The following is a 43,287-nucleotide window of genomic DNA, read 5'->3' as shown; positions in this document are numbered from 1 at the left end:
CCGCCAGCGTTCATCCTGAGCCAGAATCGAACCCTCCACAAAAAAACTTCATGAAAAGCATCCGAACAGATGACTCACAAAACAAAAATCGACGAGCACGTCCTTAAGGAAGGACGCCCTCAATCACCCCTCATCAAACCCTCCCGGGTACCCAGCCACCACACAAGCGGCCAGGCGAGGAATGAACTGGCAATCATTGACTATAAAGAAGTAGTACAAACACGCTCTTGAGTTCTCAAACCACCACCACACCAGCCCGAAGGCCATTCTCAGGAGGAGAACCTCCGTGCTGAGCAGCAAGAGATAAACTTACACGTAGATGCGAATCCGCGCAAATCAGAGCGCACAAAAGACCTAGGAATCGGCGTAATTACGCTGTTCCTTCGGCGTGTCGCGCAGAGCCTATTTTGCTCTGTTGAGGCCAGAATAACCCCTCAAATGTTTCTAAAAAAAAACATCGAATCCATTATGTGACTGGCGTGTCGCGACTGTTTTCGGCCCGTTGGCACATGTTCATCTTCCGGCAACCATCGCAGGGTCACATCCTGCGATGCATCCACACTGGCCTTATCTTCAACTGTCATTCATGAACCGCGGGTATACCTATGAGCATGACTAAAAAGATTGCTGTATTAACCGGTGCCGGCATTTCGACCTCAGCTGGCATTCCTGATTTCCGCGGCCCTGATGGCGTATGGACCAAGCACCCCGATCAAATGAGCGTATATGACATTGACCTGTTCTTGCGCAATAAGGAAGATCGCGAGTACTCCTGGCGATGGCAAAAAGAGTCACCGGTATGGAACGCCCAGTCCGGCGCCGCGCATAAAGCGCTGGTCAAACTGGAAAAGGCAGGCATGCTGACTCTGCTGGCCACGCAGAACTTCGACGCATTGCACGAAAAGGCCGGAAACAGCTCAGACGTCATTGTGAATCTACATGGCACTATCGGCACTTCGCATTGTATGAAATGCCATCAAGAATACAGCACCGCAGATATCATGGCTCGCTTGGATGAGGAACCAGATCCGCATTGTCATCGCAGATTGAAGTATCGCAGTGATATGCCCTGCAATGGCATTATCAAAACCGACGTGGTGTATTTTGGCGAAGCCCTGCCTGAGGGCGCTATGGAGAAGTCCTACAGTTTGGCGACCAAAGCCGATGAACTGTGGGTAATCGGATCGACCCTCGAGGTGTACCCGGCAGCAAGCATCGTGCCGGTGGCTGCGCAGGCGGGCGTGCCTATCACCATTATGAATATGGGGCACACACAGTATGACCATCTTGCAAGCCGATTGATTCATGAGGATATCGCCGTCGCGCTGCCGAAGCTGGTAAACGAAACGATTGCGGAGAACAAGTAGCTACTGTCGGCGAAGCCGACTGAGGGGAGCTTCAGTCCGAAGTTCCCCTCAAAGAGGGGAACCAGATTATCCCACCTTGTCTCAGTCGGCTCCGCCGGCAGTGACGAACAATTCATGATTATTGTTCAGCCACCCACCTGCGTTCCGCGCTATCTCCCGCCAGCGGGAGATATTGGACATCAGTAGATGCGCTTAGGGCTAAAGCCAGCTTCGCGCAGAGCCGCAAGGATGCGGTCAATATGGTCAGGGCCGTTGGTTTCGACCGTGACACCAAGAGATACCGCGTTGGTGTAATGGCCGGAGGCCTTGAACTGATCGTGATCCAGTTGGATGACGTTGGCGCGCTGCTCAGCAAGCAACGTGGCCACCTTGACCAACTGGCCCGGGGTATCCGGCAGCTCGACCTCAAAGTTCATGATGCGGCCGCGGGCAATCATACCCTTTTGAATCACGGCGCCGATGGTCACGGTATCGATGTTGCCGCCTGACATAATCGGCACTACCACATGCGGACCAGTGGCCGCAGCGAACTTGCGGGAACGCAAATTCAGATGCTCGAGCGCTGCCAGCGAGACGGCACCAGCGGCCTCGACCACCAACTTGTGTTTCTCCAGCATGAGCAGAATCATCTCGTTGATGTCTCGTTCGGAGACAGTGACCAAATCATCCAGGAACTCGTTGAGCAATGCAAACGGCAAATCACCCGGATGCTTGACCGCAACGCCCTCGGCGGAAGTCACCACACGATCGGCGGGGGATACATGGCCAGATGCCAACGAATCCTTCCAGGCCGGAGAACCTTCCGGAATTGCGCCAATCACACGAACATCAGGTTTGAAGGTCTTGATGGCGAGCGCCACACCGGCGCCAAGACCGCCACCACCGAGCGGCACCACAACATCGGTGACATTCGGCACATCTTCGAGAATCTCCAACCCAATGGTGCCTTGACCGCAAATGACCTCGTAGTCATCAAACGGCGGCACGTAGATCATGCCCTTCGTCTCGGCGAGTTCGGCGGCATGCGCTGCGGATTCATCGAACACATCACCGTAGAGCACCACATCGGCACCATAGGCCTTGGTGGCATCCACTTTCAGCGGCGGAGTAATCTGCGGCATGCAGATAGTGGCCTTGGCGCCACGTTCCCGGGCTGCATAGGCCACGCCTTGCGCATGGTTGCCAGCGGATGCGGTGACGATACCATGAGAAAGCTGCTCTTCGGCGAGCGAAGCAATCTTGTTATATGCACCACGAATCTTGAATGACCCAGTGACCTGCAGATTCTCAGGCTTCAGGAGAATCTCGTGGCCAGTCATCTCGCTCAACACCGGGGAAGGAATAATCTCCGTGTGACGGGCAGTGCCTTTGAGTCGTTCGGAGGCCAGCTTCAGTTCGGCTGCATGATCACGCTGCAGCGCCTTCAAAACATCCTTTTGTTCCATAGCTGCTCATTGTATGGCGCGGGGACGCCGAAAATGACTATTCATCTCGTTGACAAGATACTTCAGAGCAATCATTGGCGCAGTCCTACCGTATTTTCCGCTTTCGAGGGGCGGATTTGACCGTTTCCGGACGTCTATCTCCGTTTCGAGGGGCTGCTTAATTCGGTATACCCCAAGTATCTCGCATTATTTACGACGGTATTATGCGGTTTCAGACCCTGAACTATTTGAGCACCAGCCCCTTGAAACGGAGATAGACGTCCGGAAACGGTCAAATCCGCCCCTCGAAACAAAAATACCTACCTACAGCTGGACGGCAGCAGCCTCCCACGGGTCAAGCTCACGGTTGGCGAGGGAAACCACAGTGTGAGGGGCGTCGTACGTGGAGAGAATGATATCTGGCTCAGTGACGCCGCCGGCAATCAGCTCGGTGGATTCACGCGGCAAGTCGACGGTTCGGCCGGACAGGTTAACCACAACCAGCAATCGCTCGTTGCCAAGCGTGCGGGTGAACGCATATACATGCGCGTCATCCGCATCAATCAGCCGCCACTCGCCAGCCGCCACAATCGAACTGTTGTGGCGCAAGGCGATGAGCTTCTTGTAGAAGGCATACACCGAGTCAGGATCGTCGAATTCGCCGGCCGCATTGATTTCAGCATGATTCGGGTTGACGGAAATCCACGGCTCCGTCGCTGCATCCGGTGCGGTGAAACCGGCATAGGCAGAACCATCCCATTGCATTGGGGTACGCGAATTGTCGCGACCGCGCGCGGCGATACCCGCCATCATCGATTCCGGCGATTGTACCTTGGCTTCCTCGACCCTCTGACGATAGGCATTGAGAGATTCAAGGTCGCGGTACTGATCGAGGCTGGTGAAGTGAGCATTGGTCATGCCCAGCTCCTCACCCTGATATACGTACGGAGTGCCGCGATGCATGTGCAACATCAGGCCAAGCGCTTTGGCCGAGCGCACGCGGGATTCCTCCGAGGAGTCATCGCCCCAACGAGAGACCACACGTGGCTGATCGTGGTTGCCAGTGAACAAGCTTGCCCAGCCCACGTTCTCCACAGCAGTCTGATATCCGGCCATGATCCGCTTGAATCCCGGCAAATCGAGCGGCAGAGGCTTCCACTTGACGCCATCACAATCAAAATCGACATGATCGAACAGGAACAGCATATCCAGCTCCCCATTGGCCGGATTGGTGATGTGTTCATTGCGTTCGGCGGTGATGCCGGGGGCCTCGCCGACGGTGAGGAAGCCGTCACGCCCGTCGAACACCTCGCGGCGCATCTCGGCGAGGAACTCGTCCTGACGCGGACCGTCGGCGCAGAACGGGTTCGGGCTGGAGTAGCCCTCCTCCCCCACCGGCAGATCCTGGAGCTCGGAACCGGCCTCGCCGGGCAGCCTGCCGTTTGCATCCGTACGCTTGGAGATCAGGGTGATGACATCCATACGGAAGCCGTCGATGCCGCGATCGAGCCACCAGTTCATCATGTCGTACACTGCACGGCGCACGGCCGGGTTCTCCCAGTTGAGATCAGGCTGCTTCTTCGAGAACTGGTGCAGGTAGTACTCGCCGCGCTCCGGGCAATATTCCCATGCGGAACCGCCGAAGTAGGAGCCCCACTGGTTCGGCTCGGCGCCGGGCGTGCCCGGCTCGTGGCCGGGGCGGGCGGGACGCCACCAGTACCAGTCGGCGTGCGGGTCGTCCTTGTCCTTCGACGCCTCGAACCACGCATGCTCGTCGGAGGTGTGGTTGACCACCAGGTCCATCACGATCTTGAGTCCGCGCTTGTGCGCTTCGGCGAGCAGCTCGTCCATGTCGTCGAGCGTGCCGAACAGCGGGTCGATGTCCTGGTAGTCGGAGATGTCGTAGCCGTTGTCGTCTTGCGGGGACCTGTAGACCGGGGAGAGCCACAGCACATCCACGCCGAGATCGGCGAGATAGTCGAGGCGGGAGGTGATGCCCTTCAGGTCCCCGAAACCATCGCCGTTCGTGTCCTGGAACGACCGCGGGTAGATCTGGTACACCACCGCATTCGACCACCACGGGTTCGGGGAGGCTCCGTTGGTGCGAATGGCGTCAGGAATTATTGCGCGGTTGAAAGTAGTCATCGTTGGCTCCTTATTCATGTCTATATTGCCCGTTGCTCACAGTCTAAAAAAATGGTGAATTACATTCCCATTAGTGATCTGCATTGGTGTGCCGGAAAATAAATAGCGCCAGTTGGCAATGCACGGCCCGGTGCACGATTCGTGCGTTCCGGATTGCATAGCAGCGATTCGATAAACGGCCGATCCGGTTGATGTCCGGGCGAAAATAGCATGCCACACTGGGTCTCCGGTGACCGCTAGACGATTGCGCGTCATGCTTCCGTACCGTACAACGCAGAAACGGGCGATTCCACACCTATGCGCACAAACACGTGCCACACAGCATGAGAACAGGCGTTTCTGCGGCCAGACTCAATATTGCCTCGCGGGCTGCCGCCCGCTCGGAGCGGTCAACGGAAAGCCCACTGGGCTTTCCTTTACTTGACCGCTCCTCTCATCACTCCGCCCACGACCCACTTTTGGGCGAAGATGTAGACGATGAGGATCGGGGCCATGGCCATCAGATAGCTGGAGAATGCCATCGGGTAGTTGGTGGCGAACTGCGAGCTGAAGACGTACTGGGCGAGCGGGATGGTCTGGTTCGACTGGTCGGTCAGAATGATCAACGGCAGGAGGAAGTCGTTCCAGGCCCACAGCGCGGTCAGAATGGCGATGGTGGCGTTAATCGGGCTCATCAGCGGGAAGATGATGGTCCAGAAAATGCGCCACGTGGATGCGCCATCGATGCGGGCCGCCTCTTCCAGCGAGACCGGAATCGAACGGATGAAGCCCGTGGCGATGAACAGGTTCGTGCCCAAGCCGAGCACCGTGTACAGGATGATCAGGCCGACCTGGTTGTCCAGATGCAGGGAGCCCATCTGCTTCGCAATCGGCAGCATGACGACCGGGAACGGCACGAACATGGCGGCGATGAAGAAGTAGTACAGGAAGCGGAAGAAGCGCTTATCCATGTTGCGGGCCACGGCGTAGGCCACGAAGGTGTTGGTCAGCAGGGTGAGCACCACGGCGGCCACCGTGATAATCGCGGAGTTGAGCGCGGCCTTCGGGTAGTTGACCTTGGCGGAGGCGTCGGCGAAGTTATGCCACTGCCACGAGGTGGGCAGAGCGAAGGTGCCGGCTTCGGCCGGGGTCTTCAGCGCGGTGACGATGGTGAAGTAGAGCGGGATCAGAATGGTCAGGCTCAGCACTGCCACAGCGGCGGTCAGCCACCAGTTGATGCGGTGATCCCTGCGGAACTTGGCGGGCTTGCCGGCTTTGGACGGAGCGACTGTTGCAGTAGTCATTTCTTATCCTCCCCTAAATCAGATTTGTTCCTGGCTGCGGGAAATGCGCAGCTGCACGAAGGCGATAATCGCCAGCACGATGAAGAAGAGCACGGCGTTCGCGGTCTGGTAGGCGTACTCGCCACCGGTCAGGCCACCCTTCCAAATGAGGTAGGTGACGGTTTCGGTGGCGGAGTTCGGGCCGCCATCGGTCAAGGCGACGACCTGATCGAAGGTACCGAGCGCGTTCTTCATGGACAGCACGAGGTTGATGGTGAAGAACGGTCCGATCAGCGGGAAGGTGATCTTCCAGAACTTCTGCCAGGGATTGACGCCGTCGATGGCGGCGGCCTCGTAGATTTCGTCGTCGATGGTCTGCAGACCAGCGAGGTAGATGAGCACCGAGTAGGCGATGCCCTGCCAGACGGCGAGGAAAACGATCGGGATCCAGCTGAGCTGCTCATTGGTCAGCAGCGAGGTGGACAGCCACTTGATGCCGAGTGCCTTGCCAAGTTCGGGCAACGGGTTCATGAAGATGTACTTGAACACGTAGCCGATGACTAGCACGGAGAGGGTGTAGGGAATGAAGAAGATGGCACGGAAGCCGTTTTTGAAGGCGATCTTCGAGTTCAGCATCACCGATAGGAACAGGGCGATCACATTGATCAGCACTGTGATGAGAATGGCGATGAAGAATGTGAACAGGTAGGCGTGGCCCACACGGTTGTCTTGAAAGAGAGCGATGTAGTTCTTCAGGCCGATGAACTTGTAGTCGCCGTATCCCTGCGAATTGGTGAAGGAATACTTTACGCCGTCAAGAAATGGCAGGTAGAGGAAGAAGGCGAAAATGATAGCCGCCGGAACCGCCATCCAGTAGTAGGCGGGATCCACTTTGCGGGTAGAGAAGGCGGAAACCTTCTTCTTGGCGGGTTTCTTAGCAGCGGTCTTAGTTGCAGTTGCGTGTGACATGATGTTCTCCTCTCCTACCGATCACTCGAAGGTCCTGGCTTGGACCTTGTCCCATTCGGTCTGCATCTGGTTCAGGAAGCGGTCGGTGTTGCCGGAGGTCACCATGGTCTGCAGGTAGCCGCCGATGTTGATGGACGAAGGAATATAGTGGTCGCAGAAGTCGGCCAGTCGGTTTTCCTCGAAGAACGGGCGCACGGTTTCCAGCGCATCGTTGCCGAAGTAGGTGTCCTTCAGCGGCGTGATGGCGGACTGGGCGTCGGCGTAGGCGTCAAGCTGATCCTTCTGCATGAGGAATTCGACGAGCTTCATCGCTTCCTTGGGGTGCTTGGTGTTCGCACCGATGGTGAGCATCACGTCGTCGCCGGCGGTGAGGATCTGCTCGCTGGCGTCATCGGTGGCCGGCATCTGGGCGAAACCAAGTTCGATATCGGGGTTGATCAGCAGAATCTGCGGGATGGCGTAGGTGCCGAGCGGGATGATCGCGGCCTTGCCTTGGGCGAAGTTCTGCGTGCCCTGCTGGTAGGTGACGCCGGTGTCCGCAGTGGAGTAGGTGAAGAGCTCGGATTCCTTCTCGACTGCGGTCTTCCACAGTTCCTGGAACGTGGTCTTGCCTTGCTTGAGCTCGGTGTACTTCGATTCGGGAACCAGCGTGCCGGCCAGGGAGGCGAGCGGTGCCTGGGTGGTCCAGGCGTCAGCCACGGAACCCTGCAGCGGGTTGATGCCGGCGTCCTTGAAGGTGTTGAGCATATCGGTGAACTCGGTCCACGTGGTCGGCGGGTTCTCCGGGTCGAGACCTACCTTGCGAAACAGCGCCTTGTTGTAGATGTAACCGGAGGCGTTGCCGGCAAAGGGCAGACCATACAGGCGCTTCTTGGAGGAATCGGTGGTCTGCACCAGGTTCTTGGCGATCTGCACCATGCCGGGGTTGAGGGTGTCCACGATGGGCTCGTCGGTGAAGTCGTAGAAAACACCGGATGCGGCGAAGTTGCCGAAGCTGATGTCGCCGTTGAAGGTGATTACGTCCGGCACGCGGTTCTTGACGAAGCGGGTGCGTAGATCGGTCTGGGCGTTGGCGGAGTTGTTGATGTTGACCTTGATGGTCGGGTTCTGCTTTTCGAAGTCGGCGACCATGGATTTGAACTGGTCGGCGGCCTCGGACTTGAACTGGAAGAAATCCAGCGTAACGGTACCTGCGGTGCTCGATCCGCAGCCTGCCAGACCGAAGCCGATGGCGATAGCGCACGCCACAGCAGCAGTGCGCACGGCCAGACGCTTCAGTCTAGGCGTTGAATGTGGGGAATCGGACAGCATATTGTTGACTCCTTTATCTCTTTCCTTCCGGCTTCAGCGCCGGCGGATCTTCCACTTTCAAAAGTAACGATTGCGCCATTTCATTCCCAGCGCCAGCGAGCCCAATTGCGTAAGAAACAAAAAGCGCGGTATTTTGTGATTAACGCAATAAATAATGCAAAGGGGGCTTAAGCATGTCTGACGCCAATGCGATTCCGCAATGGTTTTCCGGATCCGAGCATACGCATCGCGTGGCGGCAGCCATCGCCCAATATGGGCCGATTGCGCGCACCACATTGGCACAGATGCTGGGATTGAGCCAGGGTGCGCTCTCCCGCATTACCAGCGATTTGATTTATGCCGGAGTCATCGAAGAACTGCCGGCTGTGGCCGGAACTACAGGTAAGCTGCCTGAACGGTTTACTCCCAAGGAGAGCTCGGATCGTCGCGGCCGACCGCAGACCGCATTGGTATTATGCTCGAACGCACGCACCTTCGTAGGCGTCAAAGTGCACGGCACATCCATTGTGTCGGCCGCCGTGAACGCGCATGGCGAGCTGGTTTCCGGCCGGCATGAGATACCAATTGGTGCTGATCAGTCGGCAGAATATGTGACATCGTCGATAGCCACGCTGGTTCGTGAATGCTCTGATGATGTCGCCGCCACCGACCTGCCCGCTCCCACTGCCGTGGGCGTAGCGGTCGGAGGTCACGTGATCGATGATTCCATCGTCACGTTCGCCCCATTCCTGCACTGGGAGGGCACCACAGATTTAGGCGCAATGGTGTACGAGGCCACCGGATTGCCATGCGGCGTATTCAACGATATCGATTCGCTGCTGGTGGATGCCTCCTGGTTCGGGCCGGGAGTGGGCGTGGATACGTTCGCCGTAGTGACCATCGGCGTGGGCGTGGGCTATTCGCTGGCTGTGCATGGTGAACCGGTCAGTTACCCGGACAAGAGTTTTGGCCTAGTGGGGCATGTGCTCATCGACCCGGAGGGCCCGCGCTGCACCAGTGGGCATATCGGGTGTTCGCAATGCCTGACTGACGATTCGATTGCGGAACAGTATTCGGCGATCATCGGCCGCGCAGCGACCTTCGATGATTTTGCGCACGATGCCAGAGCCCATGTGCCGCAAGCCTCCCAGCTAGTGCACCGCACTTGCTTCCGATTGGGATCGCTGGTGGCCACCGTGGCGAACATCGCTATGCCGGGGCATGTAATGATCGCCGGCGAATCGGCATTTTTGGCGAAGCTTGGTACCGATTCGCTGCGTGACGGCATCCGCTTCTATCGGCATAGCCAAACTCAACCGGTGAAGTTCACGATTATGGATCACGGCTGGCAGCTCTGGGCCAAAGCCGCTGCCAGCCGTGTAATCGTGAAGCATATTGGATAGGTCACTCCGCCACGACCAGCAATTACGGACTTGCCTATCGGCAAGGCTCAATCCCACCTTCACTCAGCTATCGCTTCGCTCAGGCCATGGCTACTGACAGCCCACTGGGCTGTCAGCTTAACGCCACGGCCTTGAACAGTACTGCCTGCTGAGGGTGGAGGGACGGGGGACGGATGCCGTAGCGCTGCAGGGCTTCGCCGGTCAGGACTACGCCTTCTTCGTTCCACCAACCGAGGGTGCTTTGACCATTGGTCAGACCTTCGAGGTCCAGGCTTGGGTCGAGCGGGCTAATGCGATACTTGCGCTTGGGGTCAAGGCCAGGCAGATGCACGGGAGCGGCAGGATAGGTCTGGCTCGTGGTCAGCTGGGTGAAGCGGTAGATGGCAGCATTGCGGTTCGGCATCACCATGCCATCGAGGCGCACGGCCGGATCACTGGAGTCGGCGTGCACGCAGGTATCGATGGCGAACCAATCACGATGCTTCTTGAACTCGGCCACCCACACTGCCAGCTTGGCAAGTGCATCGTCCGGCTCCTTGAGCAGGTTCCATTCGATGCCCATGTGCCCGAAGAATGCCATCGCCATGCGCAATTCCTGACTGGTCTCACGACGAGTGGAGTGCGCGGGGCTGGCACCCACATGCTCGCCCATCATGGCAGGCGGCATAAGCAGTGATGTGTAACGCTGGATGTCCGCGCGTTCGACCGGATCCACGCAATCGGACACCCAGATACGGTCGGCGTATTCGAGGATACCGAGATCCACACGGCCGCCGCCGGAAGAGCAGCTTTCGATTTCGAGACCCGGGTGAGCGGTCTTGAGGCCCTTGAAAATCTCATAGACGGCAATAGTTTGCGCATGCACGGCCGGACGGCCGGAGCGGCGAGAACCGGGCTCAGTGACCAGCTTGTTGTGATCCCATTTGATGTAGTCGATGCCGAGCTCGCCGACGAGCTGATCCATGCAGCTGTAAATGTAATCGAAAGCTTCCGGATTGGTCAGGTCGAGCACTTGCTGAGTGCGGCCCTGCAGCGGCAGACGGCCGGCAGTGGGCGAAAGAATCCAATCAGGGTGGTTGCGGGCCACGTCGGAATCGGGGTTGACCATTTCCGGCTCGAACCACAGGCCGAACTCCATGCCCTTGGCATGCACATAATCGGCGAGCGCCTTGAGGGACTTCGGGCCATCGGGCCATACGTCCTGAGAAATCTGCCAGTCGCCAAGGCCGGAGGTGTCGTCGCGGCGAGAACCGAACCAACCGTCATCCACCACGAATCGTTCCACGCCAGAAGCGGCTGCCTTGTCGGCGAGCGCCTTGAGCGTATCGAAGTTGTGGTCGAAGTACACGGCTTCCCAGGTGTTGAGGATTACCGGACGGCCGTGCGAGAACAAGCGCGGGTGCAAAGAACGCACATAGGAGTGGAAGCGTGCGGCAATCTCGTTCAGACCATCGCCGAAGGAGCCGAACAGCCATGGGGTTTCGTAAGAGCTCTGGCCTTCGCCGGCTGCATCGTCAAGCGTTACTTCGCCGCCAAACAGCAGCTCGCCGCCGCCAATCACACCCTGCGTGTACGGCAGTCGCTCGGCGGACAGCACGGAGTTGCCGCTCCAGCCCACGTGCACCGAGTAGGCCTCGCCATGCTCGAAGCCGAAACCGGGAACGCCGGCGGTAAGCAGCAGGGAGGCGTCGAAATCAGGGCGACCTGCGAGCTGCGGCTTCTCAAAACGTCCGATGGTGAGCGGCTGACGCTGCGGGCTGCGTTCGCGAAGATGGTGGCCGGTGGTGGTCAGGATTTCGGATGCGGATTCGGGCAGCGGGAAACCGAGCTCGATCTTGCCGATTTCCAGCGGGGCCTCGGCACCGGCTTCTGCTCCGAACAGGTTGGTCACGATGGCCTTCTGACGGGCCAAACCACCGGGCAGAAGTTCGAGATGCCATTCGAGTTCCACGCCTTGCTCTTCGTCGCGCGCAGTGATTGCCACGCCGGGCACGTTGGCCGGGCCAGTGGTACGGGCACGTCCAGTCACATCGGTGTAGCTGTCGCCGGACACAGCATCGAGGCTAGCAGCTACCACGCCGTCGAATTTCATACCGGTCACGGTGAACTTGGGGAAGAGTTCGATGCCGTCGCGGCGCAGCACCACACGCTGCTCACCAATCCAGCTTTCGGCCTGAGTCGGCAGGATGGACGGCCAGGCGGTGTCATCGAGTGCACCGGAAACGCGCTGCGGCTTGAGCGCATCGTACGCAGCGAGCAAGGTCTCAGGATTGCTCAGCGGGCGACCCCAATGAATGATACGCGGCAGGTCATCGCCGGCAGCGACCAGACCGATTGCCACGTTGGCATCGGGCTGTACAAGATAGATGGCGGTGAGCGCGGTTCCGTCAGCGGCGGTACCGGTGAAGGTGGCGGTGTTCTGGGCCATAGTGTCTCCTTCGACGTATACGGAATGCATTGAACTACTGATTGTGATGGTAGAAGAAGTAGAATATGTTGCCTTGGTGCCGCGTGTTGGATGGATGAAGTAAGTATTTGAGCGATTTACCGCCGATGAGCGAAGAACGCGCTGAGGAGAGTCTGGCAATCGGCTTCTGCCACGCCGCCATGCACTTCAGGGGCGTGACCAATATGGGGATCGCGCGGGATATCCCAGATTGACCCGCAAGCACCGAGCTTGGAGTCCCACGCGCCAAACACGATGGTGCCGATATGGGTTTGGATGCATGCGCCGGCGCACATCGGGCAAGGCTCAAGCGTAACAGCCAGTGTGCAATCGGAGAGATTCCACGAGCCTAATGCGCGGGCGGCCTCACGCATGGCAATGATTTCGGCATGCGCCAGTGGATCGCCATCGGCCTCGCGTGTGTTGTATCCTCGCCCGATGATTTGGCCGTCGGCGTTCACCACCACTGCGCCAACCGGCACATCGCCGGCTGCCGCGGCCCTTTTGGCGAGCTCCAGCGCGCCGTGCATCATCTCGTCATATCCCATATGCCCCATATGAACGAGTGTATGCCGCGTGGCTTGCGGTCATCAACGACTTTCAGCAGATATGTCCCATCTGGACGAGTACACGACCTGCCCCGTGGGACAAGATGTGAATTTGGCCGGTTTTCGCATTATGTCCCACGCTCCTCTCAATCGGCGAAAAGCATCATCCTTAAAAAATGGCGACATTCCAACGTTTCATGTTTTGGGCTTGTGGGACATAAAGAATGTCAATCGATTGATGTTGCTAATGGGACACGGTCAAGTGGGACAACACGAAAAAAACGCCAGTTTCCGCATCGTGTCCCACGCAAAACAACATGAACCCAACCGCATGCCACACGCGAGATGATACGAACTCAGCCACACTCGGCCTGAAGCTTAATGTGTTCCTAACGATGCTCATATACTCTGAGTGATAAAAGAAAGGGAGACACTCATGGCTGTATTCGAGCTCATCCTGTGCATTATCGCAGCAGTGGTGGTGAGTTCGTTCGCCAGTCGTTTCGTGCCGCGAGTGTCCACACCACTGGTGCAGATCGTGCTGGGCGTGCTGGTCACCTACTTGCCGTTCTTCCCGGATGCCAAGCTCGATCCGGAATTGTTCATGGTGCTGTTCATCGCGCCCTTGCTGTATCTCGAAGCGCATGAAATCGACAAATCCGCCCTGCTGAAAACGTTGGATTTGAGCCTATCCTTGGCGATTGGTCTGGCTATCGTGACGATGACCGCAGTGGGATTCACGCTGCATGCCGTATGGCCTTCGATTACCTTGGCTTCCGCTCTGGCCCTAGGCGCGGCGCTCGGCCCGACCGATGCAGTGGCCGTGAGTTCCTTGGGCAAAGAGGCTTCACTGTCCCAACGTCAGCGCAGCGTACTCAAAGGCGAATCCCTATTCAATGACGCTTCCGGCATCGTCGGCTTCCAGTTTGCACTTGCTGCAGCATTCACCGGAGACTTTGCCGTGGGCCAAGCCGCCGGTGAATTCGTGATCTCGTTCTTTGGCGGCACGCTGTTCGGTCTGCTGGTGGCCGGATGCGCCAACTGGGTGTTCGAGACCGTACGCTCCCTCGGTTGGGAGACCACCACCACCCGTATTTTGATGGAACTCTTCCTGCCATTCCTGCTGTATCTAGGTGCGGAGGAATGCAATGTATCCGGCATTCTGGCAGTGGTGGCAGCCGGTCTGTTCATCCGTTTCGACCGTACCGGAGTGGGCCCGAACGTGGCCCGCACGAATATCGTGTCTTCCTCCGTGTGGGGAGTGTTGAGCTTTTCCCTCAACGGCGCCGTGTTCATCCTGCTAGGCATGCAGCTGCCGCGAGCCATGCAGGCCAGCTGGTCCGACCCATACATCAGCAACACCGTGCTCATCGGCATTATTCTGCTCGTCACTTTGGTGGTGATTGTGCTGCGCTTCCTCTGGATCACCGCCATGCTGCGCATCGCCCGCGACGTGAACACCGGCATGCGACGCAAAATGACCCCTGAGCGCTGGAGGTCGGCCGCCGTGATGACATTCGGCGGACCCAAGGGCACCATCACGCTGTCGTTGATGTTTACTATCCCGTATTACATTGCGGGCGGCGCGGCATTCCCCATGCGCGACGAACTCATTTTCATCGCCTCCGGCGTGATTATCGTGACATTGCTGCTAGCCAACTTCCTGCTACCGCTGCTAGCTCCGAACCGCAACCGCGATCCCGGCGCGGAGATGATACCGGTCACCATTGAGGTGCTCCGCTCCACCGTGGAAGAACTGACTGGCCTCATCACGCCCGAGAACCGACGTGCAGTGCTTATGGTCATCGACCAGTACACCAAGCGTATCGGCCGCTTGCAGCAGCACATCGGGGAAACCGACCCGCAGGGGTTGGAGAAGCTGCAAATCGAAGCGCTGCACTGGGAGAAGGAATTCGTGCGTGACCGCCTTACCGAAACCAAGACGCATCCGGCGGCGGATTCAGCCACGCAGGAGCTGAATGTGGAAGCTTGCGAGCGCATGCTCGACCAGATCATGAATACGTTGCGCCACACCTCCACCGATCCGACTTCCGGTCATGCGGTATCGCAGATTCGTGGACGTGCACGCATGTTGCAGCGCCAAGTGAGCAACTACGCCAAGCGCACCGTCTCGAAGATTCGCCATACCACGCCGCTGGTGAGCGAGGATCAGATTTTTGCCCGCACACGCGAATTGCAGGTTGAAGCGATTCATCATGTGATTGACCGGCTGGTGGACGAGATGGGCAACGACACCTACAACACCGAGCATTGTTCAGCGCTGCTTTTGGATTACCGTCGCGCTGAGGGCTCGCTGCAGGCACGGCCAAATATGAGCGGCACCACTGAGGCAATCACGCAGGTCGAAGAGGTGAAGCGCGAGAGCTACGGTATTGAGCTCAGTGTGATTCAGGACATGCTTGAGGCCGGCGACATCAACCGTGCACAAGCACGTTCGCTCAGGCGCAATATATACGTCATGCAGGTTGACGCCGATTCCGGCATCTAAATTTCTTGGCTCTCCCCTCTCTGAGGGGAGAGCCAAGGATGCTGCTTTCTCGTGATTTTGAGGGCTACCCAGACACTGCGGATGAGGAGCACTGTTAGGTATGTGGCGAACAGGATTTCGCCAGTGCGTGGGGTCATCGCCTCGGCAATCCACGTGCCCAGTGGCGCAGTCAATGCGGCTACGATGCCGATAATCAATCCGACCTTGGCATGCACCATGCGCCGGCGAACATTGGCCACCGTAGTGGTGACGGCGTTCGGGAACATGGCCAACAATGAAGTGCCGCGAGCAATCAGATCCGAAGCATCAAACAGAATCGATAACGATGGCACAAGAATGGCACCACCGCCCACACCAAGCAGGCCGGCCAGAATGCCGGCGATTACGCCGAATACCACCACCAACAGGCCGGTAACGAGGCTCAACTCAATCGAGGAATCACGCGAAGGCACGAATATGAGCTGGCTGAGAATGACGAATGCCATGAACACCACGAATGCCCAACGCAGCACGACTTCCGACAATCGGGACAGTAGTAGTGAGCCAATCTGGCCGCCGACAAACATACCGACGAACACCAGCAACGCGGCAATCCAATCGACATTGCCGTTGACCGCGTAAGACAGCACGCCAGATACTGACGTAGGGATAATCGCCAGCATTGAAGTGGCGGCCGCATGACGCTGGGTCAGGCCAAGCCATACCAGTGCAGGTACGATGATGGTACCGCCGCCGATGCCGAACAGTCCAGACAACAAACCAACAAGCACGCCCACTGCTACCATCACCGCAATGCCGCGCGGGGATTCGTCCACATGGTTTTCTTCAGCACTCACTTCGCTCATGGGACTTTAGTCTATGACCGGAGTGTGTGCGGATCTCCGTTGCGTCCGATTACTGTATATGGTGCGGCCGCATTGCTTCATCACCACCCAGTGCCATGAATCAGGCAAGTATTACAGCACGCCAGACGTGATGTCGTTATCCAGCAACCACTGACGCAAATCGGCGAATTCCTCAAGACTCACATTATGGTCGAGGCCGCGATAGCTCTTGGTTTTGAGCCACGTATGCTCCTCAAGCCAAGCGGCAGTAGCGAATAATTCGTACTTGGGAATCACGCCATCGTTTTTGCCGTAGGTGTAGAACACGGGGATATCGTAATTGGCCAAGCGATCGTCGGCGGGAGCGGTGCCGGGTACTTGACCGGGCGCGTTGAAACCAGACAACGATACGACAGCACGATAGCGTTCGGGATTGATGCGCAGTAGATGCACGGCGACGAGACCACCTTGCGAGAAGCCGAGCGGTACTACATCACGGTCAGCGGGAATGTTGGCAGCCACCCACCGATCGATAGCAGTGGCGGCTGCATACGCGTCATAATCAAGATCATCGCCGACCGGCAGAGCGTCATGGAGCCACGCGTAGTTGCCGGGCATTTCACTGTGTTCGGGAGCCTTGGCAAGTGCCAGTGGGCCGCGCAACGCTACAAAATCGTTGTAGGGGGCGATGAGGCGCATGACGCCTGCCATGTCTTCTTCGCTGGAGCCCCAGCCATGCAAGCATAGGAATAACGGATGAGTGGGGTGCTGGTCGAAGCCACCGCGCGAGGTCACGCTGTATTCCACTGAAAGCGGCTCGCCAAAACGCCCAGGCACGGCAGTGGATTCACGGCCGATTAAGGGCCGACTTGCATTCGCTTCGTTGCTCATACCACCACAATATACGGCGTTCGGCTGTTGTGAAGTGCTCAACTGGCATGATTTCGGTCACACTGCGGCATTGCCACTGTCCGTGCCATCTTTGGCTGCGGCGATGGTTTCGAGGGTGCCACCCCACTGCTGCTGAAGCGCGGTCATATTGTCGGCCTCGCCGAACACCATCCAGCGCTTGCCATTCAGCAAACGCCAGTCGCCTTGCGTCTTCTCGTTGTCGGCATGCTGGCCCAACAATTCAGTGATTTCGCTTTTGATTGGCGCCCGGCTCATCGCAGCCGAGGCCTCGGAGTCAAAGGATACGAACGCAACACGCGGATCAGCACACATCTGCACGGTGGTGATGCCAGGCAGACCGCCCGCATCCAATCCTTGCCACCCGTCCTTGCACGCGCCGCCAACCGCCCGTTCAATACCTTGCTCCATTTGTGCGGTATTGTCTACCGGCGCTTTGTCATTGACGGCGGGATGAATCAAACCCTGTGGGAACAGTACGCCCACGGCCACACCCACCACCAAACAAGCCGCGGCCAGAACCAATGTGACGATGCCGCCTGCGCCCACTCCCCCATGCGTGGAGTGACGCGGCATCGTGACACGCGACGAAATCACCAGAATCAGGGTAAGTCCGATCAGCACAGCCGCAGTACCCGCGATATACCGACCTCGCACATTCACCAAAAAGCCGATGGATTCGGGCGCAATCTCATGGGCCGCCGATAAGACAGCCACCACGACGGCCAGCAATCCGGTAATTAATGCGATACGCCGCAACAACTTGGATGCAGGGCTATCGACTTTCAGCTTGATCGCACGCCGACCAGAGCCACACCCCCGAGAATACTGCTGTTCGCGGCGAGCGCGGCGCGAACCGTTGTACTGCCCGTCGTCAAAGAAATCGTAATCCTCGTTATTACTTGCCATCTGGACCGCCCTCCCTGCCGATAGCCCCAGTGTACCGCCCCACCGTGTGAGTGGTCGTCATTCCGCAGGATGAATCGACTAAGCAAAAAAGAACCCCGGCGGAGTTACCGCCGGGGAGAGAAAGGAGAGAGAAGAAGAAAGGGGTTCAATTGTCGGGAGCTGCTGCGGCTCCTGATCAGCTCTTCGCTGACATTTTTTATATAACCACTCGATTCTGTGTCTATCTCTGAGGTTCTCTGAGAATAACCTGAAAATTTTGCGCTTGGGCGCTGCCGGCTACTGTATCGGCTCTAATACTGTTTCCGCACGGGGCGCTAGACTTAGGAACAGTATTTGTTCTGCCGCAAGGAGTTTTCATGCTGCTGTCCGACCGCGATATTCTCGCCGCTCAGTCCGCTGGTCACATCTCTCTGGATCCGTGGACACCGGAGATGGTGCAGCCCGCCTCCATCGACGTACGGCTGGATCGCTATTTCCGCCTGTTCAACAATCACGCATATACCTATGTGGATCCCGCCGAAAATCAGGGAGCGCTCACCGAACAGTTTGAAGTGGCCCCTGACGAACCGTGGATTCTGCACCCCGGTGAGTTTGCACTGGGCTCCACGTGGGAGTACGTCAAGCTCAATCCGACTATTGCCGCACGCCTTGAGGGCAAGAGCTCACTGGGCCGTTTGGGTATTCTGACCCACTCGACCGCCGGCTTTATTGATCCTGGCTTCGAGGGGCATATTACGCTTGAGCTATCCAATGTATCGACGTTGCCGGTCAAGTTGTGGCCCGGCATGAAGATTGGCCAGATGTGCTTCTTCCAGCTGAGCTCGCCTGCCGAGCACCCGTACGGCTCTCAAGGCACCGGCTCCCATTACCAGGGCCAGCGTGGACCTACCCCAAGCCGCTCCTACGAGAATTTCTATCGCGCGCACATCAAGGACTAAACGCTACAACGCATCATTCGGCCGGCGCATGCCGGCCATTTGCTTACCACCAAGGAGATGTTATGACCAACAGTGACGGCGGTTTCCAATTCGACTTCCAGCACCCTGAAGAACCATCCAAGCCAGTAGTGCCTCCGGTTCCCCCAGCACCTGCGACTCAGGCAACACAGCCTGCGCAGCCCACACAACCCGTATGGCCAGCCGCGCAGCCGACGCAGGCATTCCAACCAGTACAGCCGACACAAGCAACCCAAGCATTCCAGTCAGCACAGCCGACACAAGCAACGCAGTCATTCCAACCTGCGCAACCGACCCAGCCAACGCAGACTGTACCTTCATATGACGCGACTGCGGCAACTCAAGCATTCCAGCCGATTCAGTTTGGACAGCCCACAACCCCGGCATACGGTACCGGCGCCACTTCTGGGCAGACCGTCGCCATGCCGGCAGCCCCAGCCCAGGCGATGCCTGCTGAAGATATGCAGGCGACTCAGGTATTTCAGCCGTCCGAAGTACCGGCTGCGGCTCCCGCACAGCCGGCGACACTACCGCCCACCATTCCGCCACTCGATCAGTTCGCTGATGAAGAAGAGCCCGAAGAACACGAGCCTCGTCATCAAGGCGGCGGCAAGAAAAACACGGGCAAAACCGTCGGCATTGTCATCGCCGTGGTTGTGGTCGTGGCGTTGATTGCCGGAGGCTTGTTCTGGTGGCATTCCAACAGCAGCAAGGTGAGCCAAGCGGCGGCGCTAGTCGAATGCAAGGCAGCAGCCAAGCAGTATGATTCGGCCAAGAAGAAGCTCACCACCGCCATCACGAACGGTCAGACCAGCGCGCAGACGCCCACCAGTGACGTGGCCGACGTCAACACCATCACCACGTTGAATCAAGCGGTGCAGGATGCTGGCACCCCGGCCGATACCGCTACCTGCGATTCCAAGCTCAGCGCAGATGAGTTGAAGAAGCAGACCGAAGACATGCAGAGCAAGGTCAGCGACGCCGCCGATAAGACGGATGCCATCAACAGCGCCATCAAGGCCGTCAATGCTTCCAAGAAGACGGCAAACACCAACTCGCTGAAGTCGAACCTCAGCTCGGCCGTTTCGCAGGCTCAGGGCATTCTGGACAACTCGGCCGGCAACGTGGCCGATGAGAATACTCGCACCGCATTGCAGACCGCTATTACCGAGGCGAACACCGTGGCAAGCAGCTCCAACCCGTCCGAGGCCGACGTGAATAACGCCATTTCCAAGCTGCAGAAGGCCGAGGCCGACGTGAACGCTTCAATGCAGGCCAAGCAAAAGGCTGACGCCGATGCGGCAGCACAAGCTGAGGCTGAGAAGAAGGCTCAGGAAGAGGCTGCGGCGGCTAAGGCTCAGAAGAAGGCCGAAGAAGAAGCCGACAGCTCAAGCGGGATGAATAGCGACACTGGTAGCAACTAGTAGTTCTGCGTTCCGCATATAAAGGGCGGGTCAAATCCTACAACAGGATTTGACCCGCCCTTATTGTTATTTGGTGCTATCCGTTGGCGTTACTGTCGCTTAGCCATCGCGCGCAACACAATCTTGCGCAGCTCGGAAGCAATCAGCACAATCGCAGCCAGGCCGATGCACTCCACCCAAGCCATCGGGCTGAGCGCAACGGTACCGAACGGGCCGTTAAGGAACGGCACATAGACCACCACAAGTTGCAGCGCCACGGACAGGCCGATCGCGCCCCACAGCCACTTGTTGGAGAACAAGCCCACGAACACGGACTGCAGGTGGGAGCGGGAGGCGAGCGCGTTGAACAGCTGGGCGAACACCAGAATCGTGAAGCCCATGGTACGAGCCTCGGTCATCTGTGCCTCATGGCCGATGGCATCCACCGAGCGGTCGGTGAACAGGCCGCCGGACAAGTGCATATCCATGCCGATCAGTGTGACGATGGCCATGATGACACCGATGTAGATGATGTCGCCCCACATGGAGGCGTCGATCACACGATCGGTCATCTTACGCGGCTTACGACCCATCACATCGTCGGTTTGCGGATCCACGCCCATGGCGAGTGCGGGGGCCGCATCGGTCAGTAGGTTGATCCACAGCAGCTGCGTGGCGAGGAGCGGTACGGCGACGCCCACGGATTCCGGCTGACGGATACCGAGGAAGCCGGCCAGCACCACGCCGAGGAACACGGTGAACACCTCGCCCACGTTGGAGCTCAGCAGGTAGCGCAGGAACTTGCGGATGTTGTCGAAGATCACGCGGCCTTCGCGCACAGCAGCCACGATGGTGGAGAAGTTGTCGTCCGCCAGAATCATCTTGGCGCTCTGCTTGGTCACTTCGGTGCCGGTGATGCCCATGGCCACACCGATATCCGCGGACTTGACGGCCGGAGCGTCGTTCACACCGTCACCGGTCATGGCCACGATGTTGCCCTGGCGCTGTAGGGACTCGACGATCTTGAGCTTGTGCTCAGGAGCCACGCGGGCATACACGGACACTTCAGCAGTGGCCTTGTCGAGCACGGCTTCGTCGGGCAGCTGATCAAGCTGGTCACCGGTCAGGGCCTTGCCGTCCTTGGCGATGATGCCAAGGTCGGAGGCGATGCGGGCAGCAGTCAGCGGGTGGTCGCCGGTGATCATCACGGTGCGGATGCCGGCACGGTGCGCCTCGGCCACGGAATCGCGGACCTCAGTGCGCGGCGGGTCGATGATGCCGACCATGCCGTTCCAGATAAGGTCGGTTTCGATGGCCTCGGACTGTTCGGCGATGTCGGCCACCTGGCCCGCGGCATTTACGCTGACGCCCGGCACATCGGCCAGCGAGCTGGTTTCCAGCGGTCGACAGGCCTGACCAAGCGTGCGGTATGCCTCGGAAGAGAGGCGTTCGACGGTGGCCAGAATCGACTGACGATCACCTTCGGTGAGCTTGCGGACCTGGCCGCCCACGCGAATGCGCGAGCAGTAGCTCAGCAACACGTCCGGCGCACCCTTGGCGAACACGGTCAGTTTGCCGGAATCGGTGTCGTCTTTAGCGATGATAGACATGCGCTTGCGTTCGGAGGTGAACGGAATCTCGCCCACGCGAGTGTAACGGCTGACCTTGTGATCAGCCTTGACCTTGCGAGCGGCAACGACCAGTGAGACTTCAGTGGGGTCGCCCACAATCTCCCACTTGCCGTTTTCCTGACGGAGTTCACCGTCGTTGGCCAGTGTGCCGGCCACGAGTGTGGCAATAACCTCATCGGCGATGGTCTTGGCTTGATCGGATTCGGGATCAACACCACCGGCCATGACCATGCGGCCTTCGGGCGCGTAGCCGGTGCCGGTGATCTGCACTTCGCCGGACGGGGTGACCACACGTTCCACGGTCATCTCATTACGGGTCAACGTGCCGGTCTTATCCGAGCAGATCACGGAAGCGGATCCCAGGGTTTCCACCGAATGCAGCTTCTTGACGATCGCGTTGTGGGCCGCCATGCGCTGCACGCCAAGCGCCAGCACCACGGTCAGAATGGCGGCCAAACCTTCCGGCACGGCGGCCACGGCAAGCGAGACGGCCAGCAGCAAGGAATCAATCACGTCATGGACGTCGTTGAAGCCTTCCAGCACGGCGAGCGCCACCAGCACCACGACAGCGATGACGCACACCGCAATGCCGAGGATCTTGGAGACGTAATCCATCTCCTTCTGCAACGGGGTTTTCTCGTCCTCTGTGGCGGAGAGCATGTCGGCGATCTTGCCGACCTGCGTATTCATACCGGTGCCGGTCACGATTGCGCGGCCGGTGCCTTGCGTCACGGAAGTGCCGTTGAAGATCATGTTGGCGCGGTCGCCCAGCGCCTTGGCCTCGGTGAGTGTGTCCGGCTTCTTGCCAACCGGCACGGATTCGCCGGTCAGTGAAGCCTCGGCGATGCGCAGGCTGGCCGCGTTGACCAGTCGGCCATCAGCGGAGACCGAATCGCCTTCGGCAAGGACGATGATGTCGCCGGGAACCACGTCGGCGGTGTTGATGCGCAGCACCTTGCCGCCACGCAGCACCGAGGTCTGCGGAGCTGTCATTTGGGCGAGCGCCTCAACGGCGGCTTCTGCCTTGGCTTCCTGCATATAGCCGAGCACGGCGTTGACAATCAGGATGAGGATGATTACGAGGGCGTCGAACGGCAACGCTTCGCCGCCTTCTGCGCCGGGACGCGCATTGGCTTTCTCGATGCCCCATGCAATGACTGAAATAATGGTGGCTGCAATCAGCAGGTACACCAGCGGATCCTGGAACTGGGCCAGGAACTTCTTCCATTTCGGTACGGGCGGGGCGCTGGCGAGCTCGTTCGGGCCGAATTTGGCCAGTCGGCGCTTGGCTTCTTCCTCGCTCAGGCCGTGGGATGGGTCGACGTTCAGGGCTTTGGCCACGTCGTCGACGCTGGTCAGACTTGGATCAGTATCCCCCAATAGCGCTTCCTGTGCGCGCACTTCTTCCGATTCCACGACCCCGTTCGTTGCGGTCGCGGACTTTGCGGATTGATCGTTACGATCATCCATGGTGTTCTCCTTGGTATCGCCGCGGAGTAGTCAGCCTCGGCCGGCACCGGGTTGTCTCTCCCGGGCGGCGCAGGACTGCGCGGTTATGGGCATCGACGCAATTGCAGCCGATGCGTACGATGCCATTATTCCATAACCCGGCGGCACACTGGTCAAGCCATGACGGGCGAGCTGGGCGCGGACATCGTCGAGCGGTACAACGACTCGCCCATCGCTGCGGCCGCGCTGCCCGCCCTGACCTCGGTGCGTCCGCCGTACGCGCGTATCGTCACCGAGGTCTTGCGTCTCATCGAAATCGGGCCCGGGAATCCCACGCACATCTCGTTGCCACCGGAACTCGTCGTGCGCGCCTCGAGCTCGAATCGGCTTATCTGACGGCGAGGGTGCCCACTTGCGCGCCGACGGCCACCGTACCGGAACCGGTAAGATCCAAAGCGGCGATGGTGGCCGGGTTGGTGAACACCACGATGACGTCGGTGGCTTTGCCCGCGGCCTTGACCGCATCGAAATCGACCTTCTCGATGGGATCGCCGGCTGAGACCGTCTGCCCGGCACTCACCAGCATCGTGAAAGGCGCGCCCTTGAGTTGCACGGTATCGACGCCGATATGCACCAACACCTCGACACCGCCCGGAGTGGTGATGCCCACGGCGTGTTTGGCGTCGGCCACGGTGGTCACCGTTCCGGAAACAGGGGCGACGACCAGCCCGGAGGACGGCACCACGCCGAACCCATCGCCCAGAATCTTGGCGGCGAACGTGTCGTCGGGCACTTTCTCGATGGACTCCCAGACACCATCGCATGGGGCGAGAACCGACGTCGCTGCGGGGGCGGGCGCCGCCTCATCGCTGTTGTGGAACAAACCGGAGAACAATCCCATAATGACTCCTTGAAAACCAATGATGGACGATAACGGATGGGTTGCGTGACGCCGATCATGTCGACGTCACGCAGCCCATCCGTCATACCAATCGACAGAGCGCCAAGCGCTAGGCTTTATGCAGCTCTTCCATGGCATCGGCCACAGCCTGCACCTGCGTGCCGACCACAACCTGGACATTCCTGTCGTCGATGACCTTCACGCCGGGCACCAGCTTGCGGATGGCGTCCACATCCACCTTGGCGGTGTCCTTGACACCCAGACGCAGACGGGTCACGCAGTTCTCGATGTCGACGATATTGGCCTTGCCGCCAAGCAGCGCGTAGAGCTTCGCGGCCAGCGCGGCGTACTTGTCGCGGGAGACCGCGGCGGCCGGGGCGGCGCCGGTGTCGAGAATGCCCGCCACGGCGGCGGCGCCCTCATCGTCAACGCCATCGCCACGGCCCGGGGTCTTGAGGTCGAACTTCTTGATCATGAACGTGAACACGAAGTAGTAGATGACCGCAAAGACCAGGCCCTGCACGATAAGCATCCACGGCATATGCGCCTGCGGCACACGCAGCGAGAGGAACCAATCGATGAAGCCGGCGGAGAAGTTGAAGCCGGCGATCCACTGGAAGGACGCGGCGATGAACACCGACAGGGCGGTGAGCAGCGCGTGCACCACGTACAGCGGGAAGGCGGCGAACATGAAGGAGAACTCCAGGGGCTCGGTCACACCGGTGAGGAAGGCGGCCAGACCACCGGCGAGCATCAGGGAGCCGACGGTACGACGGTTCTCCGGCTTGGCGCAGCGGTAGATGGCAAACGCGCCCGCAGGCAAGCCGAACATCATGATCGGGAAGAAGCCGGCCTGGTACATGCCGGTGACGTACTCGCCCCACGGCTGGAATCCACCGGTGGCCAGCACAGCCTTGGTGGTGCCGTTGAGACCGCCCACACCGTTCCAGAACTTGGTGATGTCATCAATGCCGGCAAGGTTGAACCAGAACACGTTGTTGAGGGCGTGGTGCAGACCCGTGGGGATGAGCAGACGGTTGAAGAAGGCGTAGATGCCGGCGCCGACCGCGCCCATACCCATCAGGGACTCGCCGAAGGCGACCAGACCGTTGTAGACCAGCGGCCACACGAACAGCAGCACCAGGGAAATGACCGACATCAGCGCGGCGGTCAGGATCGGCACGCAGCGACGGCCGGAGAAGAAGGCCAGGAAGTCGGGCAACTTGGTCTTGCTGAAACGGTTGTACAGCGCACCGGACACGCAGCCGACCATGATGCCGAAGAACACGTTCTTGTTGCCGATGGCGCCAGGAGCAAAGGCGGCCGGCGGGTTCTCGGCGTCGAAGCCCAGGAACATGGAGGCCGAGCCCATGATCGTGGTGATGGTCATGAAACCGACCAGACCGGACAGGGCCGAGGCGCCGTCCTTGTCACGGGCCATGCCGACGGCCACGCCAACGGCGAACAGCAAGCCCAGATTGTCGAGGATCGCCGAACCCGTCTTGCACAGATAGGCGGCGATGACGTTGCCGCCACCCCAACCGCTCGGATCGATCCAATAGCCGATGCCCAGGAAGAGCGCCGCGGCGGGCAGGCAGGCGACGGGCAGCATCAGCGCGCGGCCTAGTCGCTGAATATAGGCTTTCATTTCTTTCTCCCTTCATGCGGGTTTTCCAGCGGTGGAGTACTTCTCTGTGCCCTGCTCCGCCGTCACGCGCCGACCCTCCATTGGACCGGCCGATATCCGGCGGGGCGAGTACCGCTTTCAACGGATAATAGTACGCCACAGACGTCATGCGCCGCAACTCAGCGCACTGAAATCAAGGCTCGGAGAACCGTGCGCGGATTTCGGAAACCTAATCGAACATGCAAAGCGTCTGAGCCGCGGAATGCCGCCATTTTCGGTCATGTTCGTTTGTGCGGAAACAGTTCGGATGGGTGCACGGTTCTTACTGAGAATCGTCCTCTGCACCCATCGCGGCGGCCATGGCGGCGTCTCGGGAACCCTTGGTGACCCGCAGGCCCACGGTGACGCCGACCAACACCACCGTGCAGGCGATCCACAGCATCCGCCCGCCGAAGCCGCCGATCACCCAGCCGCCGATCAGCGGCGCCAATGCGATCGACACCGACCACACCACGTTATAGACGCCCTGGTACGTGCCGCGGGCGGTGGCGGGCGCCATGGCGGCGACCGTGGTGGTGGCGATGGGGAACGTGCCCAGCTCGCCCAGCGTCCACAGCACTACGGCAAGCGCGAACCCGCCCCATGAATGGGCCACGGCCTGCACCGCATAGCCGATGGCGGTCACCGCAAGGCCCATCACGAGCACACGCGAATTGCCCATGCGCGCGAACAGTTTCATGGCGGGAATCTGCAGCAGACACAGCATGCCGCCGTTGATGGTCAACAGCACCGAATAGTCGCCCAACCCCAGACCAAGGTCCGTCATGGCAATGGGCAGGCCGGAGGTGCTTTGGAAGTACACAAGGAAGTAGCCGAACATCAGCAGGGAGAAGCCGAGGAATGGAGTATCGGTGAGCACGCGCCGCCAATTGCGAGACATGGCGCCCTCGGGGCGGGCCGCCGGCGCCGAAGTCGTCAGATGCCTCACTTCGCGGAAGAACACGATCAGCAATATCGTGACGGCGATCATCACCGCCGCCTCGACGTAGAACATCAGCGAATAGGAGATCTTGATCAGCTGATTGGCCACGATCGGGCCGATCGCATACCCGAAATTGATGGCCCATGATTGCAGCACATAGGCGCGCTGTTGACGCTTGGGAGGCACCACGTCGGCGATGTATGCGGCGATGGCTGGACTGGGCAGCGAGGCGAACGCGCCGTATACGAACAGGGCCGCGCCCAACGCCACGGGATCGGCGAGGACGGAGACGACCAGAAGAGCGGCGGCCGCGCCGATTTCGCCGATGATGATCATCGACTGGCGGCCGAACCGGTCGGACAGCGCGCCACCGAAAAGACAGCCGATGATGGCGCCGAAACCGTACATGGCCACGACCGCGCCCACAACGCCTTCGCCGAGGTGCAGCGCGGAGACCAGGTAGATCGACAGGAACGACGTCACGAAGCGACCCATCCACAGAATCAGAATCGCCAACCATAATCCCCAATACAGCAGGGACAGTCCGAATATCATGCGCTGCTTCTTCACTCCCAATACCTTACCGGCTACCGACGGCGGAATAGCCGCGTTTTGGCGCGGGGTGCTGGGACAATAGCACCTATGGCTATCAAAAAAGGACCGACCAAGGGGTCGGGTGGCAAGCATCGCAACAAACTGAAGGGTTACGGCCCCACTCCGAAGGCCGAGGACCGCGTCTACCACAAGGCATACAAGGCCAAGAAGGCGGCGGAACGCCGGCAGATGGCCGACCCGCGTCTGGCGGCTCGCCGCCGAGTGGACAAGTTCGCTTCGGCGGACACCTCGGATCTGGTGTACGGCCGCAATTCCGTGCTGGAGGCACTGCGCGTGGGCGTACCTTCTTCCACGCTGTACATCATGTCGCGCATCGAGCATGACGACCGCACCCGCGAAATCGTGAAGATCGCCGGCATGAACGGACTGCACATGCTGGAGGCCGATCGTCTGGAGATGGATCGTATCGCCCGCTCCGGCAACCATCAGGGCGTGATTCTGAAGGTCGATCCGTTCCAGTACTCCTCTCTGAGGGAATTGGCCGACCGTGCCGAGAAGAAGGCCAAGGCCATGGAGGCTGCGAATTCGGCCGCCGCACGCATCGCGGCCCGCCCGCTGTTCATTGCGCTGGACGGCGTGACCGACCCGCAGAACCTGGGTGCCGTGATTCGTTCGGCAGCCGCATTCGGTGCCAACGGCGTGATTCTGCCCGAGCGTCGTTCCGCTTCGGTGAACGCCGCAGCATGGAAGGTATCCGCTGGCGCAGCGGCCCACATGCCGGTGGCTCGCGTGGTGAACCTGACCAAGGCGATCGAAGGCCTGAAGGAGCGCGGCTACTACGTAGTCGGCCTGGACGGCGGTGGCGACAAGCTCGTGGGCGAAACCGGTTTTGAGACCGATCCGCTCGTGGTGGTGCTGGGATCGGAAGGCAGTGGCCTGAGCCGACTGGTGCGCGAATCCTGCGACGCGATTGCCGGCATTCCGATCAGTTCGTCCGTCGAATCGCTGAATGCTTCGGTGGCCGCGGGCATCAGCCTGTACGCCGTGTCCCGCGCCCGTCGCGAGGGCGCCGAATCGGCTCAGTAAGCTAAGAAGCCAAGCAAAGAGGCCCGCCAGCGATGAACTGCGCCCCGATTGTTGGACGTGGTTTATTAAGGGTACCTGATTAGGCTGTGAGGGACATGTTCCGGAATTCCTCCGGGGTGTGTCCCTCCAGTCGTATCTGGCGGCGTTTGGTGTTCCAGTGGATGATGTACGCGTCCAGTTCGTTCTTGAACTGTTCGTATGAGGCGAACTCGCGTCCGGTGTAGAACTCGTCCTTGAGGTGGCCGAACACCTGCTCGGTCGCGGCGTTGTCGATGCAGTTGCCCTTCCTGCTCATGGACTGGCGGATGTTCAGTCCCGCGAGCCGGTCGCGCCACCACCGGTGCCGGTACTGCCAGCCCATGTCGGAGTGCAGGATCGGGTTGGCGTCTTCGGGCAGCTTCTCCTCGAGCATGGCGAGCAGGCGCCACTGCTGGGCCATGTCGGGATGCCGGCTGACGTCCCAGGCCACGATCTCCTTGGATCCCATATCGTATACGGGAGCCAGATACGCCTTGCCGTCGGCGACCCTGAACTCGGTGACGTCCGTGCCCAGCTTCACCCACGGCCGGTCGGCCGTGAAGTCGCGGTTCAGCAGGTTCTCCACCCTCGCGCCCGTCTCGCCCCGGTACGAGCTGTATTTCCGGTACGGGTTCGGCCTGCGTATCCGGCATTCCAGGCCCATGCGCCTCATGACCTTCAGCACGCTCTTGTGGCTCACCCGCACCCCGAACTCGTGCACGAGGCACATGCGTATCTGCCGGTGGCCGCACCCGTTGGGCGTGCGCGCGAATATCTCGGCGACCATCGGCTCGATGTCCGGCCGGGTCACGGCGGCCGGATGCGACAGAAGATGGTAATACGTGCTTTTCGCCAGTCCGGCCGCCCTGAGCAGGTGCCGGAGCTGATGTCCCAGCCCCGCCAGCATGGAGACGATCACCGTTCTGTCCCGGTTGCCGATCTCCACGCCAGCAGGGCGTCGACTTTTTCCAGGTACGCGACCCTCGCCTTGAGGTACGCGTTCTCCTCCTCAAGGAGCTGTTCCCTTGTGGGAGCCGGCCTCGGCTTGGATTTCGCGCCCTTGGGCCTGCCCTTCGGTTTCGGACGCAGCGCGTCCGGGCCGCCGGACCGGTACTCGCGGCACCAACGCTCCAACGGGGTGAGACTCGCGATCCTGTACTTCTCCATGACTTCGGCCTTCGTCAGCCCATGCTCCACATGGTCGCGCACCGCCGCGAGCTTCGTCTCGTAGTCGTATCTCCTGTTGCCTTCACGTTCTCCCATGAGCGCCGCCTCCCCGCCAAACCGGTATGACAACACCCATTTTCCCGCGGTACTGACGGGCACGCCAAGCCGGCGGGCGAGAGAACGCCTCCCAGCCCCGCCCCGGATCAGGTCGGCGACGACCCGCATGAAACCGTCATCGTAATGACGCCTGCGATCCCTACACATGAGAAACCGCACCTCCGATCATCGAATCTGAATTACTTCAGTCCAACAATCGGGGTGCGGTTCACGATGGCGGACCTCTTTTCGTTTATGCCACAGAGAGCGTTTGGGTGAGCGCGTGGGACTCGCCGGGTTCAAGTCTTACCGCGTGTTCGCGGCATGCGGCGGCCTCGCAGCATACGAAGCGGCGCCACTCCGCGCTGACGGAATCATTGACCAGCACGCCGTACGGTTCTGCGGGGTTCCACACCACGGTTTGCGCAGAGCCGGACTTGGCAACATGAATCGTGCGGCCAAAACCTTCGTCATGCAGTTCCACTGCGGCAGTCGAGGCATATACACGATCCACCGGGCCATCGAACGTCACGGCCTCGTCCGGCTGCTCACACGGCGCAAAACCATTGGTCGCATCCTCATAATGTGCGTGCTCAAGACCGGTGAGGCGAATCTGCGAGACATCGCTGACGTGGAAATACGTATGCAGTGCGGCTTCATAGGAGAACGGCGTGGCTCCAGTGTTGGTCACTGTAAGCGTCATGGTAAGGGTATCGGCAACGTGCACCTCATAATCAGCACGGAAACTGGGCACGGCATCCCCCTCGAACCAAGGCAGCATATCGGAAGGCACATCAGCCTCGGTCAGGCTGTAATGCGCATAGCTATTGCTGAAGGACTCAGCATCGAGATGCCACTGTCTGGTACGAACGAATCCATGATTCGGCTTTTTGCCAAGACCATGGCCGTCGGCAAAGCCGGGCCCAAACCACGGGAATATCACCGGGACGCCGCCGCCCAGCGGCCTACCTTCAGCAACCACCACCGAAGAAGGTGCAAACACCACATCCGTGGCCTGGCTCAGCGGCCGCCAGCGCAGCAGATGCGCGCCGTGGTCGCTGATGGTGGCGGAACCTGCGGAATTGTCGATGTTGCGAAACACGAAATCAGTCATTACCTCTCCTCAAATATCGGAAAATAGCGCTGCGGTTTATCAGCGCTGGGCCGACTACTGCCGGGTAAGCCCAAGTTCAGCGAGGAACGCGACCGTCTGCTCCTTGGTTTTGAACACGGCGGTATTGCCGAGAATACGCTCGCACACGCTGCCAAGTTCTTCATGAACGGCTTGATGAATGGCCGCTCGGTCACGATTGCCGTTCAGTGCGGCGGTCAGCTCGTCCCATTCCAGCGTGAACTCACTCACCGATGCGGGTAACGGCTGGCCCTCGGCCAAGGCGTTCTCAAGCTGGGCAAGTTGATCGACCAAACGTCCGGGCAGAATGAACAGACCCTGCGCTTCGATGAGGCCAATAGGCTCCTGCTTGATCGGCCAGAATTCGGGATGCGCGTGGAACACTCCCTCGGGGTATTCGCTGCTGACGGCATTGTTGCGGAAAATCAAGCTCATCTCGTACCCGCGATCCGTAATGATGGCACTTGGAGACACAGCGGATTGACGATTACCATCCGCGTCATGGCTGGCGATGTTCGCTGCACTATCGTCAAACTGCTGCCAAGCGAGTCGAATCATATCGCTGATTTCCACGATGGCATCGCGATTGCGAGACACCACACGTACGGCGGTACCCGGCCAGTCGAGGATCTCAACCACGGCATCTGGATAGCCGTTCATGTGGAATGTGGCCCAAGCGGCCGCCTTGTGCATGGGCAGATGCTCGCCGCCGCCCTGATAGTGATCATGAGCCAGCACCGATCCGCCGATACGCGGCAGAGCGGCGTTGCAGCCCAGGAAGTAGCCGGGGAATCGGTCAACGAAGTCCAGCAGATGGCCGAAGGTATCGCGGTCAACGTGCATAGGCGTGTGCTCGGTGTTGACGCAAATGCCATGCTGGTGGAAGTAGCCGTATGGAGAGAACTGCCAGAACCACGGTTCGCCGCCCAGCGTGACCGGCACTGTGCGCAGCGTACGCTTGTCACGGCCCGCGAAACCTTCGTTCTCATGGCATATCGTGCAGGAAGGATAGCCACCCGCCACGCTATTGCCGGCTGCAGCCTTCTTCATGTTCTTGAATTCCGGCTTGGCGAGATTGATGGTCACGGTGACGCCATGCGAATCAAAGCGCGGATTTTTGTCGAGTACGGCTTTCTTGACGTAGTTGTTGGCCACGCTGTAGTCGTAGAACCAGCGCATGGCCTCCATACCATCGTTGGATTGTTCAACGGCCACGAACCGATCCTGTACAGCGGACGGGCTGGCGGACAGCAGACCCATCACCACATCGGCGTATCGCGGCCCTTCTTCAGGCTCGAATAGGCCGGCGGCAACGCATGATTCGCGGAAGCGGCTCAACAGTTCGTCCGGCGCGGTGTCGTCTGTGGTCTCTCCGGTCGGGCGGTACGAATCCAGCTCAAACAGTTCAAAAATGCGATTACGGGTCCAATCCGCATCGCGCGGGTCAAGGTTAAGATGCTTGCCGGCATAATCGACCAGTACGTCGATGCTGGCATACACGTCGTTCAGGCTGCTGACGGTGTTGTCTGTTGCTTCGTTGCGAGACATTGGTTCGTCTTTCTGCTTATTGTTAATTACCCTAACAATTAATAATTATAGACGACCCACGGTCAACGGCACACGCGATCCACACACATAAGAAACCGCACCTTCCGATCATCGAATCTGAATTACTTCAGTCCAACAATCGGGGCGCGGTTCACAGGGTCGAATATATAAATCCGCTTAATGGCTCCACACCGCCGCGTCAGGATCGTCGTCGGGGTTGTAGCCGTCGTCGTCCAGGCCGCCGTAAGTGGTCTCATCATCGATGACGCCGGAATCGGCCTCTTCGTTGAGTTCGGCAAGCGCCTTGGAATCGAGCTTATAGTTCGGCAAGACGTTTTCGATATAGCTGGTCACAGCCTCGCCCATCGGCACGTCGTGGCCGGCCTTCTCCGCCAAGAACCAACGATGGTCAAGCACCTCGTGGAAGAACTGCGCCGGCTCGATCTGCGAACGGTACTCACGCGGAATCATGCGAACCGTTGGCTCGTACACTTCGCGCATCCAATCGGTGGCCACGATTTCGAGCTCCTCGCCGTCACGCCATGTGGAGGCGCGGTAGGCATCGAGATCGTTGAGCAGGCGGCGGGCCTGGTTCTCCTGCACGTCCAAACCAGTGAGACGCAACAGCTTGCGGTTGGCGTAACCGGCATCCACCACACGCGGGCGGACCAGCACGCGCTTGCCGTCCTCGGCGGTCTTCATCTCCAGCTCGTCCACGTCGAAGCCCAGGTCGTTGAGCTTGTTGACGCGCTGCTCGATCTTCCACATCTCATCCGGGCCGAACTTGTCGGTGTCGGTCAGGGCGCTCCACAACGAGTGGTAGCGGTCGACCAGACGGTTGCCCACCTCGATCTCGTCCACGTCGCTCGGCAACAGACGGCCAGAAGCCAAATCCATCAATTCACCGATGATGTTGGTGCGGGCCAGGTCGATATCGTATTCGCGCTGGCCGTCGGTGAGCTGCACCTGCAAATCACCGGTTTCGGCGTCCACCAGGAAGGCGGAAAACGCGTCGGCATCACGCAGGAACAGGACGTTCGACAGCGACACATCGCCCCAGTAGAAGCCGGCCAAGTGCAGGCGAACCAGCAGCACGGCAAGGGCGTCGATCAAACGCTCGGCAGTATCCGGCTGGAGATTGCGGGCGAACAGCGCGCGGTACGGCAGTGAGAACTTCAGGTGACGGGTGACCAGAATCGCTTCCAGCGGTTCACCGTTGCGGTCATGACGACCGGTGACCACGGCAATCGGGGTGACGGTCGGCAACTCGAGCTTCTGCAGTCGGCGCAGAATCTCATACTCGCGCTCGGCCACCTGACGGGTGATCTCTTTCATGGCGTACACCTCGTCGCCCACGTGCACAAAACGCACCACGTGGCGGGAGATGCCTCGCGGCAGGTTGGCCAGCAGGTCCTCGGGCCAGGTGGCCAGGGGCTTATGCCAGGGCAGCGTGAACATCTTCGGGTTCGAGCTGGCGGCGGTGATCTTCAATGCTTGCGGCTCAGCTGAACTGGCATGTTCGTCTTCGGCTTTGACGGACGTGGCCTTCAGCGCGCGCGGGTCCATCTGGGGCAAATCGTTCAACTCCATGTGTTCGATTTTACGTGGTGCTTGGGAAGTGCAGCGAGGAGCGGCGACTTCGGCGCGTTATTCTCGCATACGAATAAATCATCTGTATGGGATTTGCCGGCCGAATTGACGTCCCGTATGCGGCGCCTCATGCGCAATCTGAACAAAATGAACGCAACAAGTAACATGAGCCCCGCTGCCGCGGCAATGCTGCCTACGGCGGCACCCGTACGACCGATAAGGCCAGGATTGCCCGGCTCCTCGCTCGGGTTATTTTCGGGCGGGACAACAGGAGTTCCAGTGCTAAATTTCGGCTCTACTGTGATGTTGAGATCAGCGGATGTGTCTCCACTGCCAGGAATCGAGATGAGGAACGGATCACAGTCGTATGCTTTGTTGGCTTTCGCCGAGCTCGTGCGGGAGACCAGATATAGGCCGAGCGGCAGATTCTGGAAAGTGAGCTGACCAGCTACGTTAGTGGTGCCGGAATGCTGGTACAGCTTGTTTTTCGCCGCGTGCGTAGCGAGCTTCTTGGCAGCATCGTGATATTCACTTGATGTCAGGCGTTCCCAATCGGCAGTGAGGCCGGAAAAATCGCCGACGGTTTTATATGAGGAGACGCTACCATCATTGTTCGTTGTGACGGTGGCGACGCGCACGATGGAATAGGTATCGCCGGCAAGCAATTTGGGCGAAGCCGTGTCTCGGCCCCATACGGCATTGATGGTGAGAGCGCCGAAAGAATCAGCTTGCGCATACGGCACCATAGAGCCGAAGGCTGCAAGAACAGTGAGGACGATAGTAACGGCGGCGGCAATCATGGCAGCAATGCGCGCCGCACCATACTCGCTTCCGCTATGCAGGTCTAACATGTCTACCCGGTCCTTTCCGCCGTGATGAATGTGATTGGTTATTTGTACTGTCTGGCTGAGGAGGCAAGTCACCGTCCGGCTCGATATCCGCAGAGTCAGAATCACCAGATGCGACCTTGGCGCTCCCACTCTGCCGGCGTCGCCGCTCATGACGCTGCCATAAATGCCATGCGACGAGCAAGGCAATCAGTGCAAGAGACGGCAACAAGTACTGCAGCGGAATGTCCACGTGGAACGTGGATCTGGCGTCATCCTGCTGCTACGGCGCGTATGGGATGCGATGGCCACGCACCAGCAGCCGATGCGTATTGACCGCATACGGCGTACAAGTGATGAGCGTGACCAAATCCTTGCCGGGCTCAATTGCCAGTTGTTTGGTATCGGTCGGCAGAACGGTAGTGATCTTATCGACCTGATACGCATACGTGTCTTTAAGTATTCACCATCAGCCTTGGACAGAGCAACGCTCACCTTCAGTCCGAACAGGTTCACGTACAGCACGTTGCCTTCCGAAAGCACCTTGAGATCGAATGCCTGGCGGATTCTAATGGTGGTTGCAACGCCTGTGTTGTTTTGTTGGTTTTAGGTTAGTTGGTGCTGTCGAGTAATTCGATGTTTTTCTCGCTGGGTTTCATGTATCCGAGGGTTTTGCGGGGCCAGTTGTTGAGTTCCTCGGCGACCGCGTCCAGGTAGTCCTCGTGGCGCGCGGCCATGCGGCTCACGGGCCTGTTTTTGAACATGCGGCAGCCGCGCGGCGTGATGAAACCGCAGTCCAATGATTCCGACAGGACCCTGCAGATCGGCCCGACCTCGAAGCGCCCCTTGTGTTCGTCGACGTAGGCGACCATCAGGGGTGTGTCGGGTCGAGCCTGGCCTCGAAAAAAGCCGACGCCGTCGTCAATATCTCGTTCGCCCGGCGCAACTCGGCGACCTCCCGGCGCGGTTTCCTGAGCTCGGACATCGCTTCCTGCGCCGATTGCCTCGTCTCCGCCGTGACCGTCGCGTCCGCCTGGTTGCACCAACGGCGCAGCGTCTCCGGGGCCACGCCCAGGTCTTTCGTCACCTGCGCTCTTCGCCTTCGTCTCCGGCGAATACGAAGAGCGTGATTCCGTCAGCAGTCTGACGGCCTTCACCCTGAACTCCGGCGTGTATCTCGTGCCCTTTGCTATGGTTCCATCATCTCCCATCGAGTTAGGGGAAACACGGAACAAAATCAGTCCATATCACGGCGTGTCGCTTTTTTTCGATATGATAATATGTATCACAAAAAATAAACGTTTAGGATTCAATGATGAATAGGAACGCTGTAACCATAACTGACATCTCGAAGCGTACGGGGTTGTCTGTGTACGTCATCTCCAGAGCGCTCAACGGGAAAAGCGGAGTCGCACAAGAAACTCGATCCAGGATACTTAAGGTTGCCGATGAAATGGGGTATGTCCCCAACAGCAAGGCGCAAGATTTGCGTACGGGGCGCAACCGTTCGATTACGTTGCTGACCGCGGGTATGTCAAACTCCTACTATCTCGATCTGATCAGCGGTATAGAAAGCGTCCTGCAAGGCAGAGAAGAAAGTCTCTTCATCGCCGACTTGGCTGTTAATGGACGCTATGAGGAAGACAATGAGACGTCGCTTTTGCGACGAGTGGCCGAGAACCGTCCTGGCGGCATCATCTCAACGCTAGGATTGAGTGATCGCAGTAGAAGAATGCTGAGAGGGTGGGGGGTACCGACGATTTTCGTAGATTCAACCCCTGAGGTTGAGGGGGTGCTTCAGGAAGACTCAGGTGATGGCTTCTCCTATGTGACGACAGATAACGTTGATGCGGCAGAACAACTTGGTGCCCATTTGAACGAGCATGGGTTCCGTAAATGGTTGCTTGCGATATATCCGGATATATGGAATAGCCGTTATGCACGTGAACGCAGTTTGGTTTCGGCCGCAACGAAATCCGGAGCTGAGATTCGCGTGATCGAATGCGGCAACAATGAGAAAGATGCATGTGCCACCATGCTTAACTTCATGGACACGCAGGGCTATGAGCCGGATGTCGTCATCGCTGGCAACAATCCCATATTGCTCGGAGTCATGTCGGCGTTTCAAACGCGAGGGGTAAGGATCCCAGTTGACGTGGGATTGGTGACTTTCGACGATTTTGCCTGGTCAGATCTTCTTTCGCCGAGAATAACTCTCGTTGCGGAGAACAGCCATTTAATTGGAGTGAATGCAGCCAACTTTCTGTTGGAGCAGATTGAAGAGGGAAAGGAGGCGAGTGAGGGAGACGGGCCGACGATGATGCCAAAGCCTGTTCGCAGAATGATTAAATCTTCTCTGAAAGTCAGAGAATCATGCGGGTGCCTAACGCGATGATGCGTTGACGCATGTCTTGTTGAAAAGGAAAACCATGAAAAAAACGTTTATGATGCCTGTTGTTTGTTCCTTGCTTGCGGCTTCAATGATGTTGTCCGGCTGTAGCGCGGTAAGCAACGGCGACAATGCGGTCGGGGAGACATCGAAGCCAACGGAGATCAAGAGCATTGGCCTGATGGTGCAGGATATGTCCAATCCGTTCTTCTCTGCCATGGATAGGGAGGCGAAAGTTCAGGCGAAGAAGATTGGCGCTACGCTGAACGTTCAGGATGCTCAGCTTGATCTGACTACTCAGGATAACCAGATCTCGGCGTTCATTGAGCAGGGTGTGGACCTGATCATCGTCTCCGCCGTCGATGAGAGCGGTCTGAAGCCGGCCATCGAGCGTGCTCGTGCCGCGGGTATCATTGTTGTTGCTGTTGATACGCCGGCGAAGGGTGCCGACGCAATCGTGATGACGGATGGTGTCCAGGCTGGCGAGCTTTCCTGCGAATACCTTGCCAATCAATTGGGTGGCAAGGGCAATATCCTCATCGTCGATGGCACCCCTATCCAGACCATTACGGATCGAATTAAGGGATGTAAGATGGCGATTGAGAAGTATCCTGATATCAAGGTGGTTGGGCAGCAGGCTTCCAAGAACGATCGAGCCACAGGTCTTTCTGTGACCACAGATATGCTGACGGCCAACAAAGACGTGCAGGGCATCTTTGGTATGAATGATCCGTCCGCCTTGGGCGCTGCGCTGGCGGTTGAACAAGCTGGTAGGAGCGATCAGATCATCGTGACTGGTGTGGACGGTAGCCCCGAAGGGGTCGATGAACTTAAGCGCGCTGGTTCTCCGTTCGTGGGCATGTCCACGCAGAATCCTGCGGAGATGGTTCGTCAGGCCATCAAGTTCGCACAGCAAGTGGTGGATGGCGAGACTCCGGAGGAGACCACCATTCTTATCCCTAGCGAGATGATCACCCGCGAGAATGTGAATGAATACAAGGGGTGGTGAGCATGAACCAGGATCGCGCACCCATTTTGCGCCTGGAGGACATTTCCAAGAGTTTCTCTGGTGTCACTGTGCTCGATGGCATTAACCTAAACCTTTATGGTCATGAAGTTTTGGCCTTGATGGGAGAAAACGGAGCGGGGAAATCCACGCTTATGAACATCCTTTCCGGCAACCTCATGCGAGACTCTGGGAAGATCGTGGTCAATGGGAATGATGTTGATATCTCGTCTCCCCGCCAAGCCTCTGAACTTGGCATCGCAATTATCCATCAGGAACTCAACGTGGTTCCTACTATGACGGTCGCGCAAAATCTTGCCTTGGGCAACGAGCCCAAGGGCAGGTCAGGGCTTGTCGACAAGAAACAGATGCGTGAGGATGCTCTTCGCAAGCTCAGCGTCATCGGTACAGACATTAATCCTGATGTCCCTCTTGGTGAGCTGGGTACTGGCGAACAGCAAATGGTGGAGATTGCCAAGGCTGTAGCGAGTCGGGCAAAGATCCTCATCCTGGATGAACCAACGGCTTCTCTGTCTCGAGGCGAGTCCGAGCGCCTGTTCGACATCGTGGAGAAACTGCGTGGCGAAGGCACAGGGCTGATTTACATCTCCCACCGTATGGAGGAGGTGTGGCGTCTGGCTGACCGTGTCACAGTGCTTCGAGATGGTCATACCGTGGCAACGTCTGCCATCGCCGACGTTGATCAGAGCGAGATCGTGGCGAAGATGGTGGGACGCAAGGTGGAGAAGCTCTACGATCACGACGAGCGCTCCGCTGGAGAAGTCGTTCTCGACGTCCGTGATCTTCGTCTGTCTCAGGATTCTCCATCCGTGTCGTTGCAGGTTCGTGCGGGTGAAGTCGTTGGCGTGTCTGGCTTGGTCGGTGCGGGCAGGACGGAAATCGCCAGGTGTGTTATCGGTGCAGATAAGCGATTCTCTGGGGAAGTGAGTCTTAAAGGCAGAAACGTCGCATTCCAATCTCCTAAGATGGCGATCCAACATGGTGTCGCATATTTGCCCGAAGACCGCAAGGTGCAGAGCATTTTTCCGGTTCGAAGCGTGGAAGACAATATTTCCGTTTCAACGCTGGAACGTTTCGAGAGTTTCGGCATGCTGCGAAAGCATAAGATTCGCGAAGCGGTGGGGAAACTGATGCAGAAGGTCAACATTGCGTCCCGACTGCAGCAAACGCCCATCGTTAACCTGTCCGGCGGAAATCAGCAAAAAGCCATATTTGCTCGATGGATGATGCGAAACCCGGATGTGCTGATCCTGGATGAGCCGACTCGAGGAGTTGATGTTGGTGCGAAACGGGAGATCTACGAACTGATCGGAGAACAGGCGGCGCAAGGTAAAGCCATTCTGATGATTTCGTCTGACCTTCCCGAAGTGTTGGGCATCAGCGATCGCGTCTTGGTCATCCGGCAAGGATCCGTTGTGGCGAATCTGGAAAGTAAAAAAAACCACAGAAGAGGAGATCATGGGTTACGCGACTGGAGTGCTTCAGCCGCAACGCCTTGGTCCTGAACATGATGAAATTCACGACAATGACGAGGTGACTTTCAATGAATAAGCAAAAGAAAATAAACCTGGCATCCGCATGGGAGAAAGTCGGTATGCCGTTCGTGCTCTTGGTGTTGATCATCTTCATGCTGATCAATGCTCCGAACTTCGGTACGGTAAGCAACCTGTTTAACGTGGCAAGGTCAATTTCGATTAGCGCCATCCTCGCGGCGGGAATGACTTTGGTGATCATTACAACGGGCATTGATCTGTCTGTTGGTTCGACCATCGCCGTTAGTGGCTGTGTGGCGGTGTTGGCCGCACGGGCTGGGCTTAACCCGATTCTTGCGGTTATTCTGGGCATGTTCATCGGCGCGGTGATCGGCTTGATCAATGGTGTACTGGTCGCCTACTGCAAGCTTGCAGCATTCATTGTGACGTTGGGTACGATGACGTTTATGCGAGGATTGGCCTACACGATAACTGGTGGCCTACCTATTGTTGATAACAATCTTTCGTTCCGGGCGATCGGAAACGGATATATCTTCAATATTCCTATTCCGTTCATCATCATGATAATCGTTTATTTGGTCATCTGGGTAGTGCTCGATAAAACCAAGTACGGATCGCATGTGTATGCGGTCGGCGGCAACGCCGAGGCTGCAAGGCTCGCGGGCATCAATGTCAAAGCCGTTTTGCTGTCTGTGTATGTGATTGCTGGGGTCTGTGCCGGTCTGGCGGGATGCATTTTCGCAGCCCGAGTGGTGTCCGCGCAACCCACAGCTGGCGATGGGTATGAAATGGATGCCATCGCAGCCGCAGTGCTTGGCGGTACGGCGTTGGCTGGTGGTAAGGGCAAGATTTCTGGAACATTTATCGGCGCAGTGATTTTCGGCGTGCTAACAACCGGCCTTGTCCTGATGAATGTTCCGTTCTTCACTCAGCAGCTCATCAAGGGCGTGGTGATTATCGTTGCCGTGCTGATTGATGGCCTGAAGCAGAATTCATTCTCGTTTGGTTTCCTACGTAGATCGACACTATCCCCGGCCTTGAAAGGAGGTAATTGATGACCACGTATGAGTATCTCATCTCAAATTCTTCTCCGGTGCCCGCTGAAAAGCCTCAGCCAGTTGAATTAAAGCTTCCGGCCGATCTAAAGCAGGATCTTCTGTGGGGAGATACGAGCCTCGGGCAAAGTTCAGTTCTTCAGCGAGTCAATGGTGAATCAGATGGCAAAGAATCCGTGTATGTGGGAATTCTCGTTCCTCACGACGGTGAAGTCATTACAGTACGAGATGTTGAATCGGGAGACGTGATCCCGGAAGGCATTCGTATTTACGATGATACGCAGGAGAAAGATGCCGTCTGCCGTCTGGATACTGGATATTTCATTATCGAGATGTGCCGCGGAACCGGAATGGGCGAAGGTGCGTCGAAATGGGGTATCCGGCACTTCATGGCAAAAGCCGAAAACGTTGATCTGCTGTCAAGCGGTAACAATGCCATCGGAGGTTTCTATGGTCCGTTCTTTACCCCGGAGAACGGGTTGATCAATCCTCCGGAACATGTCATTGCCGATGTCGATCTGATCGAGAACGGTCCCAATATGAGCCGTTACCGTCTGGCCGGCAGAATTCCGGATGGCCTGCTCCCGGAGCTCCAGGGCAAACGCTTTACTGTCACGTTCACTTTTTACCGTGATCTTGACTTGTTCGATCGTGTGTACGACGTGGATCATTTCGAAACCGAAATTGACGGTAGGAGCGTGGTTGATCGAATCACGGTAGGAGATGAGTTCGAGGGGGGCGAGGGAGAACTGGTGTTCGATCGATTCGCTTCCTATAATCCCATCCCATATCGTAGCGGCGATCCGTATGCCGGGTTCCTCAAGGATGAAGTGCGAAGCACATTGTCCGACGAAACAGAAGTTACGGAACGCTTTGCCTTCTTTAAGGAGCTACTTGATAGGGATTTGGAAAACGCTCATTGGGACCTGTACTGGCGTCTATTTTCTCATTGGGAGAATGCCATTGAGCCTTCAGCCTTAAATCGCAGGTTGGGGCATGTCAGATCTTTGGCGCATCGTGCTTCTGATCTCAATGATCGTCCTTGGGTGGTGTCGAAAGATGCTATTGACGTGTCAGCTCATGAAGAGCAGACTGTTTTTCCGGCCTCTTCCTCCTGCACTGCCGAGTTCGACTCGCGTACGGGGCGATGCATGATATGGTTGACAACGCAGTCTTCGGGGGCGTTCCAAATCGTTCAAAGGCCACAGTCGGGATGGGTCAACTGGGGAACCAATGGGGAAAATGAGTGTCCCGCATTGCCCATTGGAACGAAGATTCGAACCATATACGGACCTTTCGGAGATCAATGGCGGGATCGGGCTGACGAATCACGATTTGATGGTGTGAGGGTGGCTCCCCGTCTCTCTTAGAAGGTGTGCGGTGACCGGCTTGTCCCGCTAAACCGAGAAATGGGCATTGATTGAAAGACGTGTAATTTCGTTGAAATTTAATGGTTTTGACGGATTGACATTTTTAGTCAGGTGCTTTTGGTCTAGCAGGACCGGTTTGGCATTGTATCTAGTTCGAGCGGATAGTTGACGCATGTCCTGGGGCATGGCTGACGGGTGTTCCGGGGCTTGGTTGACGACGATGGGTTTGGCGGCTGTTGTGGTGTCATGGATACACGGCAGCAGTCCGGCACGGCCGGCGACAATCAGACCACGTCCTCGGCGCAACGCAGCGAGTACCTGCGCAACAAGGCTCTCGCCGTCGCGATCAACGACGGCGAGAGCGTGGCCGGCGCGGCCCGGCGCTACGGCGTGAGCCGCCGGTGGGCGTACGAGATCAAACGATGGTGGGACGCCGACTGTGTTCTGATGCTCCTATACATTGTCAAGTGTTTGGGTGTGTTGTTTTGGTTCGGGGGGCTGGTGACGTTTTGTTGGACTCGTCATTGATTCCATCACCACCGATCATGCCACAAGACCGAGCTCGCGTCGACGATCCATGATGCTCATGCCGAACTCCGTCTTGATGCGCTTGTCCCGGTACCAGACCATGTAGCCGTCCAGCATGTCGACGAACTCGTCCATCGAGACGCCCGCGAAGCTGCGCCTGTGGAAGAACTCCTGCTTGAGACGGCCGAAGAACCCCTCCGCGGCCGCGTTGTCCGGAGAACAGCCTTTCGCGCCCATCGAACGCGTCAGGTTGTTGTCCGTGCAGATGCGGATCCATTCCGGCCACCGGTAGTGGCAGCCGCGGTCACTGTTAAACCGATGTCGGTTTAACAGTGATTAAGCCGGGTTTGTTGTTAAGCCGGGGAACGGTTCGGGGTCTTGGTGGCTGGCCGTGTCCCATGTGGTTTCCCGGCTTAACGTTCCGGGTTATGTTCGTCTTGTCCCATTTGATT

At 58.3% G+C, this 43,287-nt stretch carries 35 protein-coding genes and 2 pseudogenes; 13 read left to right on the top strand and 24 right to left on the bottom strand.

Features of this window, described 5'->3' with window-relative positions; all coding sequences use genetic code 11:
* Positions 1–611 precede the first annotated feature (611 nt).
* Positions 612–1,367: a Sir2 family NAD-dependent protein deacetylase gene (locus tag NBH12_RS10610; RefSeq protein WP_052790319.1), complete on the top strand. Its 756-nt coding sequence runs from the start codon at positions 612–614 to the stop codon at positions 1,365–1,367.
* 179 nt (positions 1,368–1,546) lie between these two features.
* Here NBH12_RS10610 and ilvA read toward each other — a convergent pair whose 3' ends face one another.
* The 5 genes from ilvA to NBH12_RS10585 all read right to left on the bottom strand — a co-directional run bounded on the left by ilvA (position 1,547) and on the right by NBH12_RS10585 (position 8,478).
* Positions 1,547–2,812 carry a threonine ammonia-lyase gene (ilvA, locus tag NBH12_RS10605; RefSeq protein WP_003832998.1) on the bottom strand — a complete coding sequence of 422 codons (1,266 nt, stop codon included), beginning with the start codon at positions 2,810–2,812 and terminating at the stop codon, positions 1,547–1,549.
* Positions 2,813–3,115: 303 nt separating this feature from the next.
* Positions 3,116–4,936 carry a glycoside hydrolase family 13 protein gene (locus NBH12_RS10600; RefSeq protein ID WP_250819474.1) on the bottom strand — a complete coding sequence of 607 codons (1,821 nt, stop codon included), beginning with the start codon at positions 4,934–4,936 and terminating at the stop codon, positions 3,116–3,118.
* 416 nt (positions 4,937–5,352) lie between these two features.
* Positions 5,353–6,219 carry a carbohydrate ABC transporter permease gene (locus NBH12_RS10595; protein ID WP_003827791.1) on the bottom strand — a complete coding sequence of 289 codons (867 nt, stop codon included), beginning with the start codon at positions 6,217–6,219 and terminating at the stop codon, positions 5,353–5,355.
* A gap of 18 nt (positions 6,220–6,237) precedes the next feature.
* Complete coding sequence (locus NBH12_RS10590; RefSeq protein WP_054321889.1) at positions 6,238–7,167, bottom strand: carbohydrate ABC transporter permease; 930 nt, start codon at positions 7,165–7,167, stop codon at positions 6,238–6,240.
* Between the two features lie 21 nt (positions 7,168–7,188).
* Positions 7,189–8,478: an ABC transporter substrate-binding protein gene (locus tag NBH12_RS10585; RefSeq protein ID WP_250819473.1), complete on the bottom strand. Its 1,290-nt coding sequence runs from the start codon at positions 8,476–8,478 to the stop codon at positions 7,189–7,191.
* Between the two features lie 173 nt (positions 8,479–8,651).
* On the opposite strand from NBH12_RS10585, the gene NBH12_RS10580 reads away from it, so the two are divergent.
* Positions 8,652–9,860 carry an ROK family transcriptional regulator gene (locus NBH12_RS10580; protein WP_250819472.1) on the top strand — a complete coding sequence of 403 codons (1,209 nt, stop codon included), beginning with the start codon at positions 8,652–8,654 and terminating at the stop codon, positions 9,858–9,860.
* Positions 9,861–9,972: 112 nt separating this feature from the next.
* On the opposite strand, the gene NBH12_RS10575 is transcribed toward NBH12_RS10580, so the two are convergent.
* Both NBH12_RS10575 and tadA read right to left on the bottom strand, forming a co-directional pair.
* Positions 9,973–12,288 (bottom strand): alpha-galactosidase, encoded by a 2,316-nt coding sequence (locus NBH12_RS10575; RefSeq protein WP_250819471.1) that lies wholly within the window; start codon positions 12,286–12,288, stop codon positions 9,973–9,975.
* Positions 12,289–12,404: 116 nt separating this feature from the next.
* On the bottom strand, positions 12,405–12,854 hold the full coding sequence (gene tadA / locus NBH12_RS10570) for a tRNA adenosine(34) deaminase TadA (RefSeq protein WP_060618901.1): 450 nt from the start codon (positions 12,852–12,854) through the stop codon (positions 12,405–12,407).
* Between the two features lie 436 nt (positions 12,855–13,290).
* Between tadA and NBH12_RS10565 the strand changes: the two genes are divergently transcribed.
* Complete coding sequence (locus tag NBH12_RS10565; protein ID WP_250819470.1) at positions 13,291–15,363, top strand: cation:proton antiporter; 2,073 nt, start codon at positions 13,291–13,293, stop codon at positions 15,361–15,363.
* Here NBH12_RS10565 and NBH12_RS10560 read toward each other — a convergent pair.
* The 3 genes from NBH12_RS10560 to NBH12_RS10550 all read right to left on the bottom strand — a co-directional run bounded on the left by NBH12_RS10560 (position 15,360) and on the right by NBH12_RS10550 (position 18,005).
* Positions 15,360–16,208, bottom strand: a complete 849-nt coding sequence (locus NBH12_RS10560; RefSeq protein WP_250819469.1) for a sulfite exporter TauE/SafE family protein — start codon at positions 16,206–16,208, stop codon at positions 15,360–15,362. The genes NBH12_RS10565 and NBH12_RS10560 overlap by 4 nt on opposite strands.
* Positions 16,209–16,319: 111 nt before the next feature.
* Positions 16,320–17,078, bottom strand: coding sequence for an alpha/beta hydrolase (locus NBH12_RS10555; RefSeq protein WP_060618899.1), 759 nt, complete (start codon positions 17,076–17,078; stop codon positions 16,320–16,322).
* A gap of 57 nt (positions 17,079–17,135) precedes the next feature.
* On the bottom strand, positions 17,136–18,005 hold the full coding sequence (locus NBH12_RS10550; RefSeq protein WP_060618898.1) for a hypothetical protein: 870 nt from the start codon (positions 18,003–18,005) through the stop codon (positions 17,136–17,138).
* Positions 18,006–18,361: 356 nt separating this feature from the next.
* Here NBH12_RS10550 and dcd point away from each other — a divergent pair, with 356 nt between their 5' ends.
* Positions 18,362–18,943, top strand: a complete 582-nt coding sequence (gene dcd / locus NBH12_RS10545; RefSeq protein WP_003827803.1) for a dCTP deaminase — start codon at positions 18,362–18,364, stop codon at positions 18,941–18,943.
* Positions 18,944–19,005: 62 nt separating this feature from the next.
* Positions 19,006–20,385 (top strand): sugar-binding domain protein, encoded by a 1,380-nt coding sequence (locus NBH12_RS10540; RefSeq protein WP_250819468.1) that lies wholly within the window; start codon positions 19,006–19,008, stop codon positions 20,383–20,385.
* A gap of 89 nt (positions 20,386–20,474) precedes the next feature.
* On the opposite strand, the gene NBH12_RS10535 is transcribed toward NBH12_RS10540, so the two are convergent.
* Entirely contained in the window at positions 20,475–23,465 is a 2,991-nt protein-coding gene (locus tag NBH12_RS10535; RefSeq protein ID WP_250819467.1) for a cation-translocating P-type ATPase, read from the bottom strand.
* Positions 23,466–23,624: 159 nt separating this feature from the next.
* Between NBH12_RS10535 and NBH12_RS10530 the strand changes: the two genes are divergently transcribed.
* On the top strand, positions 23,625–23,840 hold the full coding sequence (locus tag NBH12_RS10530) for a substrate-binding domain-containing protein (RefSeq protein ID WP_003827807.1): 216 nt from the start codon (positions 23,625–23,627) through the stop codon (positions 23,838–23,840).
* On the opposite strand, the gene NBH12_RS10525 is transcribed toward NBH12_RS10530, so the two are convergent.
* The 3 genes from NBH12_RS10525 to NBH12_RS10515 all read right to left on the bottom strand — a co-directional run bounded on the left by NBH12_RS10525 (position 23,833) and on the right by NBH12_RS10515 (position 27,524).
* Entirely contained in the window at positions 23,833–24,345 is a 513-nt protein-coding gene (locus NBH12_RS10525) for a PTS sugar transporter subunit IIA (protein WP_003827808.1), read from the bottom strand. The two genes, NBH12_RS10530 and NBH12_RS10525, sit on opposite strands and share 8 nt — an antisense overlap.
* A gap of 109 nt (positions 24,346–24,454) precedes the next feature.
* Complete coding sequence (gene nagE / locus NBH12_RS10520; RefSeq protein WP_003827809.1) at positions 24,455–25,993, bottom strand: N-acetylglucosamine-specific PTS transporter subunit IIBC; 1,539 nt, start codon at positions 25,991–25,993, stop codon at positions 24,455–24,457.
* A gap of 301 nt (positions 25,994–26,294) precedes the next feature.
* Positions 26,295–27,524: an MDR family MFS transporter gene (locus NBH12_RS10515; RefSeq protein WP_003833022.1), complete on the bottom strand. Its 1,230-nt coding sequence runs from the start codon at positions 27,522–27,524 to the stop codon at positions 26,295–26,297.
* 72 nt (positions 27,525–27,596) lie between these two features.
* On the opposite strand from NBH12_RS10515, the gene rlmB reads away from it, so the two are divergent.
* Positions 27,597–28,595 carry a 23S rRNA (guanosine(2251)-2'-O)-methyltransferase RlmB gene (gene rlmB / locus NBH12_RS10510; protein WP_003827811.1) on the top strand — a complete coding sequence of 333 codons (999 nt, stop codon included), beginning with the start codon at positions 27,597–27,599 and terminating at the stop codon, positions 28,593–28,595.
* A gap of 79 nt (positions 28,596–28,674) precedes the next feature.
* Here the strand turns inward: rlmB and NBH12_RS10505 are convergent, their stop codons facing one another.
* The 9 genes and pseudogenes from NBH12_RS10505 to NBH12_RS11195 form a co-directional block, all read right to left on the bottom strand.
* Positions 28,675–29,529, bottom strand: a complete 855-nt coding sequence (locus NBH12_RS10505; protein WP_250819475.1) for an IS3 family transposase — start codon at positions 29,527–29,529, stop codon at positions 28,675–28,677.
* On the bottom strand, positions 29,529–30,044 hold the full coding sequence (locus tag NBH12_RS10500) for an IS3 family transposase (protein WP_025221154.1): 516 nt from the start codon (positions 30,042–30,044) through the stop codon (positions 29,529–29,531). The genes NBH12_RS10505 and NBH12_RS10500 overlap by 1 nt, the downstream gene beginning before the upstream one ends.
* 85 nt (positions 30,045–30,129) lie before the next feature.
* The gene (locus tag NBH12_RS10495) at positions 30,130–30,990 is read right to left on the bottom strand and encodes a D-hexose-6-phosphate mutarotase (protein WP_250819466.1); all 861 of its coding nucleotides are present in this window, start codon (positions 30,988–30,990) and stop codon (positions 30,130–30,132) included.
* Positions 30,991–31,044: 54 nt separating this feature from the next.
* Positions 31,045–32,556: a UDP-glucose--hexose-1-phosphate uridylyltransferase gene (locus NBH12_RS10490; RefSeq protein ID WP_003827813.1), complete on the bottom strand. Its 1,512-nt coding sequence runs from the start codon at positions 32,554–32,556 to the stop codon at positions 31,045–31,047.
* Between the two features lie 177 nt (positions 32,557–32,733).
* Complete coding sequence (locus tag NBH12_RS10485; RefSeq protein ID WP_003833025.1) at positions 32,734–34,146, bottom strand: DUF4032 domain-containing protein; 1,413 nt, start codon at positions 34,144–34,146, stop codon at positions 32,734–32,736.
* Positions 34,137–34,997 (bottom strand): hypothetical protein, encoded by an 861-nt coding sequence (locus NBH12_RS10480; RefSeq protein ID WP_014484423.1) that lies wholly within the window; start codon positions 34,995–34,997, stop codon positions 34,137–34,139. The genes NBH12_RS10485 and NBH12_RS10480 overlap by 10 nt, the downstream gene beginning before the upstream one ends.
* A pseudogene (locus NBH12_RS10475) lies at positions 34,981–35,436 on the bottom strand (sortase); the annotation flags it as partial. The gene NBH12_RS10480 and the pseudogene NBH12_RS10475, both read right to left, overlap by 17 nt.
* A 148-nt stretch (positions 35,437–35,584) precedes the next feature.
* Positions 35,585–35,845: a hypothetical protein gene (locus tag NBH12_RS11200; protein WP_003827818.1), complete on the bottom strand. Its 261-nt coding sequence runs from the start codon at positions 35,843–35,845 to the stop codon at positions 35,585–35,587.
* Positions 35,845–36,060 (bottom strand): IS3 family transposase, encoded by a 216-nt coding sequence (locus tag NBH12_RS11195; RefSeq protein WP_003827819.1) that lies wholly within the window; start codon positions 36,058–36,060, stop codon positions 35,845–35,847. Before NBH12_RS11195 ends, NBH12_RS11200 begins: the two co-directional genes overlap by 1 nt.
* 225 nt (positions 36,061–36,285) lie before the next feature.
* Here NBH12_RS11195 and NBH12_RS10465 point away from each other — a divergent pair, with 225 nt between their 5' ends.
* The 6 genes from NBH12_RS10465 (at position 36,286) to NBH12_RS10440 (ending at position 42,835) form a co-directional block, all read left to right on the top strand.
* On the top strand, positions 36,286–37,368 hold the full coding sequence (locus NBH12_RS10465; RefSeq protein ID WP_003833030.1) for a LacI family DNA-binding transcriptional regulator: 1,083 nt from the start codon (positions 36,286–36,288) through the stop codon (positions 37,366–37,368).
* A 34-nt stretch (positions 37,369–37,402) separates the two neighbouring features.
* Positions 37,403–38,371: an ABC transporter substrate-binding protein gene (locus NBH12_RS10460; protein WP_003833033.1), complete on the top strand. Its 969-nt coding sequence runs from the start codon at positions 37,403–37,405 to the stop codon at positions 38,369–38,371.
* Positions 38,372–38,373: 2 nt separating this feature from the next.
* The gene (locus NBH12_RS10455) at positions 38,374–39,894 is read left to right on the top strand and encodes a sugar ABC transporter ATP-binding protein (protein WP_233181092.1); all 1,521 of its coding nucleotides are present in this window, start codon (positions 38,374–38,376) and stop codon (positions 39,892–39,894) included.
* Between the two features lie 38 nt (positions 39,895–39,932).
* A complete protein-coding gene (locus NBH12_RS10450; protein ID WP_003827823.1) occupies positions 39,933–40,937 on the top strand; it encodes an ABC transporter permease in 1,005 nt (334 codons plus the stop codon).
* The gene (locus NBH12_RS10445; protein ID WP_003833035.1) at positions 40,937–42,307 is read left to right on the top strand and encodes a hypothetical protein; all 1,371 of its coding nucleotides are present in this window, start codon (positions 40,937–40,939) and stop codon (positions 42,305–42,307) included. The genes NBH12_RS10450 and NBH12_RS10445 overlap by 1 nt, the downstream gene beginning before the upstream one ends.
* 246 nt (positions 42,308–42,553) lie before the next feature.
* Positions 42,554–42,835 carry a hypothetical protein gene (locus NBH12_RS10440; RefSeq protein WP_236714504.1) on the top strand — a complete coding sequence of 94 codons (282 nt, stop codon included), beginning with the start codon at positions 42,554–42,556 and terminating at the stop codon, positions 42,833–42,835.
* Between the two features lie 15 nt (positions 42,836–42,850).
* Here NBH12_RS10440 and NBH12_RS10435 read toward each other — a convergent pair.
* A pseudogene (locus NBH12_RS10435) lies at positions 42,851–43,147 on the bottom strand (IS3 family transposase); the annotation flags it as partial.
* Between the last annotated feature and the right edge of the window lie 140 nt (positions 43,148–43,287).

Origin of the sequence: Bifidobacterium sp. M3-N-101, from assembly GCF_023656805.1 — a bacterium.
GTDB classification, from domain to species: domain Bacteria; phylum Actinomycetota; class Actinomycetes; order Actinomycetales; family Bifidobacteriaceae; genus Bifidobacterium; species Bifidobacterium breve.
Note: the sequence above shows the minus strand (reverse complement) of the source record. Positions and strands in the feature narration are given on the sequence as shown.

Excerpts from the sequence above, each read along its gene's own strand:
- NBH12_RS10610 (WP_052790319.1), top strand. The coding sequence starts at position 612 with ATGACTAAAAAGATTGCTGTATTAACCGGTGCCGGCATTTCGACCTCA.
- ilvA (WP_003832998.1), bottom strand. The coding sequence starts at position 2,812 with ATGGAACAAAAGGATGTTTTGAAGGCGCTGCAGCGTGATCATGCAGCC.
- NBH12_RS10600 (WP_250819474.1), bottom strand. The coding sequence starts at position 4,936 with ATGACTACTTTCAACCGCGCAATAATTCCTGACGCCATTCGCACCAAC.
- NBH12_RS10595 (WP_003827791.1), bottom strand. The coding sequence starts at position 6,219 with ATGACTACTGCAACAGTCGCTCCGTCCAAAGCCGGCAAGCCCGCCAAG.
- NBH12_RS10590 (WP_054321889.1), bottom strand. The coding sequence starts at position 7,167 with ATGTCACACGCAACTGCAACTAAGACCGCTGCTAAGAAACCCGCCAAG.
- NBH12_RS10585 (WP_250819473.1), bottom strand. The coding sequence starts at position 8,478 with ATGCTGTCCGATTCCCCACATTCAACGCCTAGACTGAAGCGTCTGGCC.
- NBH12_RS10580 (WP_250819472.1), top strand. The coding sequence starts at position 8,652 with ATGTCTGACGCCAATGCGATTCCGCAATGGTTTTCCGGATCCGAGCAT.
- NBH12_RS10575 (WP_250819471.1), bottom strand. The coding sequence starts at position 12,288 with ATGGCCCAGAACACCGCCACCTTCACCGGTACCGCCGCTGACGGAACC.
- tadA (WP_060618901.1), bottom strand. The coding sequence starts at position 12,854 with ATGGGATATGACGAGATGATGCACGGCGCGCTGGAGCTCGCCAAAAGG.
- NBH12_RS10565 (WP_250819470.1), top strand. The coding sequence starts at position 13,291 with ATGGCTGTATTCGAGCTCATCCTGTGCATTATCGCAGCAGTGGTGGTG.
- NBH12_RS10560 (WP_250819469.1), bottom strand. The coding sequence starts at position 16,208 with ATGAGCGAAGTGAGTGCTGAAGAAAACCATGTGGACGAATCCCCGCGC.
- NBH12_RS10555 (WP_060618899.1), bottom strand. The coding sequence starts at position 17,078 with ATGAGCAACGAAGCGAATGCAAGTCGGCCCTTAATCGGCCGTGAATCC.
- NBH12_RS10550 (WP_060618898.1), bottom strand. The coding sequence starts at position 18,005 with ATGGCAAGTAATAACGAGGATTACGATTTCTTTGACGACGGGCAGTAC.
- dcd (WP_003827803.1), top strand. The coding sequence starts at position 18,362 with ATGCTGCTGTCCGACCGCGATATTCTCGCCGCTCAGTCCGCTGGTCAC.
- NBH12_RS10540 (WP_250819468.1), top strand. The coding sequence starts at position 19,006 with ATGACCAACAGTGACGGCGGTTTCCAATTCGACTTCCAGCACCCTGAA.
- NBH12_RS10535 (WP_250819467.1), bottom strand. The coding sequence starts at position 23,465 with ATGGATGATCGTAACGATCAATCCGCAAAGTCCGCGACCGCAACGAAC.
- NBH12_RS10530 (WP_003827807.1), top strand. The coding sequence starts at position 23,625 with ATGACGGGCGAGCTGGGCGCGGACATCGTCGAGCGGTACAACGACTCG.
- NBH12_RS10525 (WP_003827808.1), bottom strand. The coding sequence starts at position 24,345 with ATGGGATTGTTCTCCGGTTTGTTCCACAACAGCGATGAGGCGGCGCCC.
- nagE (WP_003827809.1), bottom strand. The coding sequence starts at position 25,993 with ATGAAAGCCTATATTCAGCGACTAGGCCGCGCGCTGATGCTGCCCGTC.
- rlmB (WP_003827811.1), top strand. The coding sequence starts at position 27,597 with ATGGCTATCAAAAAAGGACCGACCAAGGGGTCGGGTGGCAAGCATCGC.
- NBH12_RS10500 (WP_025221154.1), bottom strand. The coding sequence starts at position 30,044 with ATGTGTAGGGATCGCAGGCGTCATTACGATGACGGTTTCATGCGGGTC.
- NBH12_RS10495 (WP_250819466.1), bottom strand. The coding sequence starts at position 30,990 with ATGACTGATTTCGTGTTTCGCAACATCGACAATTCCGCAGGTTCCGCC.
- NBH12_RS10490 (WP_003827813.1), bottom strand. The coding sequence starts at position 32,556 with ATGTCTCGCAACGAAGCAACAGACAACACCGTCAGCAGCCTGAACGAC.
- NBH12_RS10485 (WP_003833025.1), bottom strand. The coding sequence starts at position 34,146 with ATGGAGTTGAACGATTTGCCCCAGATGGACCCGCGCGCGCTGAAGGCC.
- NBH12_RS10480 (WP_014484423.1), bottom strand. The coding sequence starts at position 34,997 with ATGTTAGACCTGCATAGCGGAAGCGAGTATGGTGCGGCGCGCATTGCT.
- NBH12_RS11200 (WP_003827818.1), bottom strand. The coding sequence starts at position 35,845 with ATGGTCGCCTACGTCGACGAACACAAGGGGCGCTTCGAGGTCGGGCCG.
- NBH12_RS10465 (WP_003833030.1), top strand. The coding sequence starts at position 36,286 with ATGATGAATAGGAACGCTGTAACCATAACTGACATCTCGAAGCGTACG.
- NBH12_RS10460 (WP_003833033.1), top strand. The coding sequence starts at position 37,403 with ATGAAAAAAACGTTTATGATGCCTGTTGTTTGTTCCTTGCTTGCGGCT.
- NBH12_RS10455 (WP_233181092.1), top strand. The coding sequence starts at position 38,374 with ATGAACCAGGATCGCGCACCCATTTTGCGCCTGGAGGACATTTCCAAG.
- NBH12_RS10450 (WP_003827823.1), top strand. The coding sequence starts at position 39,933 with ATGAATAAGCAAAAGAAAATAAACCTGGCATCCGCATGGGAGAAAGTC.
- NBH12_RS10445 (WP_003833035.1), top strand. The coding sequence starts at position 40,937 with ATGACCACGTATGAGTATCTCATCTCAAATTCTTCTCCGGTGCCCGCT.
- NBH12_RS10440 (WP_236714504.1), top strand. The coding sequence starts at position 42,554 with ATGGATACACGGCAGCAGTCCGGCACGGCCGGCGACAATCAGACCACG.